Origin of the sequence: Rubritalea tangerina, assembly GCF_042683245.1 — a bacterium.
GTDB classification, from domain to species: Bacteria; Verrucomicrobiota; Verrucomicrobiia; order Verrucomicrobiales; family Akkermansiaceae; genus Rubritalea; species Rubritalea tangerina.
The window spans coordinates 1-57,671 of the sequence record NZ_JBHUJB010000076.1 but is presented as its reverse complement, the minus strand read 5'-3'; the positions used below and the strand labels follow the sequence as shown (position 1 = coordinate 57,671).

The following is a 57,671-nucleotide window of genomic DNA, read 5'->3' as shown; positions in this document are numbered from 1 at the left end:
TAGATTGTAATGGGCTGCGTTCAAAATCGGGAAAGGCACTTTGGCATCCAAACAGCTACTACACCCTCAATGAGATTCCTGGGGAGTGATTGAATAAGGTGCTTCTATTGGTTTTGGGTGAGTTTATCAGATAGACTTGATAGACTCACCAGCCACGTGTTCAGGGATGACATAGGATTGGCCAGAAGGAAGTGGAGTTCCTGAGAGCAGGTGGCGGATTTGTTTCGCCAGTGATTTAGACATATTTTCTGGCGGGGTGGTGTAGTGAGTGATGGGGTAATAGAAGTCCTCGAACCAAGGTTCGTGGCAGAGAGCGACGATGGATAGGTGTTCTGGGATCGAGTATCCGAAGGTGGCTAGCCAGCTTGAGAGGCTGAGCACGTGACGGGGACGGGTGAGAACGAGCGCGGTAGGTGGGTGTGCGGAGGAGAGGGCTTCTTGGACTGATTTGACCAAGCTTGGGATGTCTTTCTTTTCTTGAACTTGATGGAAATAGTGGCCTTCACCGGCTTTATCGACGGCTTCGAAGAGTCCTTGTTCGGCGGCTTTGAGACCGGCGAGTTGGGCATCAGGGACGACGATGCCGACGGATTTATGGCCATGGCTAAGTAGGCGGGTGCCGGCGTGGAATGCTGCAGCTTTCCAGTCTTCGTCGAGGTAGGGGAGAGAGATGTTAGGGTGTGGGTAGCCACGCACGATACAGGGTATCTTTTTTTCTTGGAACCAGCGTTGTACGGGTTCGGTGCAGCGGTAGAGGATCCAGGCGTCGGCAGGGTAGTCGATGACGAGTTGCTCTAGGCGTTTTTCAGGGTGTGCGGTATCGAAGATAGATGGACTGATGACGTCGACTACGATGGAGCGTTTAGCGAGGAGGGTACGCAATGAGTTAAGCTCGATGAGCATGAGTCGGGGGATTTCCTCAAGGCGTTGGGGGGAGAGAAAAAGGATGCGTTTGGTTTTTTGTTTTTTCTTAGGAGCGGCTTTGGTGATCTTGAGGATTTCGCGGCGTTTGCCTTGTGCGCTTTCGGAGATCCAGCCCATACGGGTGAGTTCATTCAGAGCTGAGCGCAGGGTGTCACGGCCAACTTGGAGGTGGCTTGCGAGGGTGCGTTCGCCGGGAATGGGGCTGACGAGTTCCCCATTTCTCATCATTTCTTTGAGTACGTCGATGGTTTGACGCACGAGTGATTCCTTCTCCGGCAGCTTCATAGAGCGCATTGTAGGTGAACTGGTTGTTTCACCCAACCAAATAAGTGTGCGATTTTGATTTTCTTGCGTCTCGGGAGTGGACTGGGGCATGGTATTTGTTTTTGAGGTTAGGGGAGTCCGACATCGACTTTATAGAATGCTTTTTCTGAGCTAGGGGTGTCGGTAAAGATGAGGGCGGCATCGGTGCCGATGATGGGGCCTTGGCCAGGGACAGGGCTCCATGGGTCGGTGAGGCCGAGGTCGTCACTGTGCATGAGTGTGTAGAGGCGTTGCGGGGAGGTTTGTGGGACGGTGATGGACCAAGTGTTCGATTCACTATTTACAATTGTGCTGACTTGGAAGGAGGAGGTGTGGTCAGTGGGGTCTGTGTTCGCGAGGTATTCGTCATAATTATTTTGGGTATCCTCATCGTCATCGGCTGTGGCGTCGGCACCGACGACATCTTGGAAGTAGCTGTATTCCCAGGAATCGGGGATACCGTCGTTATCAGCATCGGCACCGGGTGGGAGGAAGTCACCGGATTGGTCGTAGTTGATAGAAGCGATTTCGACATTGAAGTTATCGCCGAAGGAGCCACTGGTGTAGTCACCGAAGAGGAGTCGACTGTCGGCGGCGTTGACATCATATGGGGCGCCGGTGGTGGGGGGGAGGCGTTGGCCATCGCGCCAGACGTGGTAGACTTCTGCATTGCTATCGTGAGCGATGCGGAAGGTGTGGAAGGCGCCGTCTTCGTTGTTATGGAATGCTGTGAAGCTATTGCTTCCATTATCGGTAGTTCGGTCGGCGTAGATCTCTACGATGATGCGTGCGGAGTCTGTGCCGCACCAGATAGCAAATCCGTTAGAGCATTCGATGAGTTTGAGTTCGACTTCGAGTGTCCAGTCGCCGTCATTGGAGGAATTCCAGGTAGTGGAGCCACCATCGAGGGTTGCATTGGTGCCACTGAGGGTGGTGCCGGTAGTGAAGCCGGAGTGGTTGTAGAGGAGGTTTGAGCCATTGAGTGATTCGGATGCGAAGGCACCATTGAGTTCTGCCCAGCCATTGATATAGGAGCCATTCCAGATGGCGTTACCTGAGAAGCGGGAGGGGAAGCTGGAAACATCTTTTTCGATAGAAGTTGGGGGGCTGAACGCGCCAGCTGGTTCGGGCATGGCGATGATGCCCAAGCCGCCAGAGATTCGGTCGCCGACATAGCTTTCACCGTCGGCATTTGGGTGGACGTTATCGAAGGTTTGGGTGACGGGGTTGAATCCATCATTGGTTTCGATCACCCAGACGGAAGATGTTGCATTTGATTTGCTAGATGCGAGGGCTGGGAGCAGGGCATTAAGAGCATCTACTTTATGATTGTGAGATTGATTTGTGTAGAGGACCTCACTGAGGAAGATGCTGATGTTAGGGTTAGCTGCTTGAAGTTGGTCGACGATGGTTCCGATATCATCCCGGACGTCAGAAGCGCTTGATGATCCTGCTAGGTCGTTGATACCGATCATGATGACTGCGGTATCTGGGGTGTATGTGGTGCCGTTATTTCCAGTGCCGGCGGCGGAGGGGTCTGGGTAGGCTACTTTATTGCCGAGGGTGTTGAGGTCATATTGTTGGGGGGAGGCTTGACCGGTCCAGTTGAGGAGAGTTCCTTCGCCGCGGTTACCACTTCTTCTATTAGATGGGAGAGCTTCACGGCCATTGATCCAGAAGCTTCTCCAGCCGTAGTGTCCTTCGTGTGTATTTTCGAAGGTTTGGCCATTGGTATCTGGGGCGGTGATGGTGCTATTGAGGTAGGGGCCGGTAACGGAGCCTACGAATTTGTAGCCGGTGGTGGTGCTGATGGGGACGTTAGCATTGGCAAGATTTTTAAAGACTTGGTAGCGATAGGATGGGTAATCGCCGTTGCCACCTTGGGTTATGGAGTCGCCAATAAAAGTGAGTTTTCCGTAATTACGGGAGATGATGCCGGTGGAGAAGTAGGCTTGGGCGAAGCGTTCTCCGATGGTGAGTTTAGCGGTTTTATTGAAGTGGAGGTTATCGGCGGCGGTTTGGTTAGCGAGGTCGAGGTTTGAGAAGTAGTCGATGTAGGCGGTGCTTTGGGCGATGGCGGCGTGGTTGGCGCGCACGGTATCGCGAGTTGACCCAGATGCGGCGATTCCCCCGGAGATTGCGTGCATGTTTGCGGCATTGGGGAGGTCGGCGCGCAGGTTATCGACGAGTTCTTTAAGTCTGGTGCCGGCGATGCTGGCTTCTGAGCTATTATCTGATTCTCCTTGGAGGTAAAGTAAGCCTACGATTTCGAAGGTGTGTCCGGCATTGGTGAGGCTGGTGGTGGTTGTGGTGACAGTGTTGAGGATGTGATTGAACATGTGACCTCCGGCGGATTTACTCCAATTGGTGTTACCGCCGCCACCGCGGCTGGCTTTGATCACACCGAAGTTGCGGGCTCCTGCTTTGTAGAGGGTTCGGGCGAAGCCGATTTCGGGCCCCCAATGAGTGGCACTGCCACCGTAGTAGCCACCTTGCTGGTCTTGGAGTGTGGTGAAGGCACCGCTGGAGTCTCCGAGGCTGGTGGAGGCATTGGCAACATTATGCCAAGCGAACTGGACATGTTGGTCGGCGGGGTCTGATCCTGATGTTGGGTCAGCTTCGCCGCCGTTGGTGGTGCCAAGGGAATTAGACTGACCGGTAAGGATGAAAAGTTTGTAGTGCTCAGCGGCGAGTGGTTGGCTGAGCAGGGTTGCCAGAGCTAGGGTTCTGATGGAGCGATGGAATTTCATTGGGTGTGCTGAAAGTTGCGCCTTGGGAGAGATGGCGTTGGTTTCTACCGCTTCGTGGTCGAAAAGAGGCTACCGGTGCTAGAGGATAGCGCTGCACGGAGTCAGGTCAGGAGCTAGCTATTTCCTAATCGATCAGCGTTTATTATGCGTCACCCCGCAGGTACGGGGGGCTTCATTACTCTTTGATTTTTCAGAAAGTCGCTCCGTCATTCATCTCATTTCAATCACGAAGTGGTATGAGAGTATGGACCAATTCATTCGAGATGAGTGAGTCTTTCTGGGTGGTTTGCAGTGCGAACCAGTGGCTGGGTGGTTTCAGAACCCAGTTGGAGTGGGGGGGAATGGTCAGGATGAGAGTGTTTCCTTAAGGAAGGGGGCGGTACGCGACTTTTTATGATTGGCGACTCTTTCGGGGCTTCCCTGAGCGACGATGGTGCCTCCGAGCTCTCCTGCTTCAGGGCCCATATCGATGAGGTAGTCGGCTTCGGCCATGATGGCGGTATGGTGTTCGATAACGACGACGGTATGGCCTTCATCGACGAGTCGGTGGAGGACGTCGATGAGTTTTCTGACGTCTTCTTGGTGGAGTCCGATGGTGGGTTCTTCGATGAGGTAGAGGTTGGTGTGTTGGCGTGTCATGTTGCGGACGGATTTACGTCCTTTGGTGAGTTCCGCGACGAGTTTGAGGCGTTGGGCTTCACCGCCTGAGAGGGTTGGGGAAGCTTGGCCGAGTTTGAGGTAGCCGAGGCCGGTGTCACTGAGGAGTGAGAGGGTGCGGTGGAGTTTGGTATGATTTTTGAAGAATTCGGCGGCCGTTGAGATGTTCATTTCGAGCACGTCACCGATGGTCTTACCATTGTAGAGAATTTCGAGAGTGGCTTGGTTATAGCGTTTTTCGTTGCAGCTATGGCAGGGGACCCAGGTGGTAGGGAGGAAGTCCATTTCGAGCTTAATACGACCATTGCCTTTACACTCTGGGCATTGTCCTTCGGCATTGTTGAAGCTGAAGCGTGAGGGGGTATAGCCACGCATGCGGGCTTCGGGAACGACGGCAAAGAGTTTGCGGATGTCATCGAGTATTTTGACGTAGGTGGCGGGGCAGGAACGCGAGGTTTTACCGATGGGGCTTTGGTCGACTTCGTAGCAATGTTTGAGATGTTCGAAGCCCTCGGCTTTGGAGAAGCAACTTGTGTTTGGAGCTTTTGATTTGTTGGTGGGCTTCATCGCCTCTGGGAGAGTGCCGCGCATGAGTGAGGATTTACCACATCCGGAAACACCAGTGATAACTGTGAGGCGGCCGAGAGGGATGCGTACATCAATATCTTTGAGGTTATTGTAATTGCAGCCGTAGAGCTTTAGCCAGGCGTTTTTCTCAGCGACTTTGGGAATACTGCGTCGTTTCCCGTGGAGGGGGTGTTGGAGAGGATGTGAGAAGGCGTGGAGAGTGGGAGAGTCAGGAAATGCTTTGAGTGTTTTCTTGAGCTGTGACTGTTTGCCTGAGGTATTGGCAACGATGTTTCCACCATTGACTCCGGCACCTGGACCGAGGTCGATGAGCTGTGTGGCTCGGCGCATAGTCTCGTCATCATGTTCTACGACGAGAAGTGAGTTGCCACGGGCTCGGAGGGCTTCGAGCGTGTCTAGGAGTTGTTTGTTGTCACGCGGGTGGAGGCCGATGGTTGGTTCATCGAGCACGTAGAGAACGCCGGTGAGGTTAGAGCCGAGCTGGGCGGCGAGTCGGATACGTTGGGATTCACCTCCGGAGAGGGTGTCTGCAGAGCGATCAAGTGAGAGGTAGTTGAGGCCAACTTTCTCGAGGAAGCGGAGACGCTGGGTGATTTCTGGTAGGATATCTCGGGCGATGATTTTCTCTCTACCGGAGAAGCTCCAGGATTCTAACAATTCCGCAGCATCAGTGACAGAGAGGTGGCTGATATGGGCGATATTGTTATCGTTGATGAAGACGAATCTGGCATTTTTATTGATGCGGTCGCCATGGCATTCTGGGCACACTTTACGGATGACTTCTTCGTCATCGGAGTTGGAGTGGCTGAGTTCTTCAGCGATTTCGGCTTCGGCTGCGGAATTGAACTCATTGGGTTTTACCTTTTTCTTTCTTTTTTTGCCGAGGGTTTCGGTAATTGAGCCATAGCCTCTGCATTCTGGGCACCAGCCGCGTGGTGAGTTGAATGAGAAGTGGTGTGGGTCGAGTTCTGGGAAGGAGATTCCAGTGACTGGTGAGACTCTGGCTGTGGAGAAGGTTTGGAGGTTCCAGCTTTTGGGTTTTGTTTCTTGGGCGGTAGCGCACTGTCCTTTGCCGAGGCTGAGAGCTTGTGTGAGTTGGTCTGCGTTAGGGGTGGCGTTATCAGAGATGACAGCGAAGATATCGTGTTCTTTGTAGCGTGCTAGAGCAGTGAAATCCTCGGTGGCAATGAGTTTGCCATCGACGAGAAGTTGTTCGATGCCTTTACGTCCGGCAGCTGAGGCGACGTCGGTATGGTAGCCTTTGCGCCCCCTAACAAGAGGTGCTAACAACAAGGTGCGTTGTTTGGATTTAAAGGCTTTTTTGAGTTGTGAGTGGATGGCGTCACTGGTTTGCGAGACGACGGGTTCACCGGATTCTGGGCAATGTTGGGTGCCGAGTTTGGCGTAGAGGAGTCGCAGGAAGTGGAAGATTTCGGTGACGGTTCCGACGGTGGATTTACCGCCGCCGCGAGAGACGCGTTGTTCGATAGCGACGGTTGGTGGGAGTCCTTCGATTTTATCGATATCTGGTTTTTCGAGTTGTCCGGCAAACTGTCTGGCGTAGGGGGACATGGAGTCGAGGAAGCGGCGTTGGCCCTCGGCGAAGATGATATCGAAGGAGAGTGTGGATTTTCCTGAGCCTGAGAGTCCGGTGACGACGACGAGTTCGTCACGCGGGATGGTGAGGTCGAAATTTTTGAGGTTATGTTCGCGTGCGCCGGAAATTTGAATGGCTTTGTTGTTGTGGGTGGCTTTGGATTTTCGAGATTTGGCTGATTGGGAGAAGTGGTTGGCGGCTTGTTGGTCGGAGGCGAGGGCGAGGGAGGTTTGGGTTTCGGTATTGAGGATTGCTTCTGGGGTGCCGGTGAAGACGATTTGGCCACCATCGGTACCGGCGCCGGGGCCCATTTCGATGAGGTGATCGGCGGCTTTGATGACGTCGAGGTTGTGCTCGATGACGAGGAGGGTGTGTCCGGCATTGACGAGGGACTGGAAGACTTGGAGGAGTTTTTCGATGTCGGTGAAGTGGAGGCCGGTGGTGGGTTCATCGAGGATGAGAAGTTGGCCGGCATCTGTGACTTTTTTAGTTTTTGAGAGGAGTTGGCAGAGTTTGATGCGCTGGGATTCACCGCCTGAGAGGGTGTTGAGTGGTTGGCCGAGGCGGAGGTAGCCGAGTCCGACATCGACGAGAGGCTGGAGGGCCTTTGCTATTTTGGATTTGAGGGTGAGGGATTTTGATTTGGGTTCACCGTCACGTATTGCGAAGAAGGTGAGAGCTTCGGTGATAGTGAGTTTGAGGATGTCGGCGATCGAGTGGCCGTGCAATGTGATTTCGAGTGCGGCTGTATTGTAGCGCGAACCCTCACATTCAGGGCAGGTGATGTAGAGGTCACTGAGGAACTGCATCTCAACTTTTTCGAAGCCATTGCCCCAGCAACGTTCACAGCGGCCGGCGCCTGAGTTAAATGAGAAGTATCCGGCTTTGATGCCTTTCTCTTCGGCTTCTTCTGTTAGGGCGAAGAGTTCTCTGATGGCGTCGAAGGCGCCTGCATAGACGGCAGGGGTGGAGCGTGGGGTTTTGGTGAGTGGTGATTGGTCGACGCGCTCGACACCTGAGATGTGGTCGACGCCTTTTATGGATTTGATAAAGGCGGGGTCTTCCTCGGTATTTAGCAAGAAGGCCTTGAGGAGGTTGAGGTAGATGACATCGTTTGCGAGTGTTGATTTACCTGAGCCCGAGACGCCTGTTAGGCAGTTAAAGCTACCGATATTGATCGCAACATTTTGGTTATTAATGTTGTGTTTATGGGCGCCGTTGATGGTGAGTTTTTTGCGTGATTTTCTGCGTTTAGCGGGTGGGTCGATGGATTTCTGGCCGGTGAGGTAGGGGAGGGTAACGGAGTTAGGATTTTGCTTTATGAGCGTCTTCAGGTTGCCTTTGAGAGGTCCGTGGAAGGTGATATTACCGCCTTGTTCACCGGCTTTTGGTCCGATATCGAGGAGGTTATCGGCATGGCGCATGACGGCTTCTTCGTGTTCGACGACGACGACGGTGTTTCCTTTGTCGCGAAGGTTGTGCATGACCTTGATGAGTTTATTGATGTCGCGGGCGTGGAGGCCGACGGTGGGTTCATCGAGGACGAAGAGGGTATTTGTGAGGGCGGCACCTAGGCATGTGGTGAGGTTGACACGTTCGATTTCACCGCCTGAGAGAGTGCGCGCGGGTCTATCGAGAGTGAGGTATGACAAGCCGACATCATTCAAGTAGCTAAGCCGGCTAGTGATTTCGGACATCGCATGTTTGAGCGAAGTCGACTGTTGGGTGTGCTTGTTAGATTCGAGAGTGAGGTTTGATGAGTTGAGAGCATCGAACCAAAGTTTGAGTTCCCCGAGAGGGATGTGCCAGAGGTCAGGGAGGGCCTTGCCGTTAATTTTGAAGCAGAGAGCTTCAGGTTTGAGTCTGGTACCATTGCATTCGGGGCATTCGGTGTAGGCGCGGTAGCGTGAGAGGAAGACGCGGACGTGCATTTTATAGGCTTTGGTTTCCATCCAATCGAAGAAGCCGCGGACGCCGTACCATTTGCCCTCTCGCCAGAGTTTATCGGCGTTTCCTTTTTCACCCTTGAGGACCCAGTCACGATCTTTTTTGGGGAGGAGGTGCCATGGGGTATTGGTGTCGACTCCCTTTTTTCTGGCGCATTTGATGAGGTCATCTTTGCATTCAGCGCCGCGCTCGCCCTCGAAGGGTTTAATGACGCCTTCACGGATGGTGAGGGTGGGGTCTTGGATTGCCTTATTGAGGTCGATACCGATGATGCGGCCAAAGCCTCTGCATTCAGGGCAGGCACCGAGTGGGGAATTAAAGGAGAAGAGTGAGGCTGTGGGGGGGCGTAGAGTGAAGCCCGTATTTGGGTTTCTCCATTCTGTAGAGAAGTGTTTGGTTTCAGACTCGTTAAAATGGAGGGCGCAGTGTCCTTTGCCGAAGTTGAGAGCAGCTTCTAGGGCTTCGTGGAGCCGCTTCTTGTTAGATGGGGTGAGTTTGATGCGATCTTGGATGACGACGGCGGAGGAATCGTTCCAAGGGGATTGGTCAGGAGTGTCATCTGTACGCAGGATAGCATTGTCTTTGAGGACGCGGAGGTAGCCTTGTTGGTTAAGGAAGTGGCAGACTTCAGCGGTGGTTGCGCCTTCGGAGATAGTGATTGGGAAGAGGACGAGGAGGTTTTGTTGGGCGAGGTTTTCGTAGGCCCATTCGATGATAGAGGTGGGGGAATCGGGCTTGATTTCTTCGCCTGTATTGGGGTCGAATGCTTGGGCGAGTTTTGGGTAGATGACTTTGAGGTAGTCATTGAGTTCGGTGAGGGTACCGACGGTGGAGCGGGTGGTGCGGATCGCATTTTTTTGTTCGATCGCGATGGCAGGGGGGATGTTATCGATGCGATCGACGATGGGTTTATCCATGCGGTCGAGGAATTGTCGCACGTAGGGGGAGAAGGTTTCGACGTAGCGTCTTTGGCCTTCGGCGTAGAGGGTATGGAAAGCGAGTGAGGATTTGCCAGAACCAGAGGGTCCGGTGACGACGGTAAGTTGGTTCGTCGGAATTTCGAGGTCGAGGTTTTTGAGATTATGTTGGCGGGCACCTCGGATTTGGATGGCTGGGATATTCTCTGGCACGGGGGGAGCTTAGCGGTGATCTGGCAGAGAGCAAATGGGGAGTTTTACTTTTTCGGGACTTCGACGAGGAGTTCTGACTCGGCGATGTCTGAGGGGGCAACGACGGGGGAATCGAGTGGGAGATTATTGAGGTCTCCGTAGCGTTGTTTGATCAGGGATGCGACTGTGGGATGTTCGAGGTTGTAGGATTTCATGGGACGCTTTTCACAGAGCTCGACATCGGCGGCGTGTTTGTAGACTTTCCAGACAAGTTCTGAGCAATAGAGTTTTTTATCATCCCAGAGGAATTTGAGGTCGTAGTCTTTTCTGATATTTTGTTTCGCCCATTGTTCGGCGCGGCTGAGGGATGCAGCGTTAATGGATGAGGTGTCTTTGAGTCGGCGAGCGTGGAAGGATTTCGGGTGGCGTTTGATGAAATCTTCGAGTTTGGTAAATTTGACTGGCTGGACGGCTTCAAGGACCCACCATTGGTCATGTTTTTTGAAAACGACACCGACGTGTGTCCATTCTGAGTTTGTGGCTGCTTTGATGGCATTGGCTTGGCCACGGTGTCCGCTCTGGAAGACGATATCTCCGTCTTGGAGAGCGTAGGGGTTATGGGTACTGTACTCGGCGTATCCAAACGAGAGGATTGCCGAGAGGGCAATAACAATAGGAAAGAGGGCGCGTTTCATAGGTAGCTATGAGTGTAGCGCAGCGGGGGGGAGGTGTCTTGAATAAAAAGAGGAGGGGGAGAAAAAATGTTAGGTTTTGGCTCTGCGGCTATTCTGAGCTGTTTTCTTTTTTTCTTTATCTTTAGGGGCTTCCTCGATTTCAGGTTCAACGGGAGTGCCTCCTTTGGCGATGATGAGGATGCGTTGCCACTCGTCTTCGGTGAGTTCGATTTCTTTATTGATATAGAGGATGGATTCTTCGTTAGCAACTTCGTCGAGGGTATCGCATTTCAGTTTACAGTTACCGACATAGGTTTCGCGCCAGAGTTTGAGTTGTGGGGCATATTCTTTATCGATTTCACGTTGTTCGAGTGCGTATTCTCTGAGTGGTTTTTTGAGAGCACCGGGAGCTTTATTGATATCGGAGGGAAGGCGTCCGGCGCTGAGGACTTCCTCATAGAAGGTTTCGGCCTCGAGTTCCGCGGCACGGCGTTCGCTGCGGTCGAGTCTTCGGACGGCGCGTTTCCCTTCACGGATAAAGCGTTCGATATTTTTGAGGAGGCTGGCATCGTATTCCGAGATAGTGTCACCGGTATTTTTGGCGATGAGTGTGCGCATTTCGGCGATGAACTTGAGGTGGTCAAATTTAGAGGCGAGGGCAGCTTTTTCGGCTTCGATTGCGGCGCGTTCGGCTTCGGCAGCAGCGCGCATATCGGCGAGTTTTTTAGCATCCTCTTGTTCTTTAATTTTTTGTTCTTCGAGTTCAGCGAGGCGGTCTTCTTCGGCGATTCTGCGATCTTCTTCGAGGATGCGTCTTTCGCGTTCGAGTTCGGCGAGGCGGTCTTCTTTTTCTTTCCTTTCGCGTAGGAGTTGAGCTTTGAGAGAAGCTTGTTTGGCATTGGCCTCTTCTTGCTCGATGCGTTTTTGTTCTTCGATTTGGGCGAGTCGATTCGCTTCTTCCTCTTCGGCTTTATTGGAGGAAATTACGGAGAATCCGATGAGTCCGCCAATGACGAGGAGGCTGATGATGACGATGGCCGCGATGGGGGCTGAGCTGGGTTGCTTGACTTGGATCGGGCGGCTTGGGAGGCTTGCTGTTTTTTGGGTAGTAGCGATCGCTGCGGGGCGACCGGCTAGGCCACCTGTTTGATTCGCTTTATCTTCGAGTTTTTGGGCGAGGGTTTCTAGCTCCTCGGCCATTTCTCCAGCATTGGGGTAGCGGAACTCTCGCTGCGGGTGCATAGCCTTGAGGATGATGGTGTCAAACTCAGGGTCAGAGTCACTGATTGTGGAAGCAGGGATGTAGGGGTGAGGTGGCATGGTGCCTGTGAGAAGCTCATAGAGCATCACACCTACAGAGAAGATATCGGCACGTTGGTCGATGTTGTTGGGGTCATTGAGGACCTCTGGTGCGGTGTAGCCTTTGGTACCGTAGATTGTGCCACCTTCGTGGGTGTTATCGAGAGGGCGGGCGAGGCCGAAGTCGACGATTTTTGGGCGCGCTTGGTCGTCGATGAGGACGTTGGCTGGCTTTATATCTCGGTGGATAAGGCCAGACTGGTGGGCGTGTTCAAGGCCGCGGCACATGGCTGCAATGAGGCGGCATGCCTCGCTCATTTCGACACTTTTGCCGTGCGCTGAGTCGAAGAGTGATCGGCCTGGTACGAGCTCCATGACGATATAGAGCATGCCATTGATATTACCGAAATCGAAGACCTGAACGAGGTTCGGGTGGTTAAGTTTTGCCATGGCCTTCGCTTCGGTTTCGAAGGACGAGCTGAACTGGGGATCGAGCCCGAGTTCGTAGGGTAAGATCTTGATGGCCACTGGTCTCTCGAGTGAGATTTGGGTGGCACGAAACACAGCTCCCATGCCACCTTGGGCAATGAAGTCAGTGACTTCGAAGCCATCAAAGTAGGGGTTGAGCTCTTCTGGGGTAGGTGGTGTGAATCCTTGGGACATCCTCGGTACGCATGCAGTGGATGGGGGGATTAAGGTCAGGTGTGCGGCAAGGATAGACTAGATTGCCGAAAATGAAAACAAGGATTCGCTTCTAATCGTTTCAAATGGAGATTTGAAGACGGCAAATAAAAAGGCCTTGGTTGATCCAAGGCCTTGATAATGTGAAATTTAGTTGAAGAGCTGGATGAATTTTTCCGTGCCAGCACTGGAGGATTTGAGTGCCATTTTGGCAGCCTTGACAGCGGTGAGCTGTTTCTTAGCCTCTAGGTTTTTGATGATATCGCGGAGTTTTTCGTTATAGACGATACGAATTTTTTCGATTTGTTCTTCGAAGTCGGAATCGATGCGTCCTTGTTTATCGTAGGCGTCGTTGGTGAGTTTTTGCACTTTGGCGCTATTGCCCATGCCTGCGACTTTTTCTTTGATTCGGTCTTCGCCATCGATCAATTTTTTAATTTCTTGGATCGGGTAGGCTTGGCGGACTTGTTCATTTTTGCTGAGCCCTTTGAAGTGGAATTCGAGGTCCCACTTGAGTCGTTTGACATTTTCTTGGTGTTGGGACTCACGTTTTTCGGTTGCTTTAGCGATAAGTTCGGCGGCTTTTTTCTGAAGTTTGGAGAAGTCAGAGGTGGTAGCGCCAGTTTTTGGTCCTGTGGGGCCGGCTTTAGTCGCTGGAGCATCTGCGCTCCATTCGAAGAGGGTGAATGGGAGTGCTTCTTGGGATGAGACGTCACGCCATGGGCCTTGGCTGGTAGCAAGGATGGCGATGGAGTCGTTCTCTTTCGGGTAGTTGGTATCCCATGAGGCGTCTTTCCATTCTTCGCCGGTGATCCATGTCCACTCGGAGCCATTGAGTTGGCCACCGATACGTGCCATTTTTCCAGATGGAAGGTGGCTGGTGACGAGGTCGGCGAGGTAGGCTAGCTCTACATCATCAGACGGGGTTGCGAGGTGTGCGCCGCCAGCGGCAGCAGCTTCTTTAGCTTCGTCTAATGTAAGTGGCTGGGGGCAGAGGTAATAGATACGCTGGCCAAAGTTGAGTGAGCCTGGTGGGTAGATCGGGTTTGGTGAGTCCAGGGTCTGGGCGGTTCGGCTCATGCGTTCGGCGAGCGCATCTGGCGTGGAGCCATCGGCTTTCCACTCGATGAGGAAGCCTGAGGTGTCAGAGCTTTTTTTGGCACTGGCAAAGAGGTCGCTATCGATCTGGGCGAATGCGAGTTTAGAGGTTTTACGGATATCGAGAGTGTCACTCCATGGGGTGCCATCTGTCCATGCCCATTGTTTGTTGCCGGCAGTGGCGGCGCCGACCCAAGCTGAACTACCGCTAGGAATGAGCTTGGCAATTTTCTGGGCATCGGTCGTGGATGAGAAGGTTGCAAGTTGGGCACCATGTTCTTGGGCCCAAAGCTCGGCGTCGTGCCAAGTCATCGGAGTTTCGATGAAGAGGACGAAGCGTTCTCCGCCGTTGAGGTGGAGGGTATCTTTGGGCATTTCGCTCGCTGGGCGGTCTCCGGAGGCGAGGCGACTGCGGAGTTGGGCAAGTTGTTCGAGGGTGCTGAGCTCTTTGATGGTAGGGATTTCGTCTACACTGAGCTTTTTAGGCTTCTGAGGCTTTTGTTGCGCGGAGTTGGGGACTTTTTCCGCTTTATTGACTTCGAGCTTTTCGAGGTTTTTGTTTTGTTCTTCGATTTTCGCGATATCGGCCTCTCGTTTTTTCTTCCATTCGAGTGCGCCATAGATGGCTCCGAGGAGGACGAGGATGATAACGATGTTACGAGCATTTCCGCCACCGCTGCTGGCGGCGGCAGGCTGAGGCACTGGAGATTTTTTTGATTTGGCAGCGGAGCCGGCTGCCACTGGTTTAGCAGCAGGGGTGGCGGGAGCTGCAAGCTGCGGGCTGGAAGTTTGGAGCTTTGAGCTGGCAGTCTTTGAGCTATTTTTGAGCTTACGCAGGATTTCTTGGAGGTCGTCTGAGAACTCGCTGGCGTCGGAGTATCGCTGGGCGAGGTTGGAGGCGATAGCTTTGCGGATGAGTCGATCGATGACGGGGTCGCATTTGGCGTACTTGGTCACTGGCTCGTAGATATCACCGGGGATTTTACCGGCGAGGAATTCATAGAGCATGATGCCGACGGCAAAGATATCGGTGGCTGGGCCCACTTTTTCAGGTGCGGAGAGGACTTCGGGGGCGGTGTAGCCTGGGGTGCCGAAGATTACGCCAGTTTCGGTATCGCCTGATGGGCGAGCGAGGCCGAAGTCGCCAATTTTAGGGACACCGGCTTCGGTGATAAAGATATTGGCGGGTTTGATATCGCGGTGGAGGATGCCAGCTTCGTGGGCATTGGCGAGGCCATTACAGATGGCGATGATGACCTCGAGAGCTTCTTTTTGTTCGAGGTGGCCTCCGTATGTTTTTTCATAGAGGGTGGCACCATCGACAAACTCCATGACGATATAGAGCATGCCCTCGAGTTCCCCGAAGTCGAAGACGCTGATGAGGTTGGGGTGGTTGAGGCGAGCCATGAGTTTGGCTTCTTTGACGAAGGACTCACGGAAGGATTCAGACTCACCGAGCTCAGGGGGGAGCACTTTGACTGCGACGGGGCGGTCGAGTGAAGTTTGGGTTGCTTTATAGACGGCGCCCATGCCACCTTTAGCGATGAGCTTTTCAAAATGGTATGCAGGAAGGAGCTCGCCTAGCTTATCTACGCTAGGGGGGACGAACTCGAGAGCTTGATGTGGATTGTCGGTCGACATGTACTATAAATAGGTTGGGGTTGGGACGCCGCTGGTTACAAATGACTTTACAGAAAAGGTCAAGCCTCGCTCAATACCTGAGGAGCATAATTTTAAACACAACGACACGTAGGTTATGGATGAGAAAGTAATAATGGATGCTATAGGACGTCAAGGCATTCAGGATATGGTCTGCGCATTTTATGAAAAAGTTCCGGAGGATGATATTTTAGGTCCGATGTATCCGGAGGACGATATGGAAGGGGCGAAAGAGAGGTTGTTTGACTTCTTGATGTTTCGTTTGGCGGGTGACTCGAAGTACACGGAGAAGCGTGGCCATCCACGATTGCGGGCGCGGCACATGCCTTATAAGATAGGTACTCGTGAACGCGATCGCTGGGTTCAGCTGATGCGTGAAGCGATGGAAGAAGCGCAGATTCCCCAGGCGGTAGCGGACGAGTTAAATGCCTTCTTTTTTCAAGTGGCTGACTTCATGCGCAACGTGCCTGAGGGAAGTGGAATCCACTTCAATCCGCGAGCGTGACAATATTGTAATATTCAACGTTGGAGTTGGAGGTCGAGCCAGAGTGCCCAGTCTGAGCGGATTCCGTCGCCGCCATCGGTGGTAAGGAGTTCGAGCTTTTTGACATCCGAAACGTTGATTTTGAATGGTCTTTTTTTGCCGTCTTTGAGTGTAGGGGACTTAAAAAGTTCTTTGCCATCTCCGAGGATGGTGAATCCGACAGAACCACCGGAGCTGTCTGCAATGCCGCAGGTACCAGTGAGTGATTTCCATTGAGCTCCGAGGTCATAGATGGCCTTTGAGTTGGCGTGAGCAAAGAGCCCAGAGGGGTAGATTGTTCCGCCAGATTCTAGGAGCATGGAGTCATTGTCCATTCGGTCGAAGAATGGGCGGCCGTATCCGACGCGGATGGAGTTGAGTTTACAGTCGGTGAGGGTGACTGACTTTTTCTCAGCGGGTAGGGATGCCGGGGTGGGGAGTGGTCGTTTTTGATTTTTACTGTCGACCAGTCTACGGGCGGTCTCTTGAATGCGGGTACTAGCGTCTTGTGGTAAGAGGCTGAGCGGGTCGTTGTGGCGCTGGAGGATGGCTTGGACGACGGGTTGAAGGGCTAACTTTGCTTGGATAGACGAGAGGTCAACGGAGCCATCTTTTGCGACTGAATAGGGGTAGGAGTATTTACTGTTAGACCCGATGAAGGAACTGGCTCTCCCATTAGCGTGGAGGAAGACAAGATTGAGGTCGGCTGCTTTGCCTGGAGCTAGGGCGTCGCAGTGGAGGGTGAATCGGCCATTGGCATCGGGGATCGCTGAAGTGGTTGTGGCATTGTAGTCGCTGCCGCCTTTAGGATCCATGTATGCGAGTACGGCGTATGGAGGAATTTTGCCAGTTACGGTACCGGTGACAGTGAAGCTCTTGCCGTGGTTTTCGAATGCGAGGTCTTCGAGTTGGGTCATTGGGGGCTCATGCATACGGGCGGTGTGGCCCGAGAATATGGGGTGGGAAGCAAGTTTAAGTCCATGGGCGAGGGTAATAAAGGCACCTTTACCTTCACCACGCAGTTCGTCACCGTAGGCACGATTTCCTGATCCCATGAGGGCGACGCCGAATTCTTCAGCTTCGTCGTTGCGTTGTTTATTATGTGGGAGGCCGAGGGCGTGACCGAGTTCGTGCGCGATGCCTCCGATAAAGATGGTGTTGTATTTGCCGAGGCTGATATTGCCGTATTGTCCATCGCGGACGTTACTTCCTTTTTCGGTGAGATATTTGAGTTCTAGGATGGGGGAGTCGACTTGCCAGGCGGTGCCTTCAGTGCTGGTGCCACCTGCGTAATAGGGGGAATTTTGGCGGATGGTACGGTGTTTTTCGTTCCAAACGGACATGTTACAAAAGATGACGATGGTTTCTTTTGAGGCATCGATTCCTGCGGCTTCGAGGGTAGGGAGGCATTCTTTACGAATTTTGCTGCCGCTATTGACGGCGTATTGGTCGTAATTTCCTTTTCCGGTGACTGTATGGATGACGAGTTTGCCTGAGTCATCGTGGTCGAGTTTGAGGCCATGGTCTTTGAAGCCGAGCCTTGCCATTTCCTTAAGGTAGTATTTTTGGATATCTTCGAGGATGGTTTGGAGGCGTTCTTGGTAGCGTTCTGCGGGGGCTTTATCGGCAGGTGACCAATAGACGATATGGAGTTTGCGTTCCCCTGTACCGGGGTTTTCTTTGCGCCAATTTTCCAGAATGGTTTGCGCTTGGGGGACTTGGATGGCGATTTGTTTCGCAGCTGGAGCGAGTGACTCGAGGTCGACGGAAGCTTCAGGCTGAGATTTGGTTGATTCAGTGGGAGGGGGAGTCTGAGTGGTGGGTTTCTTACAATTCAGCACCAGAAGGCATGCGGCGGTCGCTGTGACTGTGGTTAGAAGGGGAAGTGAAATGGAATGCATCATCATAGGTATTATTTAATACACGACCATAACGCCAGAGCTGAGAGGATCTATCTAAAAATCTCATTCGTTGTGAATGAGGTCTTCGCTGTTTGCTGCAGAATTGATGACGGGATCTGTCTTTTCGGAGATGGCCGAGGTCATGAAGCAGCGTCCTGTTTGGAGAGTTCAGAAACAAATGCTCTGGGGGATGGGGTGCGTAACTTAGGGTGATGGTTGCGCTGTTGGTGGGCTACTCTGTGATTCGACCGAACCACTAGGTACGAGAGTGGGGGCTCAGCAAGGAGTGAGAGATTTAGGTAAAAGACCGACGGCTTTGAGTCCAGCAAGCAAAAAGAGGGAAGCGATGACAGTACCGATAATTTTCGATCTGGTGATCCCTATAGGGGCTGGAGAGGTGGACATACACTATAGAGTGATGAGGGACCGCATTTATTCCCTCGATAGAGAAATTAGCGTGCGCGACCAGAACGTCGTGCAGCTTGGTATTGTTCGATGCCAGTGACAATACCCTCCGCAATTTTCTGACGGTAGCTTCCTTTTTTTACGGCGCGGCATTCACTGGAGTTTGAGAGAAAGCCACCTTCAAAGAGGATAGCTGGGTTTTGGGCGTTGCGAATGACATAGTAGCGAGCGAATTTTACTTTCCGGTCGAAGGCGCGTGTGCGTCTCAAGACGGCACTTTGGACATATTGAGCGAGTGGTTTTGAGCGTGAAGAATAATAGAAGGTCTCAATCCCTTTTGCGCCGCGGCGGTAGGTATAGTTATAATGGATGGAGACAAAGATGGAGTTACCGTAGCGGTTGCCGATGGAAGCACGCTTTTGAAGTGAGAGAAAGACATCACTGGTACGGGTCATGCGAGTGCGGTAGCCTTTGCGCTTGAGCATGTAGTCGACGCGCTTCGCTGTATCGAGTGCGAGGTGCTTTTCGTAGACTTTTCCGTAGTTGCCACCAATATCTTTCCCTCCGTGGCCCGCATCGATGACGACGGTGCTGAAGGGGCCAGCCACCACAGCGCTGATGCTGCTGATCAGGAAAAAGGCTATGATTCGAAATAGGGGCATGGGTGGATCGGGACGTGACGGGTTGGCGCGGCCAGCTTTATGTGGGTAAAAAGCTGACCATCAAGTCTCACACCAATTCTGATCTGTCAAGGTGTGAGCGCTAGCAGTATTGTTGATAGAACGCACTTTTTGAAGAATCTTTTTCAGAAAGCTAAAATAAATAGCTGAGGAGTGTGATGGTCAGGAGAGGTGTGAAGAATCTGAGGGATTGAGGAAACCTTGATCTGTTAGGAAGCCTTCAGCTGACTCGAGTGTTTGCACGAAGTAGTTTTGGTTCACATTGAAGTTAAAGAAGGAGTGCGTGGCGCGTGTGAAGGGGACGAATCGCGCGACATTTCTTTTACTGGTGAGGCGTTGGCAGAATTTTTCGACACTGGCGACGGGGACGGTGGGGTCTTCGTTGCCGTGGAAGAATATCATAGGTGGGAGTTTTCTACGGATATTTTTGGTGGGGCTGGAGCGTCGGGCGTCGCGTTTATTTGTGAAGTGGTCATGTCCGACTCCCCGTTTTGTGGTATCGACGATTGCGCTCCATAGGATGAGGGCATTGGGGGCACCTGAGAAGAAGCCGTCGTTTTCGACTTTTTTGTGCATGGCGGCGCAGAGTGCGAGATGTGCACCGGATCCTGAGCCTCCGGCGATGATTTTTTCGGGGTCGACACCGAGGTAGCGGTTATTTTTGCGCAGCCACAGGATAGCGGTTTGGGCGTCGGCGATGGCGTCAGTTGGGTCGCAGCCGTGTTGGGCGGAGGTGCGGTATTCCGCGACGATGCCAACAGCACCGAGGGCAACAAAGTTGAGAGCTTGGGGGACGAATTGGGTGGCCATGGATTGGTCCCAGAGTCCACCGTGGAATAGGATGATGGCGCTACGGTGATCGTTTTCGCTGTGGTTCTCTGGGTAAAAGCAATGGAGGGTGAGTTCTCCTTGGTCGGTGCGTTTGTAGACTATGGATTCCGCGTCTTTGAGGAGTTCCTCATCGCGAATGACGGCAATTGGCGGTACAGCTTTTTGGGAGGTATCCATAGATCTGTGAATCGAAGAGGTTTTGGTTTTACCTCTGAGGATATTCATTGTGCAATGCTTCACATGATCTCAAAGCGATTTTTTTTAATGTTAGGAATGTTCTCAATTTTGTTGGGTGCATCTGATCTAGGAGCTCAAGTGAATAACCCGCAGCTGCAAAAGCAGTTAGAGGGAGTGTATTCAAAGTGGCGCAATGCGATGGTACAGAAGGATGCTCGTACGTGGGGGCAGACGACGGCAAAGAGCCGGCAGATGGCGATACGCAACAGGATTTATTCTGAGCGCAGGGCGTACCCTCAGTCGGTATTTGACATACCGGCAGCGCCACCATCTGTGGCGGGTTTGAAGGGATTGAGTGCGCATCGGAAGGGGGCGACTGCGACATCGGTGTATTTTGGGAAGGTAGATTTTGGTGTAGGTGGGGATCCCGCAGACAACCTGTTATTGTTGCATTTTGTCAACGAGGGGGGGAGTTGGAAGTATGACACAGCTGACTTTATCAATTTGTTAGCATTGCCTGAAGTTCGCAAGCAATTGCAGGCTGGGGACTATACTTATGTTGAGCAGAAGGATTTTCAGGCGAGTGGGGTTGTGCCGCCAATGCCAATAGCGGTGGGGCCAGCGAAGTATATTGCTAAGGTGTATACGTTTTGTCCTGGGCGCGATGTGAAGGTCAAGGTGAACAAAATTTCTGACCACCATTTCATCGACACGAAGGCTGCTGAGGTTGTGATAGGTGGTGGTAAGGATGGGTTGAATGAAGTGCAGTTTGCAACGAAGGCATTGGAGGGGAGCACGGGCAAGGAAGCGATGACGATTCGCGTGTATTTGATGTCGACGGTGCCAGGAACAAAGCCGATCAAGGCCTTTGAATATCAGGTCAAGGAGGGTGAGGAGGTGAAGCCATTTGGCAGTTCTCATTTTGTCATTGATGCGAAGATGGCGAAGAAACTCAACGGTTAGACCTTGAATAGACTGGGTATGATGACGGTATTGGTAGAAGTTTTTTGTAAGGTTTTCGTGATGAGATCCATATCGCAGTAGGAATAATGATGAAAATTTTACCGACACACTCACGACTAGGTGGTGCCGTAAGCATGGCTTTGGCAGCAGGGATAATGGGAGCTGGAAGCTTTGTATTTGCGGCCGAGAAGCCAAACATTGTTTTGTTTTTGGTCGATGACATGGGCTTGATGGATACTTCGCAGCCCTTTTTAGCTGGCAAGGATGGTCGTTTAGCAAAGCAGCCATTGAATGATTTCTATCGCACTCCGGGAATGGTGCGCTTGGCGAAGACTGGCACCCTCTTCTCGTGTTTTTATGCGAATAGTGTGTGTTCGCCGACGCGGACGACGATTTTGAATGGGCAGAGTTCGGCGAGGCACCACGTCACCCAGTGGATCAATCCGTATAAGAAGAACTCGGGCCCGAAGGGGTGGAATTGGAAAGGGTTGAAGCCTGGAGATGTGACCTTGCCTGGTTTGTTGAAAGAGGCTGGATACAAGACGATTTTCTGTGGTAAGGCGCATTTGGGGCCCTTTAAGTCTGAGGGGGTAGACCCAACAAACTTGGGATTTGATGTGAATATCGGCGGTTCCGCAATTGGGCAGCCAGGTAGTTATTATGGGGAGAAGAACTACGGGAAGGGGGGATCGCATCCTGTTCCTCATTTGGAGAAGTATCATGGGACGAAAACCTTTCTGACTGAGGCTTTGACGCTTGAGGTGAACAAAGAGATTGATAAGGCGAAGGCTGAGAAGAAGCCATTTTTTGTGGAGATGAGTCACTACGCTCTGCATGCACCTTTTCATTCGGACCCACGATTTGCAGACAATTATAAGGACTCAGGAAAGAACGCCAGGGCGCAAGCCTATGCAACTTTGGTTGAGGGCATGGATAAGTCTCTGCGCGACATGTTAGACCATTTAGAAAAAATTGGTGAAGCTGAGAATACGATTGTGATATTTCTCGGGGACAATGGTTCTGATGCTCCATTGGGTAGGACTCACAGTGTGGGGTCTTCAGCTCCGATTCGAGGAAAGAAGGGGACGCATTATGAAGGAGGGATGCGTGTGCCGTTTATTATGAGTTGGGCCAAGCCTAGTGCAGGTTCGGCATTGCAGAAGAAGTTCCCGATCAATCCAGGTGCTGTGACTGATGATTTTGCGAGCATCTGTGATATTTTCCCGACTGCATTAGAGGCCGCAGAGGTTGAGGCGCCGAAGTCTCATATCGTCGATGGTCAGAGCATTGCTAGTTATCTGGAGAATCAGAAGGGTGAGAACAAGCAAACCTTCTTGATGCATTTCCCGCATTCGCACCGCAGTAGTTATTTTACTGTCTATCGTGATGGAGATTGGAAGATCGTCTACCACTACGCGAAGCCTCAAGGGAAGAGAGTGGAGCTGTTCAACTTAGCGAAGGATCCTTATGAGGCCAAGAACATGGCGGCAACTGAGACCCAGCGCGTCTCTGAGATGCTCAAGCAAATGCAGGCTGCGTTAGATGAAGCTGGAGCGCAGTATGCAGTGCATAAAGATGGGAAGCCAATGCGTATAGAGCATTAGTCGTGGCTCATGCCCCCTTCGGCTAGGAGTATTGGCAGGTCGTTTTCGGCAATTGATTTTAAGTGATAGCCAGTTGGACTGAGTTCCAGCTGGCTATTTTTTGTCCTAAAAAAAGCTTCATGCTTCGGAGGGGAGTGGCTATGCTCGGGCCGTGCTCCAGATAGTCTTCAACGAAATTAGCGCAGCTGAAATTTCTCAGCTGGATACTCTAGATCAGCTTGAATTGTTAGATGCTTTTCAGGTTACCGAAGAGAAGTTAGAAAATCTCGATGGTGGAGAATATGCGAAGTTTGAGCGAGACGGGAAGGTGTTGTATCGGTTTCGCACGACGGAATACCGGATTTATTTTGGAGTGAAGGAGAAGAATGTGATTGTTCACAGGGTGTTACACAAGAACACATTTTCGGACTTTTTATTCCGTTCTAAGATGCCAGTGAGTGAGGATGAGGCATTGAGCAAGTCGAAGCATTTTTGGAAACTGATCGACGAGGGGCGCAATGCCCGTAGGGTCTAGTCTCTAGAGGGGGGAGCGTGTTTTAGAGATGGGATAAGTGTTTAGTGGGAGGCTTCGACTGACTCTACGAGTTTGGTGGCATTGTCTTTGATACGAGCTTCCCAGATGTATCTGCGGAATAGGACTTTGACTGCAGCAGTCATGGGTACAGCGAGAATAGCACCTAGGAAGCCACCTAATAGTAATGACCAGAAGAGCATGGAGAAAATGACAGTCATGGGGTGCAAGCCGACTGAGTCACCAACGATTTTGGGTGCTGTTGCTAGTGAATTGATTTGTTGGACAATAAGGAAGATAGCGATGACGGCGACGACATAGGCCCATGGGTTTGACCCTAGCATCCACTCGAGCCCTTCTCTGTTATCGGCAACGTTGTAGTGCACATAGGCGATGATGCAGGAGGGGATGAGGCAGAGGATATTACCGATGTAGGGGATGACGCCGAGTACGGCCATAGCGACGCCGATGACGAGGGCATATGGAAGACCAAAGATGAAGAGTGCGATCCCGACCAGTATACCGTCGATAAATGCGACAAGCATTTGGCCGCGGAAGAAGGAGATGAGGTAGCCATTGATTTCTTGGAGTGTGGCTACGACTTCGTTTTTAAAGCTTGAGGCTCGGAGTGGGACGTATTCGTGCCAGTGTGCTTTGATAGCTGCAGATTCTTTTAAGAAGTAGTAGAGGTAGATTGGGACCATTGCGAGGCCAACGACCAAGCCTAGTGAAGCAAGAATAGTTGAAGTACCGGCTGTGATAAACTTACTGGCGTAATTAGAGATTTCTTCGGTGTGGGAGGTTATTTGGTATGCGAGGTTTGTTTCGCTGAAGGGGACTTTGGGTTCTTGGCTAGTGGGGAGTTGGGTGGTTTGGGGAGTTTGGTTTGATTCGTGTCTTGCTAAGGCCCATTCGGCAGAGGGTTTGATCCATGAGGTTTCTCCGAGTTCGGTAATAGTTTTGGTGATACTTTGGCCTAATTTACTCTCACCGTTAGACCCTCTGGCTGTGAAGAGGTCTTTTGCTTGGCTCACGATAGGTGGGACAATGATGAGCCCCATGACGACGATGGCGACAATGAAGCTTGTGAATACAGTGATGACTGATTTGAGACGGCTGAGCCCTTTCTTTTGGAGCCAGGAAACAAACGGGTCGAGCAGGTATGCGATGATACCAGATACAGCTATAGGGATGAGAACGGGTTGTAGATAGCCTAGGACTTGGCTGATTAGCCAAATTAGGGAGACTAACAAAAATCCTAGAGTAAAGATACCTAGGCCAGTGAGTGCGCGCCAGAGTGTCTTCTTTTGAAATTCTGATGGGTAGGGAGATTGCATAGTTGGCTAAGATGAAGCACCACTATGCCTTCAAGTGCTGGAATGACGATTGTAAAATGCGCGCTATATTAGAATGCCCAAGTTCACTGAGCGGTGAGCTAACAAATGACGGAGTCTTTAGCATCTAAGATGCTGATGGCGTCTTCTTTTTTGAACATTTTAGCAAAGGTACTGCCCATATTGGCAGCTTCAAGAAGGGTTTGCGTGGTAGCTACATCAGAGACATTGCCTCCATCATCGTACTGCACTCTGAATGGGGGTTCGTATGCTTCAAAGGTTTCGTCGTTCTCGTTTTGTGCAGGAGCGTAAGCTATTTCTGGGAACTGTTCTTTAAATTCCGTTTCTAAGATTAAGCTGAGTGTTCGAGGGACGACTTCATGGAAGGCGAGTTCCTTTTGGAAGTTGTAGTCGGCGGCGTTGATGTCAGTGGTAAAACTGAAATCTGAGGGGTCAGCAATGATGCTTATTTCGACTTCATTGTCCTGATAGAGGAAGGTGAGTCGCACTCCGACGTTGTAGAGCTGCCCGTCTAAGGGTGATTCGCAATCCATGAGGACGACTTCCATTTTGAAACCACTAGAGCGGATAGCGCGAGCGAGTGTGGTGAAGACAGGAACGATGATGTCGTCAGTGATGCGTGCCATTTCATCACAGCCGATAATGAAATTCTGGCGTTCCCAAATCTGAGCATCCTCCTCTTTCGCTGCTGCTTTGGCATCGAGCTCTGCATTTTTTTCAGCTGAAATTTCTTGCTGCATGAGTATTTATGAGTAGTATGGAGGGCTTTATTTTGAGATACAGACTAGGCTAGCAAGATTTTTAAAACTTGCCATAATATTTTAGGATTTCTTGATTACATGGAATCATTGAGCTTAAACTGCCGTTTGATTAGTGCTTTGCCTTGTCTAATGAAAGGTCAGGATGCAGACTACTCGCGAGTGACAATGTCTCTTGAAATAAACTAGCTAACGGAGCTTTTGTTAAAAAAAGCGCGAAAGTTTCACTTTAGGCTCGATTATTTTTAAAAAACATTGATTATATCCCCAAAGCGAACAAAAAATCCTCCTCACAATCATGTCTACCGCGGAAAAAATCCCTGACTTCGCAGACTTATATTTGCGACCCTCTGAGAAAGAGGTCAATGACCAGCGCGAGCGCTATCGTCAGGCTGTGCGGATAGGGTTTGTGGAAATGGAGCGCATCACTGAGGAAGTGGTCATCCCTGAATTTGAGAAGGTTGGGGAGATATTGATGGAGAGTGGCTACGATGTGGAAGTTGTGGTTTTCGACACAGAATCTAACGTCTGTGATGACTTATTTGTTTGTGGAGCTGGATTGAGGGTATCGCGAGGGCACATGCACAGTGCGATTGTTTACACTGGTGACCCCTACAGGTTTGAGTTCACTTTGCAGACGCACAATTACGTTGGGCAGGTGACTGAGATTGATGTTGAGTATCACAAATTGACACCCTATTGGTTCCACAAGAGCGTCTTAAAATTCCTCAATGGGACATTCCCTGAGGTTGATTTCTCGGGGTTTGCAGAGACTGACGAAGATCAATGGCGTGTGATGGAAGGGCCATTCACGGTAAAGTTAGAGGATGAAGATGGTGAGTTTCAGACAGTGGCTGAGGCAGACACGATTGAGGAGGCGATGAAGATGGCTTCCATGTTCTGTACGGCGTTCAAGTCAGAGGACAAGTTAGTTCTCGAGGACCGTATGGGCCGTAAAGTTTGTTAGGGAGTAAGGAATGGAGGGGGGATCTGTGGATTGGCATGAGCGTTATCAAGTTGGAGACACGCCATGGGACAAGGGGATAGCAGCTCCGGCTTTGGTAGATTTTATTTCAGAGCACGCTGACTTCTTCAGTTCAGGTAAGAAGTTTCTTGTGCCTGGATGTGGGCGTGGGTATGACGCAAAGGTGATTGCGAGGGCTGGGGGGCAGGTGCTTGCGGCAGATATTGTGGAGGAGGCGTTAGAATTCGGCCGACGCGACAATCCGGATGGCATTGATTTTCGATGTTTGGATATTTTTAAAATTTCTGAGAGATGGGATGTATCATTTGATGGGGTATGGGAGCACACATGTTTTTGTGCGATTGAGCCAGAGGTGAGAGAGGCATACGTGGAGGTGATGTGGCGCATTTTGAAGCCTGGGGGCACGTTGCTCGGGGTATTTTTTACAAATCCAGATATGCCGGAGGGTGAGGGGCCGCCCTACAAGACTGGTGTAGATGTGATTGAACGTTACTTTGGAGAGCTTTTTGAGATTGAGTGGATACGGGAGCCATCTTCTTACTATCCGGGTAGGGAGGGGAGAGAGCATCTGGTGCTAATGCGGAAGCGGGGCTTCCATCGGTAGGCTAATCAATTTGAGCAGACCAGAGCGAGTTGATAGAGAGAGGGCCATTGCAAATTCTCTGTCGTCTTATACTTGCGGTATGGGCGGATTTTGCCAGAGTAGGCAAAATTACAAACGATAGTATATGTTCAAGCGACTTGGAAATCTCATTAAAGGCTTTTTTGGCCTATTCATCGGTGGTCTAGAAAAGCGGAGCCCAGAAGCTTTGTTGGAAGTGGAAAAAGAAAATTTACGCAAGCAAATTGCGCAGTTCAACCAGGGTTTGGCGTCGCATGCGGGTTTAGTTGAAAAGCTAATTTCAGAAGTGAAGAAGTTAGACAAACAAGAGAATGAATTACGAGCAAAGACGGCAGCACATCTCAAAGCGGGGAACCGTCAGTTAGCTGGGGATTTCGCGTTGAAGTTAAAGAAAGTAGAGGGTGAGCACGATGATGTGAAAGAGCAACTTGAAGATGCGGAGAAGCATTACAAAGAGTTGATTCGTGCGCGTGACGTATCGGTTAAGGAGGCGAGAGCAAAGATTGAAGAATTGCGTCGTGGCATTGATGACATGAAAGTGAAGAAGGCTGTGGCTGAACTCAACGAGATGGCATCTGGTATGATATCTGACATTGGAGGTTCGGGTGACAACTTGAACCGACTTGGAGAGATCGTGGAAGAAGAGCGTACGAAAGCTGCGGGGCGCGCACGAGTGGCTCGCGATAGCATGGATCTGACAGAAGTGAATATGAAGCAAGAGGAGCAGGATGCTCTAGCTGAGATGGCACTTGCAGATTTTGCAGCGGCTGAGGGGATTGAGATTGAAAAGACTGAGACTAAGGCTCCAGCAAAAACTGAAGGTCAACCTTCTAGCAGCCAAGGGACAATGGGCCCAGGGGTAACAGAGTAAGAACTGAGGCTAACAAATTTAGAAGGCAATGCTGAGTGATTCGGCGTTGCCTTTTTTATTGGTCTTTAGAAGGTATAGACGACACCTAGCTGAGGACCTGCAAATGAGAGGTCGAGAGAGGCGTTGTCGTGTTGCATTTCATATCCGACTTGTCTTGCGCCTAACAACACAACTAAGGAATCAGTAGCTTGGTAGCCGACACTGAGGTGGGTTTGCCAAGTGAGGTCTGAGTCACCGGTGCCTATGTCTCCGTAGAATCTGAGGGCCCATTTGGGAGCGAATTGATAGCTGCCAGTGATGGCAATGAGGCCATCCCAGATATTTTGTGAGGTATCAGCTTTTATGTTGGGGAAAAATGAAAAGCGAGGGAAGAGCTCGAGTTCGCCGTTGAGGTGGAAGAGTCGTGCTCCGGCGCCTAAGTTGATATAGGCATCTTCATTTTGCCAGATGTGGTAGGAAAGGAGGCTGGTGAAGAGGCTCATTTTGATATCGGCCTTTACTTGATTGTAGATGGGAACTTCTGTGGGGCGGTCGAGGCCCATACCCATGTAGAGGTAATCTGCTCGAAGTGACCAGCGTTTGTAGCTGGCGAAGCCGGAGAGCGTGATACCTTCATTGAGGTTTTCAAGAATGTCACTGAAGCTGCTGTTGAAGTCGGCTCTATTACCATCGATATCAATGGAGCCGTTGACACCAGCGGCGAGTAGGTAGGTGGAGATGCCGAAATCCCAAGAGTCTGAGATGGGTGGTGCTGCTTGGGCTTGGAGGTTATTTAAGGTTCCTGCGAAAAGAGGGGTGGCAGAGAGGAGAAAGGCTGTGGAGACGAAGGTAAGTTTCATGTGTGGGGTGGGTAATTACCAGAGTGGCTGTGAAGTGATGGTGATAGAAGCCAAAGAGGTGGGGTGCGTGAAGGTAAGTTTACTAGAGTGCAGCCTGAGTTCTCCGTGGGTGGTGCCGTGGCCATAGAGGGTATCGCCGATGATGGGGGAGGCTAATCCGAGGGGGTGGGCAGAATGGATTCGGAGTTGGTGGGTACGACCAGTGAGAGGGCGAAAGAGGACTCGCGCTGAGTCTTCTCGGTTCTCTATTAATTCCCAATCAGTGGTTCCCCATTTACCGTGAACCGGGTCATAGATTTGTCTAGGGCGGTCATTGATATCGAGGCGGAAGGGGAGTTCTATGATGCCATGTGATTGTGTGAGTGGAGTCTCAAGTTGTGCGATATATTCTTTTTGGGTTTCTCTATCTTGGAATTGACGGGAGAGCGCACGGTGGGTGGTGGGATCTAAGGCGAAGAGCATGATGCCAGATGTGTCCATATCGAGGCGGTGGACAGCGGGGTGCCTTGGAGCGTGGGGGAAGGATTTAAGTACTCGATGTGTTAGCGAATCTTGAGCGTGGGGCCCTTTTCCTGGGACTGATGCGAGTCCACTGGGTTTGTTGACAGCGAGGAGCGAATCATCGCAGTAGAGGATGTCGAGTACATCATTTGACATGACCATCCCATAGAGGCTTGGTGATGTCGCTGCGATAAAAAAAGGGTTGTGTTAGGCCGTGTGGGTAAATTGCTTCGCCCACTGACCGCAGTTCGTGAGTCGGTTTGGGGGCGTTTTGTAGTATTGCGCCATCTTTCTTTGAGCGAGTTAGAGCCCCATGTGGGTTTCGAGCTCTTTAGCACTTTTGATTTTGAGCATTGCATATGCTTCTTTGAGGAGCCTGCTGGCGTTTTCGGTGTCAGGAATTTCCTTATTTGCCTGTTTTTTGAGTAGTTCGAGAGCGACTTCGTATTTGGGGGAGGAGGCCATTTTCTCAAGTGCTCTGACACACTTTCCATCGACGAAATAGTGACGTTCTTCGCGGACTGTTTCGATAGTAGATGGGTTATTGTTGGGGTCAGAGTTAGGGTCGAATTGCCAAGAACTCATATTTGAGTAGATGAAGAAGATTTCACCGTTCATAAAATAGGCAGTACGGCTCACACTTCCGTGGTCGCCACCCCATTCGATAGTTTGTTTTACGGTGATACCGGCCTTATTGGTGTAGCGTTTGATGGTACCTGAGTTTGGGGCAAAATCCTCGTTCGTTTGGATGGTTTTGGCTGAGAGGTCTTTGTTTGACTCAATTTTATTGTACTGGGTACGGATATGAGCGATTTCTTGCTTGAGATCGGCGAAGCTTAGTGAGCTGGATGCGAGTAGAATAGTGAGTAATGTTTTCATGAGGTGAGGCGAAGCTAACAAGAAATATGGATTATGGCTAGTGTAGCGTCAGTGGTAATCAATAGTTGCTCAGCATAGGGGGATTCGGTAGTCTTTGGGGCATGGAGAAGGAGACACTTTTTGAGCTAGCGATTGAGAAGGTAGATGCAGCAAATGCGATGGATCCAAGGATGTGGGTTTACGAGGGGAAGTCTTACCCACAAGAATTATTTTTTTCAGAGCAGCACACCAAGTGGGTGTTAGAGTTAGATGCTGATGCTTCAGAAGCATTATTGTTAGCATCACGGACTCAGCATGTTTGCCGGTGGGAAATTCCACGTAAAAGCTATCCGATGGACCGTACTGGATACTTGACGTGGCGCAGTGACTTGAAAAAGTTTCATGCGCAAAGGGCTGGCGAGATTCTTACGCAAGTTGGATATGGCTCAGAGATGGTGGAGCGGGTTCAGGCGCTTAATTTGAAGAAGAACATGCGTAAGGACACTGAGTGTCAGATGCTTGAAGATGCGCTTTGTTTGACATTTATGGAGCATCAATTTGATGATCTGATTGCGAGCACTGAAGAAGGGAAGATGATCAAGATTGTTCAGAAAACTTGGGGGAAGATGAGTGAACAGGGGAGGGAGAGAGCACTTCAGTTAGATCTTTCGGAGTCAGCTTTGAGTGTTGTAAAAAAAGCGCTCGAAGCGGCCTGAGGAAGGCTTGGGGTGCTCGACTCTTAAGTCATCTTAAATGGTTTCGAGAGTGTTCAGAGGCAGGTGATTTCCGGTAGAATCTGAAGTTTGTCTCCCTATCCGTTAGATAGTTCTGGTGCCCTGTTGGGATCTAGACTATATGGGAGGATATGAAATGTTTGATTTTCGGGTCATTGGTAGCATTGGGTTCATTGGCGATAGCAGATGAACAAGCGGGTGCGCAAGACAACCCTGAGTGGGTAAAGCTTAAGTCAGCTGCGGAGCGGTATGTTAAGGCGTTCAATGAGAAGGACGCGAAGGGGGTGGCAGCATTATTTGCTGAGAATGGTGAGATATTATTACAGGAAGATGTGAAGATTGCGGGGAGGGATGGGATTGAGCAACATTATGCGCGAGTCTTTGATAGTCATCCCGAGGCAAAGGTGGGGTTAGAAGCTACTTCGGTTCGGTTTGTAACACCTCGTTTAGTTGTGGAGGAGGGCGCGGTACATTTTACGACTGGAGCGGATGAGGTTTCTACCCATTTGTATATTGCTATTTTAGCTCTGCAAGAGGATGGGGAATGGAAGATAGTGCAGTCGCGCAACAAGGAGGTGACTGAGAGTGAGAGTTTTGATCGGTTGGGAGATATTGAGGGATTGGTGGGTGACTGGGTGGCATCTGTGGGTGGCAATGGTAAGTTTTCAATGAAGTTTAGGTGGGAGCCATCGGGAGCGTGGATGATTGGCAAAGGACGCTATGCGTCGCCCGATACGGAGCCGGTAACGATGACGGTACGTATTGGGTGGAACCCGGCAGTAGAGAAGATCGTTTCGTGGAGTTTTGATTCAGAGGGTGGTTTTTCGAAAGCTGTTTGGACTGAGGGAGAGGGGAAGTGGTTACTCAAGGCGCAGGGAGTCAATGGTCAGGGGGAGAGTACCTCAAGCACGCAGACCATTGAGGTGTTAGGAAGTGAGTCAGTGCTATGGAGTTTTTCAAGTCGAGTGATAGGTGATGCTATGGAGGACGATAGAGCGATTAAGTTAGTGAAGTCGCCGCCAAAGCCATTTTTAACCCCAAATGATCAATAGAATGAAGGTGAGAAAGATTGTAGCTTTGCGGCGAATATTTTCGATGAGTGTGGCGACGATGGTAGTCGGCGCTCCGATGATTGAAGCGCGCGGTGTAAGTCGTGGAGGAAATGCTGGTGGAGGTGGTAGGGCTGCTGCAGCGAGGCCAGCGCGAGCTCCTAGTACGCATCGGGCTCCGATGACGGCGTCTAGGCCACAGGCCAGACCGGCTCAGCGCCCACAAAGTCGTCCGGCGGCGCGGCCGTCAAAGCCAGCATCACGTCCTTCAGCGCAGCCATCACGTCCATCGAGTAGGCCAGCGGCACGGCCGTCGCAGCCATCGAGCAGACCCTCAGTGCAACCGTCGCGTCCGAGTGCGCGCCCTTCACAGCCGAGCACACGTCCATCTACGAGACCATCGACTCGGCCGAGCACACGACCTTCCACGAAGCCTAGCACACGGCCGAGTGTGCAGCCGGGAGATTTAAAGTATGCGAAGCCATCTGTAGGGATTGATGGGAGACCCGTGACTCGTCCTGGTCAGGGAGGTAGCGGGGTACGGCCTCAGCCGCGTCCTGGAGAGGGAGGAGCTGGGGTAAGACCGGCACCGAAGCCTGATCGTCCGAATGTTGGCAGGCCGGATCGTCCTAATGTTGGAAGGCCGGATCGCCCTGATGTGGGGCGTCCTGACCGTCCGAGTGTTGGGAATCCGATTGCTAAGCCACCGATTGGAAACCGTCCAGGCAAGCCGGGCAAGCCTGGGCGTCCGGGTGATGGATGGGGAGGCAACCGTCCGGGAGTGGGGCACCGTCCTGGTGGGGGAAACAACATTAACATTGGGAACAAAGTGGATGTGAATTTTTCACGCAATGTGAATTGGTCGGTGGATGCACGTCACTGGGGAGGAAGGCCGTGGTGGGGTGTTGGTTCATACTATCCATGGCATCGTGGGCACTGGCATTACGGTTGGCATTACCGTCCCTATTACTATCGTCCGGGTCGGGTGATTGCGTGGGGCTTAGTTGCTTGGGGGGTGGGGAACCTAATCTTTGATTGTGGTTACCACCATTACTACAATCCTTACCCAACTCAGACAGTGGTGGTGTACAGTGACAGTGGAAAGAGTTCAGTGAATTATGCACAACCAGTGACTTCCTCCGCTGAGCAAGCTGTGGAACAGCGTTCCGACATGTCTCAGAAGGAGAGTGACAGTTTGGCGGCTAAGGCGAGTGCTGCCTTTGATGAAGCCTTGAAGAAATTCAAGCAGAAGGATTATTTGAATGCTCTGAAGAAAGTGGATGAAGCTATCAGCTATGATCCAGGTGAGACTGTGCAGCATGAGTTCAAAGCTTTATGTTTGTTTGCGCTGAAGAAATATCCCGATGCGGCAGGAGTGTTAAACTCCGTGCTGTCCTCTAACCCCGGTTGGGGATGGGATACTATGATTGGTCTTTATGATGCTTCTTCTACCTATGAAGCCCAACTGAGGGCCTTGGAGGATTATGCTAAGAAGAGTCCAAAGGCGGCGGATGCTCAATTTTTGTTAGGTTACCACTATATGACTGCTGGATACATGGAGGAAGCCGAGGAAGCGTTTGCGAAGTGCGTGGAGCTTCAGCCTCGTGACCAAGTGGCTGCGGAGTTGATGCGACTGACAAAGAATTCCTCAACTGGCGATTCGCAGGGGTCTGCGGATCCCAAGCAGAAGGAATACGCACCACCGGCACTGGATACGCTTCATGGGGCGTGGTCGGCTAAGAGTGGTGCGGGCACCATCAAGTTAACGATCGGTGACGATAATAAGTTTACGTGGGATTACAGTGATGGGAAGAAGCCATTTAAGATGACTGGTACGGCGAGTATGGATGATGGATTACTCGTACTTGGTGGTGAGGACAGTCAGATTGTTGCGGCGATTGAGATGAAGGATGATAAGACACTTCATTTTGTGATCGCTGGAGGTCCGGATGGTGATCCGGGTCTCGATTTTAAAAAGTCATAGTTCATATGTGTTAGCATCCTCCGTGTTGGAATTTCCAGCACGGGGGATTTTTGTTTTTGGATTTGGGGTGAAACTGGCATGTGATGGACACCAGTTGATTCGAGTATGGTCGGAGGGGAATGGGCGTATGCTATGGGTATGAGACAGATGATTCAGCAATGCGCATTTTTATTGATGGCGATGGTGGCTCCTTTGAGTGGACAGACTGAGGCGGTGGAAGGTGTGGAGAAGCCGGTATTGGTTTTTGAGTCTGGGGAGGGTGGTTATCCACATTACCGGATTCCGGCCCTTGAGCGTGCAAAGGATGGCAGTCTCTTGGCGTTTGCTGAGGGACGTTTCATCATGGATGACCATGGACGTAATGACATTGTTCTCAAGCGCAGTCAGGATGGAGGGAAGACTTGGGGGGAGCTTCAGGTGATTCATGCTGACAAGGAAATTGTGATGGTGAACCCGAGTCCGGTGACTCTAGAAAGTGGGCGGATTTTATTATTTTATGAGACATTTCCACACGGTTATCATGCGCGTTTAGGGCGTCACCACAAGATGATGCCGAGTGGTTTTGGGATGAACACGCAGAAGATGTTAGTGCGTGCGAGTGATGATCATGGTAAGACTTGGAGCAAGGCGGTTGAGTTGCAGAAGGTGTCTCGCAAAGGGAGTTCTATCATTTCCTCAGGCAGCCCGGCCAACTCTATTCAGTTGAAGCGCGGAAAGCACAAGGGGCGTGTGATTGTGCCCTTATTTTTGACTCAGCGAATCGATGATAAGAATAGGACTTGGCAGAATGCGGTACTTTACTCTGATGATGAAGGTCGCTCGTGGAAGTTATCTCAGAGTGTACCCGTGACTAAGACTGAGCCGGGAAATGAGTGTTTGGTTTCAGAGACGGATGAGGGGTATGTGGTGATGAACTCACGTTCACAGAGAAGTAAGAACCGTTTGTTGAGCCAAAGTCGTGATGGGGGAGTGACATGGGACCCATTTGTCTACAGCAGCGCATTGCAAAATAGGCCATGTAATTGTGGGTTATTAAAATTTGCTTATGGCGATAAGAGCCGCAGCTATTTTTCATTTAACAACTCAACCAAGAACCGAAAGAATGGCTACATTGCGGTGAGCAAGGACGACGGCAAAACGTGGCCGATCAAAAAGCAAATCATTCCTGGGTACTTTGGTTATAGTCAGTTGGTAAAGTGCGATGACTCAACTTTAGGTTTGATATACGAACCATTTGAGAGTCCGCGCCAGAAGTGGGACTTGTACTTCGTGCGCGTCAACACTGATTGGCTTGAGCGATAGCTGGGAGCTCAAATAAGTGTTTATGCCAAACCGCATCTCAAAAGAGACACATGGTGATTTTTGAGGGCTTGATAAATTGCGCCACGCGCAAGAAGTGTGGTTCGAGCTCTTTACTCATAAATCGGCGTTTCTCTTCAGCCATCCCGCAGGTGCGGGACTTGTTCATAGCGCCTTGATTTCTGAACAAACTGCACCGTCATTTTACCTCTTTTGCATCGTGAAGTGGTATTAGATTTTCGATTTTTACACGGAAGAAGCGCATTTTTTGGAGTGGCTGACTGAGTTGGTCATTCCATTGGATGGTGAGGAAGCCGTTGTCATGGTCGTGGAGAGTGGTGGTTTGGGATGGAGATTCGGTCCAACTGTTAGATGTGAGTGATTGGGAGTATTCGAGGGTGTACTTAAGGTTGGCAGTCTCGGGATCGCGCGCTGTGATGGCGAGCATTGGGGGCTCTACGGTGAGGTAAGATTTGGGCGCATTGTTAGAGAGGGGGGAGGAGCCGAGGGCGAACTCAACAAGATTGGGTTGGGTATCACCGTCTGGATTGGCAAGCGGATCTGACTGTGTTGCTTCGGTGCTTCCAAAGTGTTTGAACTGCCATGATTGGTAGGTGTTTGAACTGGAGGTGTCGAAGCGTTGTATGATAGCGTTGTACCATTGTTGAGCCATCAACTGGTTACCAAAATGGTTGGTATGGAGGTTATCTCCACGCATAGCAGCGGCGTAGTTCTGTTGAATCGTGGTAAAGTTATCGACCAGGTAGACATCATGGCCTTTAGCACGCTGGTTCGCCACGATGTCAGGTAGGGAGTCATTGAAGTTAATTACTCTGGCGGCGCGTTCTGGAGAGATGCCGTTTGGGGGGATTTTCGCTACGAAGATCGCAGGGGAACCAACCGATTGCTGGGCCATGATTGTATCTATGAGGCTTGAGATTCGTTGGGGGGCGGATGCTGGCTCTATGTTTGAGTTGGTGTCATTGGTGCCAAGCATGATAAGTATGATTGCTGGTTTGACATATGCGAGGCGTCCAGATGTCCAGAATTTCTGACCTTGGTCGATGTTATAGGTCATGCCTGTGCGGCCGCCATTGTTATTCCCGATGACCGAACCAGAGATACCTGAGTGATACTGGTAGAGGTTGTCGGTAGCGGAGCTACCTGTAGCTGGAAGGCCATCAATGTTTGCTGTGAAGTGGCCAGTGAAGCTAAAGCCGATATTTTGCTGTGTGAGGATGTCGTAGAGTGCTTTGCGCGGTGAGCTCGAGCCGTCTCCATCGGCGTTACTTTGCGTGATAGAGTCGCCAATAAACCAGATTGCCCCTAGTTCCATTGATGGAGTGGGTGGGGGGGACATAGGAGAGCCAATGATATCGATTTCTCGGTAGACTGTGCCATCGATTGCGGTGTTGCCGTTTGAATAGCCATGATCGAGATAAGTGATACGGACGGCATCTACATGTTCGGCGATTATTCCGGATGTGTCACTGAGGCTGATACGAGTGGCGGCGGCAAGGTTTGTGTTAGATGGGTCATAGGGAATATGGGAGAAGGTTCCTATTAGGGTAAATTCATCACTATTGATGCGGCTAATTTCGAGGGTGTATTTTTGGTTTGCAAGGCAAGAGCCGTTTTCATTGTGGCCGGCATAGCTATGGATTGCTGTGATTTGGAATCCATCGGGTGACTGAGTGGTATTGAGAGTGAAGGTTTGGCTGTTAGGGAGATTGTCTTGTGTGTAACTGGCAGTGAGGTAGACGCCATTGGCCATGGAGCCATTGGTGAGTGTTTGGGGGGACCCAAAGAAAGTGGCAGATGAGAAGGAGCTGGTGGCGGAGGTTTCGGCGAGGTCACCTTGGATGGGTTGGAAGTTATTGAGAGCGGTGCTGCCGGTAGAGGGGGTAGCGAATTGTTGGTTTTGCTGTTGGATGGCTGCGGTGAGAGGAGCGACGAGGAGTAGGGTAAGAGTGAGGCAGCGCTTCATGTTTGTGGATGAGCTTAAACTATGGAGGGCCTACAGGACAGAGGTGTCCTGTAGGGGGATGCTTTTTGGGTGAGGAACTATCGACGGCGGCGTAGGATGAGGCTGAGGCCGCCAATACCGATCAAGGCGGTAGTGGAGGGTTCGGGGACGGAAGCAACCGTAGCTGCACCAATCACATCGAACTCTTTAAAGACTGTGCCTTGAGCTGTACCAGTATGTTGGCCATGGTCTTGGACGATAAAGCGGATAGCATCGACTCCTTGGGCGATGGTGCCAGAGTCATCTGTAATGCTGAGCAGTGAGGCTGAGGCTCCATTGCCGTCAGCGCCCGAGAATGGGGTGAAGCTTTGAACGCCAAGTGACTGAAATGCGGCGTCACCCACGACGCTATATTGGAGTTCGTATTGTTGGTTGGCGAGGGTGCGACCATTTTCGTTCCATCCAGCGATGGTGTTGATGGTTGTGATATCGTAGCCGAGGGTGTTAATGCTCAGGTCGAACTCTAAGGTGTAAGTGGCTGGGAAGTGAGTGTCATTGGTGCCGGAGGAATGGAAGAGTCCTCCACCGGTGAGTGCGCTACCATTGACGAGCTGATTTGGGTTGCCGCCATTGATGCCTGCGAAGACTGAGCCACTGGTGCGTGCAATTGAGGTTAGTTGTGTTTGAGCGAGATCGGTATTGCTCGCAACAAAGGTGCCTTCGCTGGTGCTGGAGTTGTTGTTATAGACGAGTGCTGCATGGAGGCTAGCGCTTGATGCAAGAGTGAGTAGCCCGAGGGCGAACGTTTTTTTCATAGGTATTGTATTGATTTAGGTTAAGACGACCAGACGGATACAGGGTAGTATTCGGTGTGGTGTTCTTACCTTGGAGATGTCGGCCTATGAAAAAACGTGCAGAAGAAATGTGGATAAGTTAGAGGCGCATTTTACTGACTCGGATGTTATCGAAGTCCGCGTATGTATGGCGCTTTTTATTTTTATTTGGGAGAGCGATGCGCAGTTTTAGAGGGACTCCCAGAATATCGGAGGCATCGGCAGGTGAGGTCCACTGCAGGGTAGCAGTAGTGAATGAATTTGGAGTTTGTTTATCGTGGGTGTAGGTAGCGAGAGTGGTGGATCCAGCGACGAGACTTACAATCACGGGTGACTGAGGTTCTGATGCGGTGAGGGCTCGTGTTCCGAGTGTTAGGCTCACCGTGTATTGGGTGAGGACTCCGACATTTTCGAGGGAATACTCGATGTAACTATTGGGGGTATGAGTGAGGAAGAATCCGAGGTTCGAGCCTTTCATTCCCAGTTCAAGTCCGTGGTGGGGGCTGGAATCGTCAAGGCTATGGCCTTGGTACCAGGTGCTGTGTGAGCTAGGGTTGAAGGTGCCACTAGGGCCGGTGATATTTTTATGCCAGCCAATGAGGTTTTGGATACTGACGGCATTATCTTCAGCAGCATTTTTTTCAAAGTCTTCTTGATAGATAGTGGTGACGCGTGGTGGCAGGCGATGGATTTGGGTGCTTGCACGGTAGTCAATGGGGGCTAGTGCACCGGACGGGTTGATCCGCATGGCTTGCCCAGCGGTGAGAGTATGGCGTGTGCTAGTGAGGGGGGAAGCTTCTACGGAACCGCTGCTGACATGGACGGCATCAGGTGCATGTTTGGGGGCTAGGACAGTGAATTGTGTACCGAGGTCGACGACCTCAAGTTCGGGGGTGGTGACCTTAAATCCGATGGCGCTGTGAGCAACGGTGAACGTGGCACGACCATGGTTGAGATAGAATGAAGTGTCGTCGATTAGGGTGAATTCAGCTGGAGCTAGAATGATAGCTTGGACACCTGGGGCGCATTCGAGCGAGGCGGCTCCGTGGCTTATGGAGATAGTTTGACCTGGTTGGGCATCACTCTCGTTAGGATTGAAGGAGCTCAGGGACCCATCGGCAAAGTGGATGGGGACGCCCAGGTAAGGGGGGGAGGAACGTGATAATTTAATCACCCAGGCGATTGTTAGGCCGAGGGTGAGGCATGCGGCAGCAGCGGCCATACTGCGGTAGAGAGTTTTTTTGACTGATTGTGGGTGGGGTTCAGACTTACTTAGGGAGGGGAGACTGATGCTATTTCGTTTGATGAGTAGTTGTTCAAGGGTGATTAGCTCTTGATAGATTTCGAGAGCATGAGGGTCTGAGCGAAGAGCGTCTTGGAGGGACTCGAACTCCGCTGGAGTGATTTCGTCCTCAATCAATTTGAGGATGAGGTGGTGCAGTTCGTGATCGTTCATCCTTGATTGAGTTGGAGTTGGATGCAGTTCTTAAGCTTGATACGGACGTTGCGCAGGATGGAACGAAGCGTGGCGGGATTTTGTTTATGGGTTTGGGCGTATTGTTGGAGTGACTCACCTTGTTGGTAGCGCGCTTGGATAAGGTCGCGGTGCTTGGCATTAAGTTTGTGGAGACAATGGTCGAGTGCGCGTTGTTTTTCGTGGAGGCGCGATTGGCTGAGTGAGTTGGCTGCGGCAGCAATTTTGTGGATGATATCTTCATCGAAGACGAGCCATTGGTTGCGCTGGATTTTGCGTCTTTCGTTGAGGGCGTGAAATTTTGCAATTTTGAAGGACCAGGCTTTGAAGTTACTTCCTACTTCAAATTGTTCACGTTTGTTCCAGAGGGTGACGTTGACCTCTTGGAGCAGGCTTTCGACATCTGCTTGGGAGGGGAGCAATGAGCGCAGGAAAGCACCGAGCATCGTTTGATGCGCAGTGAGTTCACTGACGAAGGCCGTCTCATTGTCTGCCGTGGGATTCATCACATAAGCGTTCAATAGCTCAAACCATCTCTCGACTCGGAATAGACGAATGGAGTGTGGTTCAGTCTTGTGAAGTTTGCGCTACGCGACTTTCGAGTAGATCGGGTTAGCTAACAAAATATCTTTGTTGTCATTCAGGTGTCCCGCGGGTGCGGGACTCCTTCACACCGCCTTGATAATCTGCAAGCTCATTCCGACCATTCGTTCATTCCGTATCGCTCAATAGTATTATGTCGAGAGGTGCAGAAACGTGCATGAAAAATTATTTATTAAGTGCTTGGTGAGCGGCGGCGTTGCCAGTAGCGAAGGCTGATTGGAGAAGAAAGCCGCCGGTGGGGGCTTCCCAATCGAGCATTTCGCCGGCTAAGAAGATGCCTGGGTGGGACTGGAGTTCGAAGCTCTGGTTAAAGTTATCCCAAGTGATTCCGCCGGCTGAGGAGATAGCTTCTTCAATGGGGCGGGGGCGGGTGAGTGGGATGTGGCAGGATTTCGTGTGGCGGGCGAGTTCGGCAGTGCTTGAGAATGGGCCGTGGAGGTTTTCTAGAATGGCGGCTGCAGCAGGGTTGAGTTTCCAGCGGGTGCGTGCTTCTTGGAGGTAATTCCGTTTCGCTGACTCCATTTTTTTGACCAATTGGTCGGTGGTGAATGTGGGTTTGAAGTCGATGGAAATGTGGGGGCTGGCATGGGCCTTGATAGCGGGACCTAGGCGGTAGATGGGGCCGCCCTCGAGGCCGTAGCGTGTGATGACGAGTTCTCCGTGCATTGAGCGATCACCAGCGTGGACGACGATGTTTTTTAGAGGCAGGCCTTCGGCTTCATTGAGGAGAGCTTCTGGCCAGAGGGTTTCCCAGCCACAGTTTGCAGCGGTGAGGGGAGTGATGTGGAGGCCGAGGGCGTTGAGCATTTGAACCCAGGACCCATCGGATCCAGTGCTGGGCCACGATCCACCTCCGAGAGCCAGAATGATGCGATCGTGGTTTTGACTGAGTGTTTCTCCATCGTGATTAAAATGGAGAGTGAGTTCAGGGGTGGTGGTGATTTGGGTGAGAGTGTGGCGCACTCTGAAGTGGACCCCAAGTGTGCGGAGTTTTTCGATCCAGCGGCGCAAGAGTGGAGCGGCTTTCATGCCGACTGGGAATACTTTGTTAGAGCTGGCAACATAGGTTTCAATTCCAAGTTCGGCAGCCCAATGGCGCAGTGCTTGGTTGTCGAAATCTTTGAGTGCCTGATAGAAGAAGGATGGGATATCAGGTCCTTGATAGTGGTCGAGGAAGCTGGGGAAGCTTTCTCCGTTGGTGAGGTTGAGCCCACTTTTTCCGGCGACGAGAAATTTTCTGCCGACGGATCTTTTCGCTTCGTAGAGGGTGACCTGAGCACCGGATGATGCAGCGACTTCGGCAGCGCGCAGTCCGGCTGGGCCGCCACCGACAATGGCGATTGAGAGTGGGTTGGTCTCAGGTTTAGCGTGATTTGATGTATTCGGAGAGTTCATCGTAGAGGCCCGATTGATTGGCATAGCTTGCGTAGTTAGACGCTTGTTCTAACCATTCTAGCGTGGTTGGGCGCGATTGTTTGATGCTGTTGGTGAGGTGTTTTTGTTGGAGTTTGATCTCTTTGCCCGTCTTCATGATCTCTTGGATAGTGGTTTCGGTAGCGCGATCGACGACGGCTTTGAGGTCGGCACCTGAGAATTTATCGGTGAGTTTTGCGAGCTTTTTAAGGTCAATTTTTTCTTGGGGGATTTCTTTGAGGATGACCTCGAGAATGGCATGGCGTGCTTCGATGTCAGGTGGTGGCACAAAGAGGACGTGGTCGAAGCGGCCGGGGCGACGGAAGGCGCTATCGACTCTCCAGGGTGTGTTGGTAGCGCCGATCACGAGGATGTCATCATTGTTAGACTGGCTGCCATCCATTTCAGTTAGGAGGGTATTGACGAGGCTAGCGGTATGGCCGGCGTCGCTGCGTTTGACTCCGAGGGCATCGACTTCGTCGATAAAGATGATGGTGGGTGATTTTCTACGTGCTTCTGAGAAGAGGGCGTGGATGCGTTGTTCACTTTCACCGATCCATTTGGAGAGGACATCGTGGACGGAGATGTTGATGAAGTGGGCTCCGCATTCTCCGGCAGTGGCACGAGAGATGAGAGTTTTGCCGCAACCTGGGGGGCCGTAGAAGAGGAGGCCACCGCCGGAGCGTTTTTTAAACTTAGCGAAGAGGTCTTTATTTTTGAAGGGATAGATGATGCTCATGCGGATGCGCTCTTTGAGGGCTTCCATGCCACCGATGTCCGAGAAGTCGATGACTTGGGCTACGGCATTGAGGGCTTCATCGAGGGCGGTATCGGTTTCAATAAAGTCGTCTTCAGGTTGTTGGGGAGTGGGTTCAGAATGTTCTGGGTGATAGGGCTGGCTTATTGCCATGGGGGCGGGTTTATCGGCGCCATCGAGCCATGCTTCGAAGTGTGGGTCTTCGAGTGATTCATCGATGACGGTTGCGACGCTATAATTTTTACGTGCGCTGGGTTTATCATTTTGTTGTTGGTAGATGGTTGCTTTGGCGAGGTAGGCTGGTGCGCATGCTTTATCGGCGGAGATGATTTGGTCGAGAAAGTTGATAGCGGCTTGTTGGTCGAGGGCGGCGATGGCATTGGCAGCTTGGATACCCATCTCAGAGGAATCGGGGAGATGTGGGGCTTCTAGCAGCAAAGAGAGAGCTTTGGCTTGGTCATATTGGTTTTGATAGAGTTCAGCGAGGTGCAGTCGAAGTTCCCAGTCATTGGGGGAGGCTGAGAGGGTTTTCAGGAGAAGTTCGATGGTTTTATTATGATTCATGTTGAGAAATGGATGAGTGGAAATGTTTGTCCTTTTTCTTTCGGGCGCGCTTTTTCCAAGCGTCAAAGAAGAGGGAGCCCCAGCTGAGGATGTAGAAGAGGATGACTGCCACTAGAATGATAGAGGAGAGTCCTGCGATGAGTGGGATGCGGGAGGTGGTATTGGAGAAGGCGTAGAGGATGCCTCCCCAGAAGAGGGCGAAGACCGAGAGACAGAGGGCGACGCGGAGGGCGAAGGGCTGTCGGTGAATTTTTTCTAAGGGGCCTGAGTAGAGGGAGAGTTTGCCCATTTTTTTATGCACCTCAACGAGGGTGAGGAATTCATAGGTTTTGACCATTGGCCAGACAAAGAGGAAGAAGGTCACGCTGATGGCGACGCAGATGACAACGATGTATTTGAGGACAGGGAGCAGAAGAATGAAGAAAATCCACCGCCATTTGGCTTGGTTCATCCACTCGAAGAAGGCGAGGACCTTGAGGACTGGGGATAGTGGTAGCCAGAGGATGCGCAGAGCTTTATCTCGTTTGCGCAGGGCTTTGATGAGGAGGGTCTGATAGGTTTTATCCTCGGGGTCTAGGCGCAGGGCGATACGGAAATGTTCTTCAGCTTTTTTGTAATCTTTGAGTTCGTCGTAGTAGAGAATCCCGATATGCATGTGGGTGATATCATCCTCTGGGTTAGACTCTAGGAGTTCTTGGAGTTCGGCAATTTGGGAATGTGGGTCGAGTTTGTCGTTACCGGTGAGTTCACCTTGTGCTCTGGTACGAATGCTGCGAGCTTGTTGGTTTTCAGGGTTGATGGAGAGTGCTTTGTCCGCGCAGAAGATGGCCTCTTTTGGGTTTTCGAAATTGAGTTGGAGGTGGGCCATGATCAACCAGCTGTGGTCGTCATGTGGGTTGAGTTCGAGGGCTTTTCGAATATTATCTTCTGCGGCTCCATTGCGGCCCATGTTGAGGTAGAGACCAGCGATCCCTTGGAAAGCGTCTGCAAAGTCAGGCATCTGGCCGATGGCTAGTTTGAAATGCTTTTCGCTGTCCTTATAGTTTTGGGTATTTTTGAAGCAATAGGCGAGTTGGTAGTGGAGCCATGCGGAGTTTGGTTGGGTAGAGAGGAGTGTGGTGAGTGCCTGGATGGCTCTATCCCACTGGCCACTGGACATGAAGCTGCTGACTTGATTGTGCAGAGACTCATCTGGGTCTTGGTAGCCGTCCTCGTCAGCTTGGTAAGCAAACTCACTCATTGCTATGGGAATATGGACAGAAACAAAAAGAGCCAAGCATAAAGGCTGCTTGGCTCCTGGAAATGTGGGGTGATCGTCGAGACCACGGCACATCTCGCATCAGATGAGACAGGTGCTGGATAGGGGGATCTGCCTGATTTGAGTGGCGAGGTGAGGTTAGAATGGGATGTCGTCACCGTCGTCGAAGTTGCTGCGTAGGTCAGCGGCGCTGGGTTCTTCTTCGTTCCCGAAGGGGTTATCGAAGTTTGGTGCGTTGTTTGGCTGGGCTTGTTGGGAATTGCCGGCAGCTTGGAGTTTCCAGCAGCTGAGGTTGACGTAGTGATTGCCGTTGTATTCATTGCCACGGATATCAAAGTTCACTTGAACCTCTTGTCCGACTTGGAAGTTATCGAGGATGCTGCACTTGTCTTTAACAACTTCAAACTTGATGTCTTGTGGGTACTTTACGTCGCTGGTGGTGACGACGAATTCACGTTTAGTGAAGCCGCTGTTGAAGGTTTGGGTGTCGTTGATGAGCTTGATCTTTCCGCTGAGTTCGAACATGCGCCATTCATGGTGGATCGATGCGGGCTTGTCAAACTAAGCTACAAGATTTTGAGCCAGGCATCGATTTCCTGGTCCGGGTGGAATTTGGGTTGGAGGGATTCGATTTGTGCATGGAGGGTGTCGCTGAAGGAGGAATCGTGAATGGCGCGGTCTATGAGTTTGGCAAGTGAGGCGGCATTATCGGGTTCGAAGTAGCCTTCATAGTCGTCGCCTAGGAGACCGACATTGCCCTCGATTCGGCTGGCGAGTACGGGGGTTCCGAGGGCGATGGACTCGGCCACGGCATTGGAGCCGCCTTCGCTGTGTGAGGTATTTAGGGTGAAGTCGACTTGGCGCATCCAGCTGAGGGCTTGCGGGTATGGGACATTGTAGAGCCACTTGAAACGGGGGTCGTGGTATTGCCATTCGAGGGCGGCTTTGACCATATCGGGGTCGAGAGCGGATCCGAGGGTGTAGGCGTGGAGCTCGACTGAGCGAATGATGTCGAGTGCTCGATTGAGCAGGAAGGGGTTCTTTACAGGGCGAAGGTGGCCGACGAGGGCGAAGCTGGGTTTAGGTGGTGCCGGGACAGTCGACTCTTCGGGGAGGAAAACGCTGGGGTGGACGCAGAAAGTTTTTGAGCGAAAGGGGCCGGGTACGGAGTTGAGTGAGCTTTCTTGTGAGATTACAAGTGCGTCTGCTAGGTTGAGTGCATCGTAGAACTCCTGACGTCTGTTAGGCTGATCTTGATAGAGGTCAGTGCCAGTGAGGTAGATGATAAGTTTACTTTTCGGGTATTGGGCCTTGAAGTACTTACTGCTATCGAGGGTTTTGGTAGCATGGAGGGCGATCATGGCATCGGCAGACGGTGGCATATCTGAGTTGATAGCTTCTGCTGTGTGTCCGCCCATGTAGAGCAAATCAGTAATGCGCTTAGCAGTGACGGTGTTACCCTTAGGGCTGCTGAGGGGGTAGGCGCTGGAGACGATGATGTGCACTGAGAGTTGGTGGTTGCTTTTCTAGCACGAGATATTAAATCAAGTTGCTAGAAAATCGATTTTTTTTACACTGAATCTTTTAGAGTTATGGCTGATTTACTACCTAATTTGCTGACGTTGTTTATGTTGATACTGTTGCAGGCGGTGTTGGGATTTGACAATTTATTGTATATTTCGATCGAGTCGAAGCGGGTGCCTCTGGAGAAGCAGAAGATGGTACGTTCGTGGGGGATTGGTTTAGCGATTGTGTTACGGATTGTGTTGTTATTCTTATTGATGTTTTTGATGGAGAAGTTGACGCAGCCATGGTTCAGCATTGATACGTATGCGGTGCATGGTGTGTTTGACTTTAATTCCATCGTCACATTGTTGGGGGGAGCGTTTATTATCTACACGGCGATCAAGGAGGTGTTACATATGGTGACACTAGAGGTGGGTCATGATGAAGCGGAGCAGAAGACTTCGGTGGGCAAGGCGATTACCATGATAGTGGTGATGAATGCGGTATTTTCCTTTGACTCGATCTTGGGGGCGATGGCGATTACGAAGGTGGCTTGGATCATGATCGTAGCGATTATTTCGAGTGGTTTGCTGATGATTTGGATGGCTGATCGGGTCTCTGAGTTTTTGCAGAAGAATAGGATGTACGAGGTGCTGGGGTTGTTTGTTCTCTTTATTGTTGGGATTTTGTTGGTGTCTGAGGGGGGACATAAGGCTCAGTTGAGTTTCTTTGGTCACCATGTGGAGGTGATGTCGAAGGCGACATTCTATTTTGTGATTGGTGTTTTGGTGGCGGTGGATGTGATTCAGGGGCGCTACCAGAAGAAGTTGTTGGCGAAGCAGGAGCGTTTGCAGCAAAGCAAAAAATCTGTTGCTGAGAGTTAAGCTCTGACCCATCATACACCAATGCTGGAATCACAATTAGGCCAACTGCGAGGGAAACTTACGGCGAGTGTGTTGGGGGCGGAGCGTCCGGCAAAGTTGGTGTTAGTTGCATTGTTAGCACGGGGGCATGTTTTGATTGAGGGGGCGCCTGGGGTTGGGAAAACGTCACTTGCTCAGGCATTGGCGGGGAGTATCGGAGGAGGGTTTAAGCGGCTTCAGTTTACGCCAGATTTACTGCCCTCAGATATTCTTGGCTACCATCTTTACCGCCAGCATTCTGGTGAGTTTGATTTTGTGGAGGGGCCAGTCTTTACGAATCTGTTATTAGCTGATGAAATCAACCGCACATCTCCGAGGGTGCAGTCAGCTTTGTTAGAGGCGATGAATGAGGGGCAAGTTACCATTGATGGAGTGACGCGTGAATTAGCTTCACCATTCATGGTGGTGGCTACTCAGAATGCCTTAGGAGTGGCGGGGACATTTCCGCTACCGGAGCCACAGCTCGACCGATTTTTGTTATCGATACCGATGGATTTACCGAGTCGGGAAATTCAGCAAGCGATTTTGCAGAAGCAAGTGGGTGGGCAGTTTGGTATGGATGGAGGGATGGAGGAAGTGATTGGGGTAGAGGAAATACTGAGTTTGCAGAAGCGGACTGTGGAGGTGGGAGTGAGTCCGGCGATTGCTGAGTATATTGTGGAGCTCTGCGAGGCGACGCGGCGTGAGGCAGGTGGGCAGCACACGGTATCTGTGCGCGCGAGTATTGCATTATTGAGGGCTTCTCAGGCGTTGGCCTTGATAGAGGGAGAGTCGCATGTTCTACCAGATCACGTGAAAGATATCTTTAAGGATGTGATGCGGCACAGGGTTCAGCCCGAGGATGCGACGGATATTGAAATCGTGTTAGATCAGGTGCTTAACCAGACACCGGTGCAGTAATAGGGGGGATGGTAGTCACGGGCAATTTCACGATGAGGGGGGCAGTGCTCTTGCTGTTCGCTCTTTTCGCTGGGGTTGCGGGCTTTGTCTTTCGTCAGCCTGCACTGTTGCATTTGAGTGTTCTGCTGGTGGTAGTCACTGTGTTGGCTGCGGCATTGGCCGTATGGAATTTGCGAGGAGTTGAAGTGGATATACTGCAGCCACCAAGAGTCAGCGCAGGAAAGCGTTTTCCGATTCAGATGGTATTGCGCAACAGGCGTCAGTTTTTTGACAGTGTGGGGTTGAGGTTGTATGTCTATTTTGATTCAGATGAGGAGATGGTGATTGATGCTCCATGGGTAGCGACGCAAGCAGAAGTAGTGTTAGATGAGGGTATTGCGATTTCTCAACGGGCGTGTTTGATGAGTGTGCGGTATCGTTTGTGTTCGGATTTTCCATTTGGTTTATTTCACAGGGAAGTGGATGTGGATTATCCATTGGCTCCGCCCTTGATTGTTTACCCGCGAAAAATCATCCCCAGAGAGCTTCTGGTGCAGGGGGTGTTATCGTCGGCACAGAGTGAGCACGGGATGAGTCCAGATGGGGAGTTAGGGGAGATGAAAGGCTTGAGGCCGTGGCAGTCTGGGGATTCGGCGAAGCACATTCACTGGCCAGCATCGGCGCGATCGGTGGTACGGGGGCATGATTTGAGGGTACGCGAGTATGACCCTCCTGGGATGTATGTGGACCGGTGTGCTGTTCTATTCCATTCGTATGGGAGGGGAGGAGCGATGTTGAGGGAGGATCGGTTTGAGAGGGCCATAGCGTTTTTAGCTGGCAGTTTAGAGTACCTTTATAGCTTGGGGATACGCACGAGTTTGTATGCGGATTTTTTGGCTTGGAGTGCGTACGACTGTGGGCAGCGGACTGACCTGATAGAGATCAATGCGATGTTATCTCAGGCTCAGCGCAGTCTCGATACGGAGGAGCATGAGCTGCATAAGGTGGTGCAGTCATTGGATGCTAAGCAGGCTGTGATTGTTATTTCGGATCTTGAGTTAGAATCTTGGGAGGAAGCGTTTGATTCTATGGCTGGGGCGATTCTAGTTGATATTAAGCAAGTGCAATTTAAGCGTAGGGGGGTACGTTCAGCAAAGGAGGTTAGGGATGCGTCATAGTCTATTTATTCTGACCTTCGTGTTGATGTATGTGGTGCTCAGGGGGCTTGTGGGGGAGGTTTCGCTATGGTGGCGTGCTGTGATTGCGGTTTTGGTATTACTGATTGGTTTATGGGGGACTCACCGGCGTTTTGAGAAGTGTGATTATAGTTTTAAGAGTGTTCGAAAGATTCGGTTATTAGACGGTCTTGTGCTGTTGGTAGTGATTGGGGTTGTGGAAGGATTGGCGACGTCGACATTGGTGCTTTCAGACCATTACGTGTCGGGATCTCATGGGGGAGAGGGTGGTGATGGCGAGGGTGAGGTGCGTGATGAATGGCTATGGGACGAGGATTTTGAGCGTGAGATTCCGAAGCAAAGTGACCATAAGCCGAAGAGTCACCCAGAGGTGTTAGTGAAAGCTGTAGATGAGGGGACGGCTAGTTGGATTCAGAATGCGCGAGTGTATTTGAGTGGATTCTCTTTCGACACATTTGAGAATGACAGTTGGAAGTCATCGAGTCGGTTTGAGAAGGTGTGGCAAGCGGAGGGGCCGATTCAGTTATCTGAGCAAAGGAGTACGCAGGGGTTTACCCAATACCGTCATGAGGTTTCTTTAAATAAGAATGGAAATGGGCAGGACGTGGCTTTTGCGATTCAGGGGGTGCAGAGAATGGATGTGGAGCAGCTGCGTCAGGTGGCGGATGGGGTTTTCTTGTTACCAGAAAGTGATCAGGTGCGGTATCGATATACCGCGAGTAGTGTGCCTCTGAACTACCAAGCGCTTGCGATGCGAGTTGGAGAGATTGAGGTTGGGAGCCCTGGAGAGAAGTACCTTCAGCTGCCAGAGAAAGTGAGGGAGTTACAAGGACCTCTGTTAGTTGGTTTAGTAGGTGAGGTTGGGCTGTATCAGAAGCTAGAGGGTGTGAAGCAGCTCTTGCAGAGTCGTTGTAAGTACTCATTGAAGGTCGACAATACAGAGGGATTGGGTTCGATGGAGAATTTCTTGTTTGGCGACCGGGTTGGGTACTGTGAGCACTTTGCTTCAGCATCGGCGTTGATGGCGCGCCAGTTAGGAATTCCAAGTCGGGTGGTTTATGGTTATGCGGGGGGGACTCTTTATTCTTACGCTGATACGGTGGTATTTCGTTCGCGTGACGCTCATGCATGGGCGGAGGTGTATCTTGATGGATATGGATGGACGATGTTTGACACGACCCCCAGTGCTGAGATTGAGACTGAAGTGGCTGCAGCATCAGAGAGTCTGCCAAGCTTGGATACCCCCTATCAAGAGGGTATGAAAGGTGAACGAAGGGGCGCTCCATGGGGGATTATTGCGCTGGTGATTTGTGGTCTGGGAGGGCTTGTTGTGGTGGTGAATGTCTGGAAATCTTCGACAGAGAAATCGATTCTCAGTGGTGGCAAGCGAGAAGTGGAGATGGCTCATTACTTACAAGCATTTTATCAAGCGTGCCGAGTCAAAGGGGTGCATAGAGTGGAAAGTTCTACGATGCGTGAGATTGTCGAGCAGCTGGAGCGCATGGAGAAAGCACCCGATTGGTTAGATGAATTGGTAGAGTATTATCATGGTGTCGAGTACCGCGAGCAAAGTCCGGACCGGCAAGAGGAAAGGCGACTTCAGAAGTTAGTACAAGGATGGGAATAGGTAATAGCATTTCTTGACTCGGAATAGACGAATGAAATGTGGTTAAGCCTGGTGAAGTTTGCGCTACGCGATATAGAGTAAATTGGATTACCTTAGATAAGGTCATCATTGTCATTTAGTTGTCCCGCGCTTGAGGGACGCCTTCACTCCGCCTTGATATTCTGCAAGTTCATTTCGAACATTCGTCCATTTCGTTTCATTCAATGGTACAAGAGGGGGTATGATTCTTACAGATAGCTAATCTGGAACTAGTGTGTTTCTATAAATGTTAGGTGAAAGATTGTAGGGGGGATTTAGGGATGTTAGAGAGTGTGAAAAGTTTATGATTTTCTGTCATTTTTGGGTTGCGTTCTGTGGGGGGGAGAGCTAGCTTGCGCGCGTCAAGCCGGTGGTTGTATTTTTGCCATCGCATGTGTGTTAGTTATGAAAACAATCAATTTGCTATGCATAGCATTATTGTGCCTTAGTGGCACGCTGTACTCGAATACTTTTGAGCAATCCTTGGCTTCACAGAACGTGAGAACATCGAAGCTTCTGACGTATTTAGGGAGCATCAAGGAGCCCAGTGACATTGAGACGCTAGAGGCTAAAATCAATGGAATACTGGGGGCGAGAGGGAAGATATCCATACTGCCTACCGATGGTGAAAAGGAAGTGACATCCTATCATTATGACGCGAGTAAGTTTCTCTATCAATTGAGGATTTACTTTGTCACTGGTATTGTGGGTGAGGGGGAAGAAGCTCAGATAAAAGTGATGAGCTGCGAGGTCTACTCTTTAGAGAAGAAGGACCAGTATATCGAATACACTTTTTCCAAAGAACCTGTTTTGGGTGGGGAAAGTGGGGGCTCAGAGAAGCCACTCATGTGAGAGTGTAATCTCTCATAGCCGTTCTAGATTTGGCTTGTCCCTATCGTTTGTGTCAACAAGGTGTGTATCTTATTCAGAGAATAAGGTCTTTCATAGGGGCAAGCCTATTCTGGGCGATGAGGACAAATTGCTTCACAGAGCGAACAGGAAGAAAATGAGATGAAAAATCACCGACCTATGTAAGTAAATTGCGTGCTTCGAGGCTGATTTGACAGTTCGCTGTGTTGGCAATTGAGTCATCCCGCGCGTGCGGGATTCCCCAATTACCGCCTTGCTAGTCACCCAATCATCTCACATCGCCCAACAAATCAAATTCTCCATGCCATACTAGGATGTTGCTTTTTGATTTTCCAATCAGAGTGTGTAGGGGAACTTTTTGTGAGGAGTGGTCGCAACCATCGAACCACTCTCAGAAGTTCGATTTTTTCGTGGGAGTGGGATTGACTCTGTGACTTTTGGAATATCTATGTTTATATCTAACTAAGGTTAGATATAGTATGTATTTTGCACATATTCATGTGAGGGTAGATCGCTTAAGGCGAACCTCTTGATGCATTTTCAATGAGTGTGTCTCATTATGTAGTGTGGAGTGTAGGTTCGTGAAGGACTACAATTATGAGGGGGAATCTTTTGTTAGGTAGATTTTTTTAGATCATCAAGAATGCTAACAGTTTAGGGGTATTTGTGTATTGTAGGCGTCAAATATTGAATGTGTGTGGGGTGGTGTGAGGAAAAAGTCTGGGCTGTGTAAGTTATCGTGATACAATGCGTTAATCGATATCGCTAGATTCGTTCTCGGAAGGTCGACCGTAAGTGATGCTATGCCTACAAGGCTAGCAGGTACTGCTGGTGGAGTGGGAGTGGCTAGAGATATTGTGTCAAACAACCCTCACAAAATTGCAAGCAATGAAACAGACTCCCCAGTTGTGGCCGCCTGAGGTATTTATGGCTGTATCGTTGGCACTAGAAATCGGAGAACTGCTATGAATGTTTTGATTACAGGTGGTGCAGGTTTCATAGGGTCGAACTTGTGTGCTTTTCATTTGAAGAGAGGGGATCGGGTGGTTGCTGTTGATGACTTGAGCACGGGTCGGTCGCAGAACATCGAGGCTTTGCGTGGAGAGAGTAACTTTCGCTTTATCCAAGCGGATCTCTTAGACTGGAATGAACTCAATAATGAAGTGGCGAAGGCTGAGCGCATTTATCACTTAGCTGCAGTGGTGGGCATGTTTAGAGTTCTTAAGGAGCCTGTTGAGGTGACGAGTGTGAATGTCTGTGCTACTGAGCGGGTGCTGGAAGCAGCAGTGAAGGGCGGGCATGATCCGAAAGTAGTCATCGCATCGAGTTCATCGGTTTATGGGCATTCCAACGAACAACTTAAGTTACATGAAGATGTTGACTTGGTCTTTTCTCCTGAGCGAGGCGGGCTTACTGGTTATGCGCTGAGTAAGCTTTCTAATGAAATCCAGGCAAGAGCGTATCATGAGGAGTATGGGCTGAGAGTGGTTATTCCTCGCTTATTTAACTCAGTGGGGCCCAACCAATCTGGGAACTACGGTTTTGTCATTCCGCGGTTTATTAATCAGGCAATTGCTGGTGAGCCTTTGACTGTGTTTGGCGATGGTACTCAGATTCGGTCATTCTGTGATGTTAGAGATACAATAGCTGCTTTAGACACACTGGCTGCGATCGGTGATGATTATGAAGAGATTCGCAACGCTGAAGTTGTGAATGTGGGGAATGATCGCGAGATTAGCATACTCGATACGGCTAAAATGGTGATAGCTCGTTCGGGAAGCACATCGTCGATCAAGTTTATCTCCTATGACGAAGCTTACGGTGAACATTTTGATCACATCACTCAGCGGAGGCCTGTTATTGAAAAGTTAGAGAGGCTTACAGGTTTCGTTCCGAGGTGGAGCTTGGAGCAAACAATCGACGACTTACTTCAGAAGAAATTAAATAACACTACATACTAACAAAACTTATCATGCAAAGTTATTATCCAATCGTACTGACAGCATTTGTTGGGTCATTGACATCAGTTTTTTCTCAGGTGACATCTGAGACTTATGTCGAGCGTAAGTCTCAGGAATATTTAACGAACCAAGCACGCAAAGAAGCTGTGGCTGGAACGCAGGTTGACCAAGCGGATACATCAGGTAAGATGGTTCTGGAAGAGAAGCCTTTTAGAAGGTGGACGGTGGTTCCTTCCTACAGTCATACTTTCTTCAACAAGGGGCGTGAGGATTGGCAGAGGGCGACATTGGATATGTTTTACCAGCCCCGTAAGGACTTATTGTTAGGAGGTAGTGTCGATTATCTGAGCCGCCCGCCGAATGATGATGATGTCGTTTATAGTTTGAATGCCTCGTGGTATCCGCTTAAGAAACTAGAGGTGCATGGGGAGGTGTCTTATACTCCGGATGCCAATTTCATGCCTAATAACAAGTATACAGCTGGGTTCCAATATATCATCAACTCTCAGTTTACGGCTTTGTTAGATGTGGATCAATTGTACTTTGATCTCAAGAATAGCGATGAGGATTATGATCTCACGCAGATAAAGCCAGGTGTTGTTTGGTGGTTTACGGAAGAGTCGAATGTGACCTTACGCTACGCCTATGGGTGGGTTCACAATGAGGTGGATTACGATTATTATAGTGCGGCTTTGAACTATGGGGAGCTGCCTAGGGATGGTCAGCTGACGTTGGGTTTTGCCTACGGAACGGACCCTGAATTAGATTTAGGGGCACCGGGAGCGTTGTTGTCGGATGCGTATATTGGGACCTTATTTTACAGGGAACCGATTAAGCCAAATTTGAGTGTTTTTGCTGGAGTGGAGTACGTTTATCGACTGCGTCCGAACAGTGACGAAGAACTCTACCAGAGTATCACCCCCACTATTGGATTAGTATGGAAATTTTAAGTCCAAGGTTCATTCAGATAGTGCTCTACGTGGCACTAGTTGTGTTCGCTGCGAGTTTTGTACTATTGGCAGTGATCACGATTGAGCGTTGGTTTAAACAGCGTCGACGGAAAAAGAATGCAGCATTTGAGAGGGAGGCGTTACCCGTACTTCGGGCTTTCTCAGAGGGCCGAGCGAAGGAAGAGGCTGTGATCAAGGTACTGCTAAAGAATCGGTCGGAGGCAATGAACATCTTGATATTATTTGCGCATGGTATGGAGCCGGAACTAAGGCCTAAGCTCGCGCCCATTTTTGAGAAGCTAGTGGTGCTAGGAGAAGAAGTGTTAGCGATTGAGCAGGGGCAGGTGAAGAGGCGTCTGATGGCGGCAGAGCGATTAGGTTTTCTTTCGAACGATGCATCAGCAGCTGCATTGGTAAAGGCGCTGGATGACGAAGCACCAGTAGTGCGGCTCTGCGCTGCGCGTTCGCTCTCAATTCAAGGCAGGACCGATGCTATCAAGCCTATTTTGCGGGCGTTGGATTTACCGGCTGAGCTTGACCACCGGAGGGAAGTTGAGACGCTTTCTGGCTATGGAGAGTCTGCGGTGCCTGCTCTGTTATCGGTCATTGAGAGCAGCAGGAGAAAGTACTCGAGCAATGCCATTGTGGCAGCGTCTCGAGCACTTGGTATGTTAAAGGCTGAGGAAGCTGTGCAGCCACTTATTAAGTTATTGCAGCATCCTCGCGATGGTGTGCGGCTCTGTGCTGCGCGCGCCTTAGGCGATATTGGGGACCCGGTGGCGATCTCACCGGTTGCGGCTTTGGCTGACGACCCATCTTGGCGTGTGCGCAGGCGGGCAGTGAAAGCGATGGGCAAGCTCAATGCTGACGAGCAAGTGCCGAAACTTTCTGAGGCTTTAGGTGATTCGTCATGGTGGGTTCGGTTTGCAGCGGCACAAGCGTTGTACTCATTTGGAAGTTCGGGCATTAGCGAGCTTGAGAGAGTGCAAAGAACATCGAGTGATAAGAATGCCAGAGGTATCTGCAGTGAAGTTCTTGAGGAGCATGCCGTCCTCGATACAAATTGATATGAATGATGATTATAATTCTCTACATTTTGGGCTTTGCCATTTTCGTTTACTTTATTGGGCTGTGCTTGATTAGCCTTCTTTTGGTCTTGTTAGGTGCATTGCAGATCAGGAAGTACAATCAAGAGATTACAGTGGCGGAGTTTGACCAGATTGCGCAATCGGACCTGACGACGCCGGTTTCAGTGATTGTTCCAGCATTCAACGAGGCGGCAATTATTGTATCGACTGTAGAGAATGTGTTGAAGCTGAACTACCCTACCCATGAGGTGATTGTGGTTGATGACGGATCGACCGACAATACGATTGAGGTGCTGCGGCAGCGTTTCAATATTCAGCAATTAGAGAAGCAAGGAGATACGCAATTGGAGACTAACCCAGTTAAGGCGGTGTATGAGTCTGCTGATTATCCAAACTTGGTGGTGGTGTCTAAGGAAAATGGTCAGCGAGCTGATGCGATCAATGCTGCGGTGAATGTGAGTCGCTATCCCTTGTTGTGTGTGATCGATGCTGACTGTGTGATGGACCCTGATGGTTTGTTGCACATGGTGCGTCCATTTTTGCTCGACCCGAATGTGGCTGCGTCCTCGGGAGTGGTTCGGCCGTCGAATGGTTTGGTTATGAAGAAGGGGGAGATTGTCGCGCGTGGCTTACCGCAGACGTGGATAGGGTTGAATCAGGAAGTGGAGTATGCGCGCAGTTTCCAATGGGCCAGAAATGGGTTGAACCGTTTGCACAGCATGCTGTGTATTTCCGGAGCACTTTTGTTGATTAAAAAAGATGTTCTCAAGGAGGTTGGCGGGCCGTGGCCGAATGCGATCACGGACGACATTGAGTTTACGATGCGGCTTCATGCTTATATTTTTGATCGCCGCAACGAGAAGGATTTAAAGATCGCATTTACTCCTGACGCGGTTTGTTACACAGAGGTTCCGGAGAAGATCAGTCAGTATTTGCCACAGCGCAATCGCTGGCAGAGAGGGACGCTGCAAGCTGTATTTCGAAATTGGCGGATGATCTTTAATCCTCGCTATGGAGCGACAGGGTTATTTGGAATGCCCTATTTCTTATTTTTTGAGGCACTGGCACCGATAGTTGAGGTGACTGCGATTACCCTTGCGGTGGTGTTTTTATTAATGGGCGTTACAACGGTGAAAGAGATTTTGATTTTAGTTTTTCTCGCCTATAGCGTGAATGTTTTCCTCACTCTACTAACAATTTATATTTCCGAACGTTCAACTCAGCGTTCTACCACTTGGAAGGATTACTGGAAGGCGGTGACAGCCATTTTTGCAGATGGGCTTGGTTGGCACCATCTCCGAGTGTTTGTGAGTTTTGTAGCGACATTTGAGTATTTCATTCTGCGTCGTTGTGATTTGGGGGCTCCGATGGAGCGCAAGGTTGCCAGTCCACCTGCTTAAGAATGAGTAAGAGTTCTTCCAGCGCTAAATTCGAGGTGGCCATTGTAGGGCTTGGTTATGTGGGGGTTCCATTGGCGCTGGGGTTTGCCGAGGCAGGGTGTCGCACACTCGGCTTTGATATCAATAGCGAGAGGGATCTCGAGTTGCAGCGAGGTAAGTCACCATTCAAGCACATTGCCTCAGAGCGCATTGCCAAGGCGATTGATGATGGAATGTTAGAATTTACAACGAATCGGAGCTTATTATCTCAGAGTGAGGCTATCATTGTGTGTGTGCCGACCCCGCTACGCAGTCACCAAGACCCGAATCTTTCTCATATTTTAGAAGTGGCTGAGGGGATTGGTCCCTATCTTAGAGATGGGATGTTGGTTTCTTTAGAGTCTACTACGTATCCAGGTACGACACGTGGGGAGTTTCGTGCAATGCTTGAGCGGCATTCGGGGCTGAAGGCGGGAACCGACTTCCATCTGTGTTTTTCACCGGAGCGAGAGGACCCGGGCAATGCGATGAGCAAGCTTCGAGAGGTGCCGAAGGTAGTGGGTGGATTTACTGCTGGGTGCATGGAGAAGGCGGTGTCACTCTACGAGAAAGCTGTCGACACCGTGGTGCCGGTACACAATTGTGATACAGCGGAGGCGGTCAAGCTAACCGAGAATATTTTCAGATTCACGAACATCGCTTTGGTCAATGAGTTGAAGGAGATCTACGCGCAGCTTGATGTGGATATCTGGGAGGTGATTGAGGCGGCGAAAACGAAGCCGTTTGGCTTCATGCCATTCTATCCAGGGCCCGGGGTGGGTGGGCATTGTATCCCGGTAGACCCATACTACCTCACATGGAAGGCTAGAGAGTTCGGAATAGATTGTCGGTTTATCGAGCTGGCTGGACAAGTGAATCGTTCGATGCCAGGGTATGTTGCGAATCACCTGTTAGAAGCGATGAATGATAGAGGGCAGCTCTTGCATGGGAGTTCTGTGTTAGTCGTGGGAGTTGCCTATAAGTCGGATGTGTCTGACGACCGCGAGTCGCCCTCTTATCATGTGATGGACATTCTCCAGCAGAAAGGGGCGAAAGTTGACTATTACGATCCGCATGTTTTGACCATAGGCCCTGATCGAGGTCAATGGGCGGGCTGTCATTCCATTTGTTGGGATCTCGATGTATTGCAGCATTATGCCGCTGCTGTCGTGTGTACAGCGCATGCTGCTGTGAATTATGAGGAGCTTGCAGACACGGTTCCTTTGATTGTGGATGCGTGTAATGTGGTTCCGAAAAATAGGCATGCTCGGGTAGTTTCGGCCTAGTAGAGAGGGGGGTTGGATTGCTGATTGCTGATTGCTGTCGATGAGGAAGTTAGAGTGAACTATCGCTGGGGGAATCGATGCGTTGTGCTTAGTTAGGATTGTCTATCAATCTAGATTTAGGGGTGTGCCTAGCTAAAACTATTCTGTTTTTTTATTGGTAAATATGGAAAGAGGCTGCCCTGATTTCGCATTTCTATGTGAGAGGGGGGGAGATTGGGCGGCAGGAAAACTGGGGGGATTTTGGACGGTTTTTCAGCTAGCGATAGAAATTGTCTGTCTCGAATGGCACGGACTTAAGCGGTTTTTCGGTGTTTTAAAGTAGTCAGGAAAAGTCGGATAGGCTTG

The 57,671-nt window shown here is 50.7% G+C and carries 46 protein-coding genes (1 of these 46 running past the window's edge); 22 read left to right on the top strand and 24 right to left on the bottom strand.

Annotation, left to right across the window (positions count from 1 at the left end; all coding sequences use genetic code 11):
* Window positions 1–89, top strand: the 3' portion of a protein-coding gene (locus ACFSW8_RS15610; RefSeq protein WP_377088390.1) for a PQQ-dependent sugar dehydrogenase family protein. The gene continues 1,411 nt to the left of window position 1, outside the view; 89 of the gene's 1,500 nt are visible here — the last part of the coding sequence; its start codon lies beyond the left edge, outside the window; its stop codon occupies window positions 87–89.
* Window positions 90–126: 37 nt separating this feature from the next.
* On the opposite strand, the gene ACFSW8_RS15605 is transcribed toward ACFSW8_RS15610, so the two are convergent.
* From ACFSW8_RS15605 to ACFSW8_RS15580, 6 genes are all read right to left on the bottom strand, one after another.
* A complete protein-coding gene (locus ACFSW8_RS15605; RefSeq protein WP_377178723.1) occupies window positions 127–1,218 on the bottom strand; it encodes a substrate-binding domain-containing protein in 1,092 nt (363 codons plus the stop codon).
* 98 nt (window positions 1,219–1,316) lie between these two features.
* The gene (locus ACFSW8_RS15600) at window positions 1,317–3,977 is read right to left on the bottom strand and encodes a sialate O-acetylesterase (protein WP_377088393.1); all 2,661 of its coding nucleotides are present in this window, start codon (window positions 3,975–3,977) and stop codon (window positions 1,317–1,319) included.
* 345 nt (window positions 3,978–4,322) lie between these two features.
* Window positions 4,323–9,896, bottom strand: coding sequence for an excinuclease ABC subunit UvrA (uvrA, locus tag ACFSW8_RS15595; protein ID WP_377088398.1), 5,574 nt, complete (start codon window positions 9,894–9,896; stop codon window positions 4,323–4,325).
* Between the two features lie 44 nt (window positions 9,897–9,940).
* Window positions 9,941–10,570 (bottom strand): YiiX/YebB-like N1pC/P60 family cysteine hydrolase, encoded by a 630-nt coding sequence (locus ACFSW8_RS15590; protein WP_377088399.1) that lies wholly within the window; start codon window positions 10,568–10,570, stop codon window positions 9,941–9,943.
* A 69-nt stretch (window positions 10,571–10,639) separates the two neighbouring features.
* Window positions 10,640–12,511 (bottom strand): serine/threonine protein kinase, encoded by a 1,872-nt coding sequence (locus ACFSW8_RS15585; protein ID WP_377088401.1) that lies wholly within the window; start codon window positions 12,509–12,511, stop codon window positions 10,640–10,642.
* Window positions 12,512–12,679: 168 nt separating this feature from the next.
* On the bottom strand, window positions 12,680–15,268 hold the full coding sequence (locus ACFSW8_RS15580; protein ID WP_377088402.1) for a protein kinase domain-containing protein: 2,589 nt from the start codon (window positions 15,266–15,268) through the stop codon (window positions 12,680–12,682).
* Between the two features lie 133 nt (window positions 15,269–15,401).
* Between ACFSW8_RS15580 and ACFSW8_RS15575 the strand changes: the two genes are divergently transcribed.
* Window positions 15,402–15,791, top strand: coding sequence for a globin domain-containing protein (locus ACFSW8_RS15575; protein WP_377091422.1), 390 nt, complete (start codon window positions 15,402–15,404; stop codon window positions 15,789–15,791).
* Window positions 15,792–15,805: 14 nt separating this feature from the next.
* Here the strand turns inward: ACFSW8_RS15575 and ACFSW8_RS15570 are convergent, their stop codons facing one another.
* The 3 genes from ACFSW8_RS15570 to ACFSW8_RS15560 form a co-directional block, all read right to left on the bottom strand.
* Window positions 15,806–17,716, bottom strand: a complete 1,911-nt coding sequence (locus ACFSW8_RS15570; protein WP_377088404.1) for an NPCBM/NEW2 domain-containing protein — start codon at window positions 17,714–17,716, stop codon at window positions 15,806–15,808.
* Window positions 17,717–18,162: 446 nt separating this feature from the next.
* Entirely contained in the window at window positions 18,163–18,777 is a 615-nt protein-coding gene (locus ACFSW8_RS15565) for an N-acetylmuramoyl-L-alanine amidase family protein (RefSeq protein WP_377088410.1), read from the bottom strand.
* A gap of 180 nt (window positions 18,778–18,957) precedes the next feature.
* Window positions 18,958–19,851, bottom strand: coding sequence for an alpha/beta hydrolase (locus ACFSW8_RS15560; RefSeq protein WP_377178721.1), 894 nt, complete (start codon window positions 19,849–19,851; stop codon window positions 18,958–18,960).
* Between the two features lie 39 nt (window positions 19,852–19,890).
* On the opposite strand from ACFSW8_RS15560, the gene ACFSW8_RS15555 reads away from it, so the two are divergent.
* From ACFSW8_RS15555 to ACFSW8_RS15545, 3 genes are all read left to right on the top strand, one after another.
* Entirely contained in the window at window positions 19,891–20,766 is an 876-nt protein-coding gene (locus ACFSW8_RS15555) for a hypothetical protein (protein ID WP_377178719.1), read from the top strand.
* 86 nt (window positions 20,767–20,852) lie between these two features.
* On the top strand, window positions 20,853–22,370 hold the full coding sequence (locus tag ACFSW8_RS15550; RefSeq protein WP_377178717.1) for a sulfatase-like hydrolase/transferase: 1,518 nt from the start codon (window positions 20,853–20,855) through the stop codon (window positions 22,368–22,370).
* Window positions 22,371–22,521: 151 nt separating this feature from the next.
* Window positions 22,522–22,884: a hypothetical protein gene (locus tag ACFSW8_RS15545; protein WP_377088420.1), complete on the top strand. Its 363-nt coding sequence runs from the start codon at window positions 22,522–22,524 to the stop codon at window positions 22,882–22,884.
* A 41-nt stretch (window positions 22,885–22,925) separates the two neighbouring features.
* Here ACFSW8_RS15545 and ACFSW8_RS15540 read toward each other — a convergent pair whose 3' ends face one another.
* On the bottom strand, window positions 22,926–24,218 hold the full coding sequence (locus ACFSW8_RS15540; protein ID WP_377088422.1) for an AI-2E family transporter: 1,293 nt from the start codon (window positions 24,216–24,218) through the stop codon (window positions 22,926–22,928).
* Window positions 24,219–24,316: 98 nt separating this feature from the next.
* On the bottom strand, window positions 24,317–24,976 hold the full coding sequence (locus tag ACFSW8_RS15535; RefSeq protein ID WP_377088426.1) for a hypothetical protein: 660 nt from the start codon (window positions 24,974–24,976) through the stop codon (window positions 24,317–24,319).
* Window positions 24,977–25,292: 316 nt separating this feature from the next.
* Here ACFSW8_RS15535 and ACFSW8_RS15530 point away from each other — a divergent pair, with 316 nt between their 5' ends.
* The 3 genes from ACFSW8_RS15530 to ACFSW8_RS15520 all read left to right on the top strand — a co-directional run bounded on the left by ACFSW8_RS15530 (window position 25,293) and on the right by ACFSW8_RS15520 (window position 27,472).
* Window positions 25,293–25,961: a hypothetical protein gene (locus ACFSW8_RS15530; RefSeq protein WP_377088428.1), complete on the top strand. Its 669-nt coding sequence runs from the start codon at window positions 25,293–25,295 to the stop codon at window positions 25,959–25,961.
* Window positions 25,962–25,971: 10 nt separating this feature from the next.
* Window positions 25,972–26,583, top strand: coding sequence for a methyltransferase domain-containing protein (locus ACFSW8_RS15525; protein WP_377088430.1), 612 nt, complete (start codon window positions 25,972–25,974; stop codon window positions 26,581–26,583).
* A 124-nt stretch (window positions 26,584–26,707) separates the two neighbouring features.
* Window positions 26,708–27,472, top strand: a complete 765-nt coding sequence (locus tag ACFSW8_RS15520) for a PspA/IM30 family protein (RefSeq protein ID WP_377088432.1) — start codon at window positions 26,708–26,710, stop codon at window positions 27,470–27,472.
* Between the two features lie 65 nt (window positions 27,473–27,537).
* Here ACFSW8_RS15520 and ACFSW8_RS15515 read toward each other — a convergent pair whose 3' ends face one another.
* The 3 genes from ACFSW8_RS15515 to ACFSW8_RS15505 all read right to left on the bottom strand — a co-directional run bounded on the left by ACFSW8_RS15515 (window position 27,538) and on the right by ACFSW8_RS15505 (window position 29,691).
* The gene (locus ACFSW8_RS15515) at window positions 27,538–28,311 is read right to left on the bottom strand and encodes a hypothetical protein (RefSeq protein ID WP_377088434.1); all 774 of its coding nucleotides are present in this window, start codon (window positions 28,309–28,311) and stop codon (window positions 27,538–27,540) included.
* 15 nt (window positions 28,312–28,326) lie between these two features.
* A complete protein-coding gene (locus tag ACFSW8_RS15510; protein ID WP_377088436.1) occupies window positions 28,327–28,968 on the bottom strand; it encodes an RluA family pseudouridine synthase in 642 nt (213 codons plus the stop codon).
* Between the two features lie 147 nt (window positions 28,969–29,115).
* Complete coding sequence (locus tag ACFSW8_RS15505) at window positions 29,116–29,691, bottom strand: hypothetical protein (RefSeq protein WP_377178715.1); 576 nt, start codon at window positions 29,689–29,691, stop codon at window positions 29,116–29,118.
* Window positions 29,692–29,792: 101 nt separating this feature from the next.
* On the opposite strand from ACFSW8_RS15505, the gene ACFSW8_RS15500 reads away from it, so the two are divergent.
* Window positions 29,793–30,386 carry a DUF4202 domain-containing protein gene (locus ACFSW8_RS15500; RefSeq protein ID WP_377088439.1) on the top strand — a complete coding sequence of 198 codons (594 nt, stop codon included), beginning with the start codon at window positions 29,793–29,795 and terminating at the stop codon, window positions 30,384–30,386.
* 149 nt (window positions 30,387–30,535) lie between these two features.
* Entirely contained in the window at window positions 30,536–31,456 is a 921-nt protein-coding gene (locus tag ACFSW8_RS15495; RefSeq protein ID WP_377088441.1) for a YybH family protein, read from the top strand.
* A gap of 210 nt (window positions 31,457–31,666) precedes the next feature.
* Here the strand turns inward: ACFSW8_RS15495 and ACFSW8_RS15490 are convergent, their stop codons facing one another.
* Window positions 31,667–31,894, bottom strand: coding sequence for a hypothetical protein (locus ACFSW8_RS15490; RefSeq protein ID WP_377178713.1), 228 nt, complete (start codon window positions 31,892–31,894; stop codon window positions 31,667–31,669).
* Between the two features lie 10 nt (window positions 31,895–31,904).
* Between ACFSW8_RS15490 and ACFSW8_RS15485 the strand changes: the two genes are divergently transcribed.
* Both ACFSW8_RS15485 and ACFSW8_RS15480 read left to right on the top strand, forming a co-directional pair.
* Window positions 31,905–33,437, top strand: a complete 1,533-nt coding sequence (locus tag ACFSW8_RS15485; RefSeq protein WP_377178711.1) for a tetratricopeptide repeat protein — start codon at window positions 31,905–31,907, stop codon at window positions 33,435–33,437.
* Window positions 33,438–33,575: 138 nt separating this feature from the next.
* Window positions 33,576–34,739 (top strand): sialidase family protein, encoded by a 1,164-nt coding sequence (locus ACFSW8_RS15480; RefSeq protein ID WP_377088446.1) that lies wholly within the window; start codon window positions 33,576–33,578, stop codon window positions 34,737–34,739.
* A 196-nt stretch (window positions 34,740–34,935) separates the two neighbouring features.
* Here ACFSW8_RS15480 and ACFSW8_RS15475 read toward each other — a convergent pair whose 3' ends face one another.
* The 9 genes from ACFSW8_RS15475 to ACFSW8_RS15435 all read right to left on the bottom strand — a co-directional run bounded on the left by ACFSW8_RS15475 (window position 34,936) and on the right by ACFSW8_RS15435 (window position 45,109).
* Window positions 34,936–36,723 (bottom strand): SGNH/GDSL hydrolase family protein, encoded by a 1,788-nt coding sequence (locus tag ACFSW8_RS15475; protein WP_377088450.1) that lies wholly within the window; start codon window positions 36,721–36,723, stop codon window positions 34,936–34,938.
* A gap of 77 nt (window positions 36,724–36,800) precedes the next feature.
* A complete protein-coding gene (locus ACFSW8_RS15470) occupies window positions 36,801–37,517 on the bottom strand; it encodes a PEP-CTERM sorting domain-containing protein (protein ID WP_377088451.1) in 717 nt (238 codons plus the stop codon).
* A 118-nt stretch (window positions 37,518–37,635) separates the two neighbouring features.
* Window positions 37,636–38,991: a FecR domain-containing protein gene (locus ACFSW8_RS15465; protein WP_377088453.1), complete on the bottom strand. Its 1,356-nt coding sequence runs from the start codon at window positions 38,989–38,991 to the stop codon at window positions 37,636–37,638.
* Window positions 38,988–39,515 (bottom strand): sigma-70 family RNA polymerase sigma factor, encoded by a 528-nt coding sequence (locus ACFSW8_RS15460; protein ID WP_377088454.1) that lies wholly within the window; start codon window positions 39,513–39,515, stop codon window positions 38,988–38,990. Before ACFSW8_RS15460 ends, ACFSW8_RS15465 begins: the two co-directional genes overlap by 4 nt.
* 262 nt (window positions 39,516–39,777) lie before the next feature.
* Window positions 39,778–41,031 carry a BaiN/RdsA family NAD(P)/FAD-dependent oxidoreductase gene (locus tag ACFSW8_RS15455; protein ID WP_377088455.1) on the bottom strand — a complete coding sequence of 418 codons (1,254 nt, stop codon included), beginning with the start codon at window positions 41,029–41,031 and terminating at the stop codon, window positions 39,778–39,780.
* Window positions 40,976–42,346, bottom strand: coding sequence for an AAA family ATPase (locus ACFSW8_RS15450; RefSeq protein ID WP_377088457.1), 1,371 nt, complete (start codon window positions 42,344–42,346; stop codon window positions 40,976–40,978). Before ACFSW8_RS15450 ends, ACFSW8_RS15455 begins: the two co-directional genes overlap by 56 nt.
* On the bottom strand, window positions 42,336–43,586 hold the full coding sequence (locus ACFSW8_RS15445) for a tetratricopeptide repeat protein (protein WP_377091423.1): 1,251 nt from the start codon (window positions 43,584–43,586) through the stop codon (window positions 42,336–42,338). The genes ACFSW8_RS15450 and ACFSW8_RS15445 overlap by 11 nt, the downstream gene beginning before the upstream one ends.
* 156 nt (window positions 43,587–43,742) lie before the next feature.
* The gene (locus tag ACFSW8_RS15440; RefSeq protein ID WP_377088460.1) at window positions 43,743–44,129 is read right to left on the bottom strand and encodes a DUF3127 domain-containing protein; all 387 of its coding nucleotides are present in this window, start codon (window positions 44,127–44,129) and stop codon (window positions 43,743–43,745) included.
* Window positions 44,130–44,170: 41 nt separating this feature from the next.
* Window positions 44,171–45,109 (bottom strand): glycosyltransferase, encoded by a 939-nt coding sequence (locus tag ACFSW8_RS15435; protein ID WP_377088462.1) that lies wholly within the window; start codon window positions 45,107–45,109, stop codon window positions 44,171–44,173.
* An 87-nt stretch (window positions 45,110–45,196) separates the two neighbouring features.
* Between ACFSW8_RS15435 and ACFSW8_RS15430 the strand changes: the two genes are divergently transcribed.
* The 10 genes from ACFSW8_RS15430 (at window position 45,197) to ACFSW8_RS15385 (ending at window position 57,326) form a co-directional block, all read left to right on the top strand.
* Window positions 45,197–45,994: a TerC family protein gene (locus ACFSW8_RS15430; protein WP_377088464.1), complete on the top strand. Its 798-nt coding sequence runs from the start codon at window positions 45,197–45,199 to the stop codon at window positions 45,992–45,994.
* A gap of 21 nt (window positions 45,995–46,015) precedes the next feature.
* The gene (locus tag ACFSW8_RS15425; protein WP_377088465.1) at window positions 46,016–46,933 is read left to right on the top strand and encodes an AAA family ATPase; all 918 of its coding nucleotides are present in this window, start codon (window positions 46,016–46,018) and stop codon (window positions 46,931–46,933) included.
* A 113-nt stretch (window positions 46,934–47,046) separates the two neighbouring features.
* Window positions 47,047–48,090 (top strand): DUF58 domain-containing protein, encoded by a 1,044-nt coding sequence (locus tag ACFSW8_RS15420; protein WP_377178709.1) that lies wholly within the window; start codon window positions 47,047–47,049, stop codon window positions 48,088–48,090.
* On the top strand, window positions 48,080–49,735 hold the full coding sequence (locus ACFSW8_RS15415; RefSeq protein ID WP_377178707.1) for a DUF4129 domain-containing transglutaminase family protein: 1,656 nt from the start codon (window positions 48,080–48,082) through the stop codon (window positions 49,733–49,735). The genes ACFSW8_RS15420 and ACFSW8_RS15415 overlap by 11 nt, the downstream gene beginning before the upstream one ends.
* Window positions 49,736–50,251: 516 nt before the next feature.
* Entirely contained in the window at window positions 50,252–50,605 is a 354-nt protein-coding gene (locus tag ACFSW8_RS15410; RefSeq protein ID WP_377178705.1) for a hypothetical protein, read from the top strand.
* A gap of 983 nt (window positions 50,606–51,588) precedes the next feature.
* Window positions 51,589–52,584, top strand: a complete 996-nt coding sequence (locus ACFSW8_RS15405) for an NAD-dependent epimerase/dehydratase family protein (protein WP_377088477.1) — start codon at window positions 51,589–51,591, stop codon at window positions 52,582–52,584.
* A gap of 11 nt (window positions 52,585–52,595) precedes the next feature.
* Complete coding sequence (locus ACFSW8_RS15400) at window positions 52,596–53,534, top strand: YaiO family outer membrane beta-barrel protein (protein ID WP_377088479.1); 939 nt, start codon at window positions 52,596–52,598, stop codon at window positions 53,532–53,534.
* Window positions 53,522–54,601, top strand: a complete 1,080-nt coding sequence (locus tag ACFSW8_RS15395) for a HEAT repeat domain-containing protein (RefSeq protein WP_377088480.1) — start codon at window positions 53,522–53,524, stop codon at window positions 54,599–54,601. Before ACFSW8_RS15400 ends, ACFSW8_RS15395 begins: the two co-directional genes overlap by 13 nt.
* Before the next feature lie 68 nt (window positions 54,602–54,669).
* Window positions 54,670–56,022 carry a glycosyltransferase family 2 protein gene (locus tag ACFSW8_RS15390; RefSeq protein WP_377178703.1) on the top strand — a complete coding sequence of 451 codons (1,353 nt, stop codon included), beginning with the start codon at window positions 54,670–54,672 and terminating at the stop codon, window positions 56,020–56,022.
* A 2-nt stretch (window positions 56,023–56,024) separates the two neighbouring features.
* The gene (locus ACFSW8_RS15385) at window positions 56,025–57,326 is read left to right on the top strand and encodes a nucleotide sugar dehydrogenase (RefSeq protein ID WP_377088483.1); all 1,302 of its coding nucleotides are present in this window, start codon (window positions 56,025–56,027) and stop codon (window positions 57,324–57,326) included.
* Window positions 57,327–57,671: the final 345 nt, after the last annotated feature.

Coding starts and splice junctions, on each gene's coding strand:
- ACFSW8_RS15425 (WP_377088465.1), top strand. CDS start 46,016: ATGCTGGAATCACAATTAGGCCAACTGCGAGGGAAACTTACGGCGAGT.
- ACFSW8_RS15575 (WP_377091422.1), top strand. CDS start 15,402: ATGGATGCTATAGGACGTCAAGGCATTCAGGATATGGTCTGCGCATTT.
- ACFSW8_RS15550 (WP_377178717.1), top strand. CDS start 20,853: ATGATGAAAATTTTACCGACACACTCACGACTAGGTGGTGCCGTAAGC.
- ACFSW8_RS15440 (WP_377088460.1), bottom strand. CDS start 44,129: ATGTTCGAACTCAGCGGAAAGATCAAGCTCATCAACGACACCCAAACC.
- ACFSW8_RS15555 (WP_377178719.1), top strand. CDS start 19,891: ATGTTAGGAATGTTCTCAATTTTGTTGGGTGCATCTGATCTAGGAGCT.
- ACFSW8_RS15475 (WP_377088450.1), bottom strand. CDS start 36,723: ATGAAGCGCTGCCTCACTCTTACCCTACTCCTCGTCGCTCCTCTCACC.
- ACFSW8_RS15495 (WP_377088441.1), top strand. CDS start 30,536: ATGAAATGTTTGATTTTCGGGTCATTGGTAGCATTGGGTTCATTGGCG.
- ACFSW8_RS15515 (WP_377088434.1), bottom strand. CDS start 28,311: ATGAAACTTACCTTCGTCTCCACAGCCTTTCTCCTCTCTGCCACCCCT.
- ACFSW8_RS15510 (WP_377088436.1), bottom strand. CDS start 28,968: ATGTCAAATGATGTACTCGACATCCTCTACTGCGATGATTCGCTCCTC.
- ACFSW8_RS15445 (WP_377091423.1), bottom strand. CDS start 43,586: ATGAGTGAGTTTGCTTACCAAGCTGACGAGGACGGCTACCAAGACCCA.
- ACFSW8_RS15455 (WP_377088455.1), bottom strand. CDS start 41,031: ATGCCAATCAATCGGGCCTCTACGATGAACTCTCCGAATACATCAAAT.
- ACFSW8_RS15560 (WP_377178721.1), bottom strand. CDS start 19,851: ATGAATATCCTCAGAGGTAAAACCAAAACCTCTTCGATTCACAGATCT.
- ACFSW8_RS15540 (WP_377088422.1), bottom strand. CDS start 24,218: ATGCAATCTCCCTACCCATCAGAATTTCAAAAGAAGACACTCTGGCGC.
- ACFSW8_RS15430 (WP_377088464.1), top strand. CDS start 45,197: ATGGCTGATTTACTACCTAATTTGCTGACGTTGTTTATGTTGATACTG.
- ACFSW8_RS15605 (WP_377178723.1), bottom strand. CDS start 1,218: ATGCGCTCTATGAAGCTGCCGGAGAAGGAATCACTCGTGCGTCAAACC.
- ACFSW8_RS15535 (WP_377088426.1), bottom strand. CDS start 24,976: ATGCAGCAAGAAATTTCAGCTGAAAAAAATGCAGAGCTCGATGCCAAA.
- ACFSW8_RS15505 (WP_377178715.1), bottom strand. CDS start 29,691: ATGAAAACATTACTCACTATTCTACTCGCATCCAGCTCACTAAGCTTC.
- ACFSW8_RS15395 (WP_377088480.1), top strand. CDS start 53,522: ATGGAAATTTTAAGTCCAAGGTTCATTCAGATAGTGCTCTACGTGGCA.
- ACFSW8_RS15520 (WP_377088432.1), top strand. CDS start 26,708: ATGTTCAAGCGACTTGGAAATCTCATTAAAGGCTTTTTTGGCCTATTC.
- ACFSW8_RS15590 (WP_377088399.1), bottom strand. CDS start 10,570: ATGAAACGCGCCCTCTTTCCTATTGTTATTGCCCTCTCGGCAATCCTC.
- ACFSW8_RS15470 (WP_377088451.1), bottom strand. CDS start 37,517: ATGAAAAAAACGTTCGCCCTCGGGCTACTCACTCTTGCATCAAGCGCT.
- ACFSW8_RS15415 (WP_377178707.1), top strand. CDS start 48,080: ATGCGTCATAGTCTATTTATTCTGACCTTCGTGTTGATGTATGTGGTG.
- ACFSW8_RS15580 (WP_377088402.1), bottom strand. CDS start 15,268: ATGTCGACCGACAATCCACATCAAGCTCTCGAGTTCGTCCCCCCTAGC.
- ACFSW8_RS15450 (WP_377088457.1), bottom strand. CDS start 42,346: ATGAATCATAATAAAACCATCGAACTTCTCCTGAAAACCCTCTCAGCC.
- ACFSW8_RS15405 (WP_377088477.1), top strand. CDS start 51,589: ATGAATGTTTTGATTACAGGTGGTGCAGGTTTCATAGGGTCGAACTTG.
- ACFSW8_RS15400 (WP_377088479.1), top strand. CDS start 52,596: ATGCAAAGTTATTATCCAATCGTACTGACAGCATTTGTTGGGTCATTG.
- ACFSW8_RS15565 (WP_377088410.1), bottom strand. CDS start 18,777: ATGCCCCTATTTCGAATCATAGCCTTTTTCCTGATCAGCAGCATCAGC.
- ACFSW8_RS15525 (WP_377088430.1), top strand. CDS start 25,972: ATGGAGGGGGGATCTGTGGATTGGCATGAGCGTTATCAAGTTGGAGAC.
- ACFSW8_RS15460 (WP_377088454.1), bottom strand. CDS start 39,515: ATGAATCCCACGGCAGACAATGAGACGGCCTTCGTCAGTGAACTCACT.
- ACFSW8_RS15585 (WP_377088401.1), bottom strand. CDS start 12,511: ATGTCCCAAGGATTCACACCACCTACCCCAGAAGAGCTCAACCCCTAC.
- ACFSW8_RS15480 (WP_377088446.1), top strand. CDS start 33,576: ATGAGACAGATGATTCAGCAATGCGCATTTTTATTGATGGCGATGGTG.
- ACFSW8_RS15530 (WP_377088428.1), top strand. CDS start 25,293: ATGTCTACCGCGGAAAAAATCCCTGACTTCGCAGACTTATATTTGCGA.
- ACFSW8_RS15385 (WP_377088483.1), top strand. CDS start 56,025: ATGAGTAAGAGTTCTTCCAGCGCTAAATTCGAGGTGGCCATTGTAGGG.
- ACFSW8_RS15465 (WP_377088453.1), bottom strand. CDS start 38,991: ATGAACGATCACGAACTGCACCACCTCATCCTCAAATTGATTGAGGAC.
- ACFSW8_RS15600 (WP_377088393.1), bottom strand. CDS start 3,977: ATGAAATTCCATCGCTCCATCAGAACCCTAGCTCTGGCAACCCTGCTC.
- ACFSW8_RS15570 (WP_377088404.1), bottom strand. CDS start 17,716: ATGATGATGCATTCCATTTCACTTCCCCTTCTAACCACAGTCACAGCG.
- ACFSW8_RS15500 (WP_377088439.1), top strand. CDS start 29,793: ATGGAGAAGGAGACACTTTTTGAGCTAGCGATTGAGAAGGTAGATGCA.